We start from the raw sequence: 54,825 nt of genomic DNA on the forward strand, positions 1-54,825 counted from the left end.
CAGGATATGCGCCCCCACCTCAGAGCCCTTTTCCAGCACGACCACATTGCAGTCGGCGTCGAGTTGTTTCAGACGGATCGCGGCGGACAGACCGGCAGGGCCCGCACCGACGATAACGACGTCATATTCCATTGCTTCGCGTTCAACTTCGGCCATTTGGGGCTCCTCTTCGGGCAGAAAACGGTTTGGATTTCGCTAAACCAGCACGGTCGCTATTGCAATCGCAACACAGCGTAAATTAGCGCACCCACGACAGTTTGCATCTTAAATGTTGCAGGTGCAGCAATATTGTTTCGCATCGCAAAATGCTAGCTGCGCGGATCTCCCATCAGATAGCGCGGCCCCTGCCCTTTCTCTCCCGCACGGTCTTGAGGGTTATAAAGCGCACAGGCCTGTAGGCTCAGGCATCCGCATCCGATACATCCATCTAGGTCGTCACGCAGGCGGGTCAACGTCGCGATGCGGTCGTCCGGCGTTGTACGAAACGCCTGGCTGATACGCGCCCAGTCCTGTTTGGTGGGTGTGCGCCCATCCGGCAGGCGATCCAGCTCTTGCTTGATCTGCGGCAAGGTAAAGCCGAATTGCTGCGCGATCATCACAAAGCTCAGCCGCCTCAGATCGGCACGCTCGAACCGCCGCTGCCCGCCGCTGTTGCGCCACGGTTTGATCAACCCTTGCGCCTCGTAATAGCGGATGGCGGACACCGCCAAGCCTGTGCGCCGCGCCAAAGCGCCAATCGACAACCCGTCATTCACCGCCATAGACATTCCCCGAAATAATCCTTGACCTAAAGTTAGGTTTAGAAATTACACACCATAGGGTCAACGTCACAAACACGGAAGGAAGACCCGACAATGCCAGCACAATTGGAACATGCAAACATCACCGTAACCGACCCGCAAGCCACCGCCGCCTGGATGGCGCAGATCTTTGGCTGGCGTATCCGCTGGCAAGGCGATGCGATAGCGGGCGGGCATACTATTCACATCGGAACCGACAGCTCATACGTAGCGCTTTACACACCGGAAAAGACGCCGGCCACGGGCACCAGCAGCTATGACACCACCGGCGCGCTGAACCATATCGGGGTGACCGTCGATGATCTGGACGCCGCCGAAACCTTGGTCAAAGCGCAGGGGTTCACGCCGGTGAACCACGCCGATTACGAACCCGGGCGGCGCTTCTATTTTCGCGATCACGACGGTGTTGAATACGAGCTGGTCCAATACGATGACTAAGCGCGGATTGCCGCGGACGGGCTGACTCTGCTCTTGCAATCGCGGGGCAGTTTGGGTCAGGTAAGGATCAATTCAAATCGGTTGCACCCTCGGACGACAGTTCGGGGGCTGTGACCCTCATTGCGTGGACGCCCCCTGATGGAAAAAATCCCCATGACCCGCGCCGGTCACACGGCTTTGGAAACCGAACTCAAGCATCTGAAGTCGGTTGAACGCCCTGCCATCATCAAAGCCATCGCCGAAGCCCGCGAACACGGTGACCTGTCCGAGAACGCCGAATACCATTCCGCCAAGGAAAAGCAGTCCTTCATCGAAGGCCGCATCAAAGAGCTCGAAGGCGTGATCTCCCTTGCGGATGTGATTGACCCGGCCAAGATGTCCGGCGCGATCAAGTTCGGCGCGACCGTGACCCTCGTGGACGAGGACACCGACGAAGAGAAGACCTACCAGATTGTTGGTGAATACGAGGCCAACATCGAAAAAGGCCTGCTGAACATCAAATCCCCTATCGCCCGCGCCCTGATCGGCAAGGAAGAAGGCGACAGCGTCGAGGTGCGGACACCCGGGGGGGACAAATCCTATGAGGTTCTCAAAATCGTCTACGCATAAGCCGGGGACAAAGAGATGACCGACAAACCGCAGCTGAAACCGAACGCGCCGCGCCAATCCGCGCGGTCGACCCCCTTTGGCGTCTATTCGCGCCCGAACGACGGCGGGATCTCGAACATTGAACTCATCGCCGCAGCGCTAAGCGCTGTTTGGTTGCTGGGGTCCGCGATCTTTTTCTTGATGCTGCCGTCGGATCAGCAACCTGATACGGGCGGCGCCGGCTTGCGGTTCCTGATGACGATGCTGGCGATCTTCATGCCCGTAGGCATGATCTGGGTCGCCGCAACAGCGGCCCGCGCCAGCCGTGTCATGCGCGAGGAAAGCAAACGCTTGCAGGCCGCGATCGACGCGATCCGGCAGGCGTATATCGCGCAACAGCAAGGGCAGAACCTTGGCGCAGACGCGACCGTCGCGCGCAAGCTGGATGAAATCGCCGCCGCCGCCCGCAAGACCGAAAGCACGCTGGCCACCTTCCAAAGCCGCCGCGACGCCAGCACCCGCCTGGCGCCTCTCAAGCCTGCGGTGGTCGATGACCAGCCCGCGCTGGCGCTTGGCACCTCGGCCGCGGATATGACCCCGCCGCTGTCGCATGAAGATTTCATTCGCGCGCTGAATTTCCCCGAAACGGCAGAGGATACCGAAGGCTTTTCGGCGCTGCGCAAGGCGTTGAAAGACCGCAATGCATCCCAGCTGGTGCAGGCCTCGCAGGACGTGCTGACGCTGCTTAGTCAGGACGGTATCTATATGGATGACCTGCGCCCCGACCGTGCACGCCCCGAAATCTGGCGCCAATTTGCCCAAGGGGCCCGAGGCCGTCCGATCGCAGCTTTGGGCGGCATCCGTGACCGGTCCTCGCTCGCGCTGACCAGTGCCCGCATGAAGCAAGACCCGATCTTCCGCGATGCTGCGCATCACTTCCTGCGCCGTTTCGACCGCGCCTTTGCCGCCTTTGAAGCCGAGGCCTCTGACGCCGACATCTCGGCACTGACCGACACGCGCACCGTGCGGGCCTTCATGTTGCTGGGCCGCGTTGCGGGGACGTTCGACTAGCGGTCAGGTGATCCCGAAAGACCCATAGGGAATATAGCGCACCAGATCGCCCGGCTGGATGTCGGCCGCGGCGTCCGGGAGCTCCACCAATCCTTCGGCCCAAGCCAGCCCGCTGATCCGCCCCGACCCTTCAGAGGCAAAGACCTGCACCCGCCCGTCGCGCATTCGCGCGCGCAGATACTCGCGCCGCCCCGGTTTCTTGCGTTTGCTGAAATCTGCGGGCACGTCGAACCCCTGCGGTACAGGCCAGTCCTGCCCCGCCAGCCGCGCTAACGCGGGGCGCGCGAAAATCAGGGTGCAGACCATAGCCGCCACGGGGTTGCCCGGCAGACCAAAAACCGGCGCGCCTTGCCACATGCCAAGCGCTAAGGGCCGCCCCGGTTTGACCGCAATGCGCCACAGGTCAAGCGCCCCCGCCTCGGACAAAAGGGCCGACACGTGGTCCTCATCCCCCGCCGACGCACCACCGCTGGTCAGGATCGCGTCGACACGGCCCTGCGTCTCATCCAGCCGCCTGCGCAAAGCAGCGCGATTGTCACCCACATGCCCCAGATCCACCCCCTGATGGCCGAACTGCGATACCAACCCCAGCAACATCGGGCGGTTCGCGTCGAATATCTGACCCTCGGCCGCGGTCCGACCGGCCTCGACGATCTCGTCCCCTGTCGATAGCACACCAACGCGCAGCGACCGATGGGTCGACACAGACGCCGCCCCCGTGGCCGCGAGCAAGGCGATATCCGCCGCTGTAATCCGTCGTCCTGCGCGCAGTGTCACGGCACCCGCCGTCACATCCTCCCCCGCTTTGCGGGTATTGGCACCCTGTTTCACCGGACCGTTGAACCGCAGGGTGCGCCCGTCGATGGTCACGTCTTCTTGTAGCACCACGGTATCGACGCCTTCTGGCAGCGCGGCCCCCGTCAGCACGCGCATCGCCTGCCCTTCGGCAAGCGCCCCCGGCGCGTCGCCTGCCGCCGCGCGTCCCTCGGCCAGCGGCATCACATGGGCCCCGGCCGCGCGCCCGCCGGCAAAGCCATAGCCATCAACAGCCGTATTGGGCAGCGGCGGATTGGCGCGGCGTGCCAGCACATCCGCTGCGGCGATGCGCCCCAAGGCAGCAGCCAAAGGCACGTCTTCGACAGGGGTCACCGGATGCAGCCGTGCCCGCAGCTGCGCCAGCGCCTCGCCCACCGGCGTCCAATGCACGCCCGGCGGCAGGGCAAAACAGTCGTTGCGCAGCGGTGGCGGGGCCTTGAGCAGATGTTCGAACCCCAGACCGAAAATCCAACCCTCCTCCGCTGCCTCGACATCCAGCATCTGCGCCAGATCGGCGGCGGTGACGGCGGCCAGCTGCCGCGCCAGTTCCTGCACCTGCCAGGCATCCTTGACCCTGTTGTCAGGGGCGGGCCCTACGGTGAGCGACGGCCAGATCTCGGCAAAGACCACCTGCGCATCCGGCCTTTCAAACGGCCAGACCGCGACATGATCGGCAAAACGAGCACGCAGGCGTGACAGCACAGGCAGCCCCATGACCACCTGCGACCCGACAGCCCCTGCCCCGGCCATTTGCCAGCAGGTGAAACTGCCCTTGGCACGCTGTTCCGCCGCACGCTTGTCGGGAAACGGGTTGGCGTAGCCTGCCTTGGTGCGCGGCAGCCCTGCGATATCGCGGTTGGGCAGGCCGTTGGCCCAGAATGGGCCGCTGCCGTCGCCCAGACCCAGATTGATCTCTGCCACCAGATCGAAACGGTTGTTACGGTCTGGCGCGTCTTCGACCCGCGCCTCGAACCACTCCCACAGGGCGAAGGGATCGTCGCTGCCCGTCAGGGCCTCGGCAAAACCGCTGGGGTAGGCAAAGGGGAAATCGAAGCCGATGAACAGGCGGCGATCCTGCGCCAGCTCCGCTTCGATCAACGCGGCGATCCAAGCTTCTGCCTCGGACCGGTTGCGCAGATAGACGGGCGGGTCCGAGATGCCTCCCCGTGACACCCCTGCCCAAATCGCATCTTTGCGCGGGGTTGGTCCGGTGTCATTACCGCCGGACCAATCGACCACAACAAACGTGTCGAAATGGCTCACAAGCCCACCTCGGCCAGAATGAAATCGGCGATGGCGCTGGTATCATTCAGATCGAACACGGGGCGATCCAACGTCATGGGGGTGTCGCTGGCAATCGCCTTGATCGTCGGATCCTCCGGCGCGATCAGCGCATTACCGGTTTCGGCCCGATGCGCTTCGACCTTGGCGTGACCGTCGCGCTTGTAGCCTTCGACCAGCACCAGATCGACGGGCGCAAGCTTGGCCAGCAGCGCGTCGAGCGTCGGTTCATCCTCGCCCTGCAACTCATGCATCAGGGCAAAGCGGTTGCGCGAGGCCAGCAGCACCTCGCGCGCGCCAGCGACGCGGTGGCGGTGGCTGTCCTTGCCCGGATGATCCACATCAAAACTGTGGTGCGCATGTTTCACGGTAGACACTGAAAACCCGCGGCCCGTGATTTCGGTCACGAGGCGTTCCATCAGCCCCGTTTTGCCTGCGTTTTTCCAGCCGACAACGCCGTAAACTCTCATAGCATCTCCTGTGCGCGGGCCAGATCTTGGGGGGTGTTGATGTTAAAGAACGCGTCCTCATGGGGGAACAGCGCTTCGCGGCCCTCATGCGTTTGGGTCCACATCACGACCTTGCGCAGCCCCCCCTGCAAGGCGGCGCGCAGATCGTCGCGTAAGGCCACAGGCCAGAGGCCAAAGGTCGGATGCCGCGCGGTGCCGCGTTTGGCATCCGGCGTGGCGGCAAGCACCAGCGGATGGGTCATCCCCTCGCTTGCCAGCAACAGCTGCGGAACCAGATCACCGGGGAAGAACGGCGTGTCTGCCGCCGCCGTGACGATGGTATCCGCGCCTTGTTCAGCGGCCCAATCCAGCCCGGCCAGCACGCCCGCAAGCGGACCGGCGAACCCGTCGATACTATCGGGCAACACCGGCAACTTCAGCCCCGCAAACCGCGCGGCATCACCATTGGCATTCAACGCGACGCGATCCACCTGCGGGGTCAGCCGTTCAATCACATGACCCAGCACGCTTTGACCGCCAAGCTGCAACAGCCCCTTGTCGCCGCCGCCCATCCGCGTCGCCTGCCCACCGGCAAGGATCACCCCAAGTGGCTGTTTCATGCGCTGCCCTTTCGCCCAGATCGTTTCGGTTCATCCGCGATTCCGTCGGGGTCCGCGTCACGGATCAGACGGTCCTCGCCCGCCAGACACATAAAGCGTTTGCCCTTCATCCGGCCGATCAGCGTCAGCCCGACCTGCTGCGCGATCTCTACCCCCCAGGCGGTAAAGCCGGAGCGCGAGACCAGCGCGGGGATGCCCATCATCGCGGTCTTGATCACCATCTCGGAGGTTAGCCGCCCCGTGGTATAGAGGATCTTATCCTCGACCGAGACTTTTTCAGAGAGCATCCAGCCCGCGATCTTGTCGACCGCATTGTGGCGACCCACGTCCTCCATATAGACCAGCGGGCGATTGCCCTGACACAGCACCGTGCCGTGAATCGCCCCGGCTTCCAGGTACAGGCTCGGCGTGCGGTTGATCTGCGCGCTAAGGTCATACAGCCACGAGGTCCGCAGCGGGGTCGTGGGCAGGATCACGCCCTCCAGCCCCTCCATCATATCGCCGAAAACCGTACCGACCGCACAGCCGGAGGTACGGGTCTTCTTGCGCATCTTGTCTTCGTAATCGGTTTTGCGGGCGGTGCGGACCACGACGACCTCAAGCTCTTCGTCATAGTCTACACTAGTGATATCCTCACCGTCGCGCAGCATGCCCTGATTGCGCAAGAACCCAAGCGCGAGGTATTCGGGGTAATCGCCGATCGTCATCGCGGTGACGATTTCCTGCGCGTTCAGATATATCGTTAGCGGGCGTTCCTCGACCACATTGATCGTTGTTTCTGCCCCTGTTTGGTCGCGCCCGGTCACAGCACGGGTCAGCCGCGCCAACCCCGGTTGCGGTGCGATCAAATAAGCATCGGTGTCTGTCTTGACGGACAATTGCATCCCCCCAAAGCGGCAGTTAAGCATGTCCCGGCAATCTAGGGGGAACGCATGGCCATCACCACCACGAAATCGGCCTTTCGAAAAGGTCTTGCCGACGCCGCACCCTTTGTTCTGGTGATCATCCCCTTTGCGTCGCTGTTTGGCATCCTCGCCACCGAGGCGGGATTGAACGTATTCGAAACGCTCGCCTTTTCGGTTGTGGTCATTGCGGGGGCAGCACAGTTCACCGCATTGCAACTGATGCAGGAACATGCCCCGACGGCGATCGTGCTGGCCTCTGCGCTGGCGGTGAACCTGCGGATGGCGATGTATTCCGCGTCGCTGACCCCTTACATCGGCTCCGCCCCGCTGTGGCAACGCGCGCTGGCGGCCTATCTGACGGTCGATCAATCCTATGTCTGCGCGATGGCGCAGTACGAGAAACAGCCCGATATGACGATCCCGCAGCGGATGGCGTATTTCTTTGGCTGTGTGACCCCGATTGTGCCGCTGTGGTATTTATTCACCCTGGTGGGGGCGATGGTCGGCGCGCAGATCCCCGAAAGCTGGGCGCTGGACTTTGCGCTGCCGATCACCTTTCTGGCCATGATCGCGCCAATGTTCCGCACGCCGGCCCATGTGGTCGCGGCGCTGGTCGCCTCTGTCGCGGGGCTGCTGACGGCGGGTGTGCCCTATTCGCTGGGGCTGATCATCGCGGGGCTTGCGGGGATGATGGCCGGTGCGCAGACAGAGCTTTGGCTGGAACGGCGCCAGCCCCAACACCCTGAACAGGACGCGGTATAATGGATCATATCAACACCGGCACACTTTGGTTCGTGATCATCGCCCTTGGCCTTGGCAGCTTCGGGCTGCGCTTTGTCTTTACCGGATTGGTGGGCGACCGCGAGATGCCCGCATGGCTGCTGCGGCACCTGCGCTATACGGCGGTAGCGATCCTGCCCGCGCTAGTGGCCCCGCAGGTGATCTGGCCCGCAGCCACGGACGGGCAGCTTGATCTGCCGCGCATGGCGGCAGCAGCTGCGGCCCTGACAATCGGGGTGATCACCAAAAACGTGCTGCTCGCCATCATCAGCGGTGCAGCAACGCTTTACAGTCTGCTTTGGTTACTGGGCTAGAAGCGACGCCTGCACCGCGTCGATCACATCGCCTTCGTCATTCTCGTAGTATTTTGTCGTCGTGACACCGGGCAAGCTGGCGAACTGTTCGCTGAGCTTGGCCGGATAGAAGGTCTTGGAGATGCTTTCGAACCCTTGGACCTGCGACAGAATGCCCGAGGTCGCATTGGCGCAGAACGCCCCTGCTACCGTGCCGTTCGACATCACAAGCTGCAAGATCTGTTCCGCCTGCGCGTCCGTCACCTGAAGTTCCTGACTGACAACATGGTAGGTGCTGCGTGCGTGCGAGGATTTGTAGCCTTGAATCCACTTGGGCGTCATACCGTAAAGCACGTCGCCGCGTTCGATCACGCGCGGATCGCGGAAGGAACCGGCGGGGTCAAAGATCACCTGCTGCGAGCCATTGACCACCAGCGCCGTATGGCCGCCGCTGCCGGTGCGGTTGTTGATCATCGTCATCAACGTGATGGATCGCGGCCCCGGTGCCACATAGGCGGCCGCCGCGACTTCTGCCGGTGTGTTATCAATCCCGGTATCATTCGCACAGGCCGCAAGCAGCCCGACGCAGGCCAAAGCCATCCAAACACGCATAGAAATATCCTGTCGGTTAGGTTTGCCCGCCTTAGCGCGCGAAGATCGCCATAAAGACCAGAATGGCAATAATCACGATGCACGACCATTTGACGAAGTTCATGAAGCTGTCAAAAGTCTTCTCGTGCGTGCTGGTGTCCATCGAGCCGTGTTCATGTTTGGCCATTTGCGCGATCCTTGTCTTAACGTGCGTATGATTTGAACTGGGGAATACTGTATTCATCGGCCTATGTCACGGCATCAAAATGCGCGGGATCAAGTGTTTTCGTCTGTCTGTGCCGGCTCTTGCGTCTCAAGGTCTTGCGCCAAGCGGAAACCGATACGATTCGCGGGGGCTTCCTGCACCGCTTTGGGCAGCGCACGCAGGGCGACATTCAACTGGGTGACATGCTGCACCAGCTGCATCCGTGCCCCGGCGTTGTCCTTGCCGTAAAAGGTCACGATGTCCGGATCGAAATAGCCCATACCCTCGATCCGCAACACACCGGCGTCACCGCCTGCGAACCCCATCGCGACCTCGTGGTCGCCATCCAGCTGCTCTTCGAAATTTCTAAGGTAAAGCACGACCCGCTCGTAGGCCCATTGCGCCGGTGATTTCTGCGCGGCGGGCTTTTGGGTGATCCCCTTTGGCACCGGCTGGTCAGAGGCATTGCGTCTGTCGGGGTCCGAATGCACCTCGTAGAGGCGCGGCAGCGCGTCGGCCTCGATCGCCTCGGCCGCTGTCTTGATCTCGTTATCCATCGGTCAGCCCTTTGATTGATACACCCAAGCCCCGTCCAGCGCCCGCAAGCTGCGTGTGGCACGGCCCGTTTGGTAAAGATGGCTGAGATGGGCGACCGCTTCAACCAGCGCCAGACCGTATTCGCCTTCGCCGATGTTGCGCTTGAACAGGGTCGAGAAACATTCAGACGCCGACTTCGGCTCTGCAATCGCCTTTTCCAGACGGCGCAGGGCGCTGTGGTGATTCTCTATCAACTGGCGCATGCGGGTGGGCAGACCGGTGAAGGGCAGCTTGTGCCCGCCAAGCACCAGATGATCCTCGCGCGCCAGCAACGACAGACGGTCACAGGCCTCGATCCATTCGCCAATAGGGTCGGCCATGGGTTCGGTGGCATAGACGCCGACGTTAGGGCTGATGGACGACAGGATCTGATCGCCTGCAATCACCAGATTGTCATCACGGCTCCAGAAGGTGGCGTGTTCGGGGGCGTGGCCATTGCCCATATGCACGTCAAACACACGCCCCCCGATGGTGATCTCGTCGCCCTGTTTGATCCGTGTAAAGCCAAGCGGCAGAGGCGAGACGATGTCGGCAAAGTTGAATGGCCGCTCGGAGGCGCGTTTCTCGTACAGCGCGGCATCCATCCCCGAAAGTTTGTAGAAAGCCAGCGTCTCGGCTGGCGGTGCTTCTTGCGGGTCCAGGGTCAGCATCCGCGCGGTCAACCACGCGGTGCGCGTCGTCACCAGCTCTGCCCCGTGTTCGGTCTGGAACCAGCCCGCCAGACCGATGTGATCGGGGTGGTGGTGGGTCACGATCACCCGTGACACCGGCTTGCCGCCCAAGGGCCCCGCGATCAGGTCCGTCCACAGCGCCTTGGACTTTTTCGACGCGAACCCCGTGTCGATGATCGTCCAGCTGTCGCCTTCGTCAAAGGCATAGACGTTGACGTGATCCAGCTTCATCGGCAGCGGCAGACGCAGCCAAAGCACGCCGGGGGCGACCTCTATCGCCGCATCATGGGCGGGCGGCGTCTCCCAGGGGAAACGCAAACCGGTGGGTGCGGTATCAGGCATCAGGCGGCCAGTTCGTCAGCAGAAAGCGCGAAAAGATCAGCCTCGCCCGCTTGGGCATGGGCCAGCAGGCCAACATGTTCCGGCAGCAGACGCAGGATGTAGAACCGCGCCAGCTTTTCGCGTGGCCCGCCCTTATCGGCCAGCGCCGCCTTGAGGTGCATATGCGCGCCAAGCACCCGTGCAAAGGCCCGCAGGTATGGCACCGCTCCGGCAAAGCGCGTGTCCATGTTCGATTGCTCGGTCAGCCAGTCGGTCGCCTCCCGCAGGGTTTCCGAGGCTTGCCACAGGGCGTCCGTCATATTCGGAAAAACGTCGCGGGCGGCTTCGGCGTCTGCCTCGATCTCGTCCAGCAAACGGTTCGCGGCCTCGCCCCCGTCCATCATCTTGCGCGCGACCAGATCCATCGCCTGAATGCCATTGGTGCCTTCGTAAATGGCGGTCACACGCACGTCACGGCTGTACTGCGCCGCACCGGTTTCTTCAATAAAGCCCATGCCACCGTGGACCTGAACGCCCATTTCAGCAACGGCCATGCCGGTGTCGGTGCCAAAAGCCTTGGCGATCGGGGTGAGGAAGGCCGCGCGGGCTTTCCATTCGGCCTGACCGGTGGCGTTTGTCATGTCGATGGCCTTGGCACAGCACAGCGCGATGGCGCGGGCTGCAAAGGTTTCGGCCTTCATCGTCATCAGCATGCGGCGCACATCGGCGTGGTCCACGATGGTGCCGGTGCCGTCGGGGCGCGATGTCTTGCCCTGTTTACGGTCCAGCGCATAGGCCAGCGCGTGCTGATAGGCCGCTTCGGCGATGCCGATGCCCTGCCCGCCGACGCCAAGCCGCGCGTTGTTCATCATCGTGAACATCGCCGCCATGCCGCCTTGCTCGGGCCCGACCAGCCAGCCGGTCGCCTTGTCATATTGCATCACGCATGTCGGAGACCCGTGAATCCCCAGCTTGTGCTCAAGGCTCACCACCTTGAGGCTATTGGCATTGCCAAGGCTGCCGTCGTCATTGGGCAGGTATTTCGGCACAAGGAACAGGCTGATGCCTTTGGTGCCCGCAGGCGCACCGGGCAGACGCGCCAGGACAAGGTGGCAGATGTTGCCACCAAAGTCATTGTCGCCCCAGGTGATATAGACCTTCTGACCCGAGATCGCATAGGTGCCGTCGCCATTGTCTTCGGCCTTGGTCGCCAGTGCCCCCACGTCCGACCCCGCTTGCGGCTCGGTCAGGTTCATCGTGCCGGTCCATTCGCCGCTGATCAGCTTGGGCAGGTACAGCTCCTTGATCGCGTCGCTGGCGTGATGCTCAAGCGCTTCGATCTGGCCCTGGCTCATCAAGGGGGCAAGTTGCAGGGACAGGCAGGCGCCGCTCATCATTTCGTTAACGGCGGTCGTCAGGGTCATGGGCAGGCCCATACCGCCGAATTCGGGGTCGGCCGACATGCCGATCCAGCCGCCTTCGGCCACGGCCTTGAACCCGTCGGCGAAACCGGGCGAGGTGCGCACGACGCCGTTTTCAAGCTTGGCAGGGGTCTGGTCGCCGGCGCGTTGCAGCGGGGCCAGAACGTCATTGGTCATCTTACCCGCCTCTTCGAGGATCGCGCGGGTGACGTCTTCGCTGGCGTCCTCAAAGCGGTCGGTCTGACGCACAGCGTCCAGCCCTACGACATGATCAAACAGAAAGGCAAAATCTTCGACAGGGGCGCGATAGGGCATAGTTTTCCTCCATTAACGCGTTCGTCTGCTTGGCAAACCGAACAGCGACCTGATAAGCCCAAGGCGATACTCCGGGCTGTTGCGGCAAGAATGTCGCTCAAGCCTGCACACCGCAACCCAAAACGCGGCGTCATCCCCCGTGAGAGAAGCCAATGACCGAGATTCTTCCAGCCCACCCTTCCGGTATTTCCCGCGCCGCCACCCTGCTGCAGCAAGGCGCATTGGTCGCGCTGCCGACTGAAACGGTCTATGGTCTGGGGGCGGATGCGCGCAACGGGACGGCGGTGGCGGGCATCTACGAAGCCAAGGGGCGGCCCAGCTTCAACCCGCTGATCATCCATGTCGCCGATGTGGACCAAGCACGGCGCTACGGGCGCTGGTCCGACACCGCCGAGATTTTGGCAAGCGCCTTCTGGCCCGGTCCGATGACACTCGTGCTGCCCCTGGCCGACGGGCACGGGCTATCGTCGCTGGTGACGGCAGGGCTGGACAGCGTCGGCATCCGCGTGCCCGCGCACCCCACAGCCCGCGCCATTCTGCATGCGCTTGGCGGTCCGGTGGCGGCCCCCTCGGCCAACCCCTCGGGCAAGATCAGCGCCACGACGGCGCAACATGTTCTGTCGGGGCTGGAGGGGCGGATCGCCGCTGTGGTTGATGACGGCCCCTGCACGGTGGGCCTGGAAAGCACCATCATCGGCCTGAACCAGCCCCGCCCGACGTTGTTGCGCGCAGGCGGGCTGCCGTCCGAGGCGATAGAGGCAGCTTTTGGCGCACCGCTGGATGTGGCCGACGGGGCAGAGATTATCGCCCCCGGTCAGCTCGCCTCTCACTACGCGCCCCATGCCAGCGTGCGTCTGAACGCCCAAGCGGCGACGGATGGAGAGGTTTACCTTGGCTTTGGCGCGGCAAGCGGGAGCGGGCCGGATGACCTGACTCTATCGGCCAGCGGCGATCTGGTGGAAGCGGCAGCGCATTTGTTTGACCGGCTGCACGCGCTTGACCGGCTGCGAAAACCGATTGCGGTGGCCCCGATCCCTGAAACCGGTCTGGGCCGTGCCATCAATGACCGTTTGCGCCGAGCGGCGGCACCGCGTTAGGGCTTTTGCCCCGCAGATCCTCGCAAGTCAGGCGCGCCCTGCTGTCGCGCTGAGCCCCAGAGGGTCCACCCCGATAGAGGTCAGCGCCGCTTCCCATTTGCGCGCATCGGGCAGGTCGAAGAGGATAGCGCTATCGCCTTGGCAGGTCAGCCAGCCGTTCTGGGCAATCTCAGCCTCTAGCTGGCCCGCGGCCCAACCCGCATAGCCCAGCATCAACATCGCCCGACGCGGCCCCTTGCCGCGGGCAATGTCTTCGAGGATGTCCAGCGTCGCGGTCATCGCCACCCCGTCCGCGATATCCGTTGTCTGCATCACGGACCGGTATTCGGCGCTGTGCAGGACAAAGCCGCGCTCTTTCTCGACGGGGCCACCCACATGCACCCCCAGACCGGAAACATCGTCCATGTCCACATCGCTAAGCCGGTCAAGCACATCGCCAAGCTTCAGATCAGCGGCGGGTTTATTGACGATCAACCCCATCGCGCCTTCGTCATCATGCGAGCAGATAAAGATCACCGAATGATCAAACCGAGGATCCCCCATGCCGGGCATCGCCACCAGAAGCTGGCCGGTCAGATCCATTTTCATGCTGTCGTCCTTATGCGTCATCGCAATAGCATGACCTGCGACCCTGCGGCTTTCAACCCCCGCGACTGCAACACATCATAATGCAAACGTGACTTGGCAAACCGGGGGCAGATGGCCCATGAAAGCGCCATGACCAGAAAAATTCTTGGCCTGATGGCCGCTGCCCTTATCGCCCCGCTGCCCGCTTCTGCGATGGACGTGATCCACGGGGAAATCCTGCAAGGCTGGGTACTGCCCGATGGCAACCGCATGGCCGCGATCCGCATGACGGTGGAGCCGGGCTGGAAGACCTACTGGCGCGCACCCGGTGACATGGGTATCCCGCCCAGCTTCGACTGGTCCGGCTCGCGCAACCTGTCGGCGGTGGCCGTGGAATGGCCTGCGCCCACGGTGTTCCGCGAACCCAATCTGACCACGATCGGGTATAAGGATCAGGTCGTGTTGCCGCTGCGGATCAGCGTGCCCGACAAAGGGGCCCCCGTCACAGTCCAGACCACCATTGATCTGGGCGTGTGCAGCGACATCTGCGTGCCCGCCTCGCTTGAGCTGAGCGGCGTGATCGACACCACCACAACCCGCGCCGATCCAGCGATTGCCGCCTCATTGGCGCAGCGCCCGTTTTCGGCGAAAGAGGCCCGTGTGAAAGACGTGACCTGCACCATCGGTATGGCAGGCGCGGACCTGACCCTGGACGCCGCGATCACCCTGCCGCCCGCGGGCGGGCAAGAGTTGGTGGTGATCGAAACCGGCAACCCTGATCTTTGGGTCAGCGAGGCCGATACCACCCGCAAGGGCAACGTCCTGCATGCGCGGGTGGACGTGGGTCACGTCAGCGGCGGCCCCGTGGCACTGAACCGGTCGCACATCCGCATGACGGTCTTGGGCAGCAAGCAGGCCGTCGATATTGTGGGATGCAATGCGGGCTGATCACATGGCCCGTTTGCGACGCGACAGCAGCAACGCCACCGCGCCGACGATATAGCCCACTAGCGCGATCAAAGCCGCCCCGGCCAGGAACAGCAGCAGCGCCACGCTGCGCGGGGCCATCGCCCCGAGCTCAGGCAGCAGCTCGACCAGTGCGGGATGCAAGCCGCCCGTCACCGCGACCCACCCCAGCGTGGCCCCGCCCCACAGCATCACCAGCACCCAAAGCGCCAGAATGCCAAGGCGCAGACCCCCTGCCCGTGCCCGCATGGCCCGACGCATCGCACGGATCTGGCGACCGATATCATGCTGCGCCGCGACCAGCGCAGGCACGACCAGCAACACCAGAAACATGCCAAAACCCAGACCATAGACCAGCGTGATCACCGTGGGCTTCAGGAACTGCGCCTGCTGGCTTTGCTCATAGAGCAGCGGGGCCATGCCAAGGACCGTTGTCAGCGTGGTCAGCATCACCGGCCGCAACCGGTCCGCCGCGCCATCGATGATCGATGGGATCACTCCACGGGTGGCTCCGTATTCGTCAATGGTGCCGACCAGAACGATGGAATCGTTGATGATGATCCCTGTCATCCCCAACAGGCCCACGACTGTGAACATGCTCAGCGGCACCTCCCACAGGGCGTGCCCGTAGATTGTGCCGACCAGACCAAAGGGGATCACCGCCATCACCACCATGGGCCGCGTCCAACTGCCAAAAACCCAAGCGAGAACAAGGTAGATGCCCGTCAGCACAAGGATCAGGCCGGTCAGCGCATCCGACAGAAACGTATCTTCCTGCTCGCTCAACCCGCCGATGCGGAAATCCACCTGCCGTTCAGAGGCGATGCCCGGCAGGATATCCTCGCGCAGGGCCTTCGTGATCTCACTCGCGCGGGCGGGGTCATCCTCTGATATGTCGCCCGTGACCGAAATCAGACGAATGCCATTCTCGCGACGCACCGTGCTGAAGCCGGTGCGTCGGTCCACGCTGACGATATCGGCCAGCGGTACATATTGCCCATCTGGCGTGCGCATCTGCGTCCGTTCAAGGAAATCCGCGGTCAGCTCTCCCTCGGGCAGTTCAACCCGGATTGTCGCCGATCGTGGGCCGTCGGGATAGGTCGCCGCCTCGATCCCGCCCAGACGGTGGCGCAGCACCCGCCCCAACATATCAATCGTGAACCCAAGCGCCTGTCCTTGCGGCGTCAGATCAAGGATCAACTCTTCCTTGTCGTAGGCCAGGTTATCCTGCACCGCGCTGACTTCGGGATATTGCCGCAGGGCATCCTGCAGGTCCTGCGATGCGGCTTTCAACACCTGCGTGTCAGCGCCGTAGAACTGCACATCCAGCGCGTCCCCCCCGGGACCCGACCGCCAGCCGCGAAAGCTGACGGTTTCGGCAAGGGGATGATTGACCACCGCGTCTTGCAGTTCAGCGACAAAGGCGAAGCTGGAGTAAGGGCGCAGGTCGGCGTCGATCAGCTCGATCGAGATGCCGCCCAGCAGATCGGCGTCCTTGCTGTCGGCCCCGTCTAGACCGCGCCCCGCATTGCCCCCGATCTGCGCGATCACATAGTCGATGGGGTTGGTGCCGTATTCCTCGGCGTATTGCGCGCCCAGCGCTTCTGTCGCGCGTTGCATTTCGCGCATCATCGCCAGCGTATCGGCACGGGTGGCCCCTTCGGTCATGGCAAAATTCCCGGTCACCGACCCGCGTTCAGGCGCATTGAAGAACCGCCATTGCACGTCACCCTGGATGAACAGCGCCACCTGCGAGGCCAGCACAGCGACCACGCCGGCAAGCACCACATAGCGCGCGCGGATCACCCCCGCCATGAAGGGGCGGAACAGCCGTTCGCGCACCCAGAGAAACCCGCGATTGACCACTCGGCTGGGCAGGTCATACCACCGTTGCTTGGCCCCTGCTGCCATCGCATGGGCCATATGGTTCGGTAGGATCAGAAAACATTCAACCAGTGACGCGGCCAGCACGGCAATCACTGTGAGGGGGATATCCGCGATCAGACTGCCAAAGCGCCCGCCGACGGCAAGCAGACCGAAAAAAGCAATGATCGTCGTCATCGTTGCGGCAAAGACCGGCATCGCCATCCGCCGCGCCGCATTCTCTGCCGCTTGCATGGGGGGCTCGCCCAGCTCTTTGTGGCGATAGTCCGCGTGTTCGCCCACAACGATCGCATCGTCAACCACGATGCCAAGCGTGATGATCAACCCGAACAAAGAGATCATGTTGATCGTGATCCCCCCCGCATACATCAGCGCAATCGCTGCGGCCATCGACGCAGGTATGCCCGCGGCCACCCAAAAGGCCGTGCGTGCGTTAAGAAAGAGGAACAGCAACCCCACCACCAATGCGAGCCCCATCAGCCCGTTATCAATCAGCAGGTCCAACCGCCCGGTGATCGCCTCGGCCCGCGTGCGGATCAGCTCTATCGTCACGCCCTTGGGCAGCATCACAGACATATCCGCCGCGACGCTTTCGACGCTATGCTGGATACCGATGGCATCCCCCCCGTCAGAGCGGTCAATACGCACAGAGATTGCGGGATCATCCCCCACGAAATACCCTACCTCGCGGTCGGAGCCCTGCTCGATCACCCGCGCCACGTCCCCGACCAGCAATGACGACCCGTCCGCATTGCTGCGCAACACGACGCGAGACAGGGCATCCGCGCTACGCTTCGCGGTGCCGGTGCGCACGCGCGCATTGGCACCTGTCACATCACCGGCGGGGTTAGCGTCCACCTCGGCCGCGATTACGGCGGCGATTTCGGCCATGGTGATGTCGTGGCGGATCAGTCTGGTCGACGGCACCTCGATCAGGGTTTGCGGCGCCGCGACCCCCTGAATGGTACTGCGCGTTACACCCGCCGCGAACAGCCGCGTGACGAATTCATCCGCGAAACGACCCAGCTGTTCCGCGCTGATCGGGCCGGTGATCACCACATCAGTCACACGGTCGCGCCAGATACCACGCCGGACCACCGGATCTTCGGCATCTTCTGGCAGTGTGGTAACCGAATCCACCGCCGTTTGCACATCCGTCGCGGCGCGGGCCATGTCCCAATTGGGCTCGAACTCGAGCGAGACGGTCCCGCTGCCCTCACGCGAGGCAGCGGTGGAGCTTTCGACCCCTTCGACCGCCAGCAAGACCGGTTCAAGCACCTGAACGATGGCACTGTCCACATCGTCGGCCCCCGCCCCCTCCCAAACGGTAGTGACCGACACACTGTCGATGATCACATCAGGAAAGAACTGCGCCCGCATATTCGGCGCAGCGGCCGCCCCGCAGACCAGCAGCACCACAAGCAGCAAGTTGGCTGCCGTCCGGTGACGGGTGAAATACGACAGGATTCCCCCTGCACCACCGGACATGCTGCGCGCCATCTCCCTAGCCTCCCATCCGGCTTTCAAGGCGTTCGATCATACGCGCCGGCACCTGCGGCTCGGCCAGCTGCGCCAGCACGCGCGCCTTCGCCTCTTGGGGCATGCGGCTGTTCCCCTCGATAAAGGCCACAAGCTTTGCGCGACGCTCCTCTGTCAGGGCGATCATGCTGGGGACATCTCCCTGCGCGGTCTCATCCGCCCCCGGACGCAACGGCTTTACCGCGATACCGGCCCCCAGCAGGGGCGACCGCGCCTCGACCACGTCGCGACCTTCGACGGGACCACGGACCAACACGTCGTCGCCCACGCGGCGCAGAACAGAGACCTGAATGCTTTCCAATCGATTCTCCGCATCCAGCACCAAGACCGCTCCCGTGGCATCAAGGGCAGAGCTTGGCAGGCGGATCACATCGTCCAGCGCAGGTTCACGCACATGTACCGTCGCGAAATCCCCCGGTTTGAACCCCGGTGCCTGCGTCAACGAGGCAAAGATCAGACGCCCGCTGGCCCCCTCGCCCGCAGCGGCCCCCGCGCGGGTGATCTGGCCGCGGGCCTCAAGGTCCACGCCCGCGACATCAAGGCGCGCGGTGATCTCTGCCTTGATCAACCGGCCCTGCGCATCCAGCAGCCGCGCGTATTGCGCGGTCGAGATGCGGAAGGAAATCTCAAGATCATCCGGCGCAATCAGCTCTGCCAGCCTCTCGTTCGCAGAGACCAAGCGCCCCTCGACGACCGAGGTTTCGCTTAGCGCCCCATCGAACGGCGCGGTGATCGTGGTTTCCTTTAGCGCGCGCTGCGCATCCTCCAACGCAATTTGAGCGTTGGACAACAAGCGCACCGCGTTATCCACGCGCGCTTCTGTCTGGGTCACCACCTGTCGACGCGCAAGAACGGCCTGTCGTGCGCTTGAGGCAGCAAGCTCTGCCGTTTCCGTCGCCGTCGCGGTGCCGACACCGCGTTCGCCCAGATCACGCTGGCGGTCAAACGCGCGAGTGCGCAGCGCGGCCTGCTCTTCGGCGGCGGCAAGCTCGTCCAGTCCCAATGCCAGCGCGCGGTCCGCATCACGCCCCTCTGCCTCTGCATCGCGTACGGCACTTTGCGCCCGTGCTACCTCGGCCAAAGCATCCGACCGGTCAAGGCGCACCAGAACCTGACCCGCCGTGACCTGCCCGCCCTCTTCGAATTCCGGTGCCAGCTCGACCACGCGCCCGCCCACGGCCGCACGCAACTCTAGCGTGCGGCGGCTTTGCACCGCGCCAAAACTTTGCAGCACCGGCACTTCGGTCCCAGACTGCGCACGCACCACATTGACCGAGAATACCCGCTCACGCGGGGCGCGCTCGGGCGGCGTGTCGGTCAGACGCTGCTGAACCGCCCCGCCAATGAGGTCCGCCGCAAGCACCAGAAACCCCAATGTCGCCGCTGCCAGAAACAACCCGATCATGCTTTGCCGTAGAAAACGCATCTTGCCCCGATCCTATTTCGTCCATGCCAGCTTACCCCGCAGGCCTGCAGAACAAAATCACAGTTGTGACAGCCGCGCACGGCTTATCACGCGCATCGCAAAGCAGCGCGGAGGAATTGGGTTAAATTCATCGCCCCAGCTGCTATTTCCGGCGCTGGTGTTCATCCAGACGCGGCATGATCTCAACGAAGTTGCAGGGCTTGTGCCGATAGTCGAGCTGTTTGACCAAAATCTCGTCCCACGCATCCTTGCACGCCCCCGGAGACCCGGGCAGCGCAAAGAGATACGTCCCCTGGGCGACGCCAGCGGTGGCCCGGCTTTGCACCGCCGAGGTGCCGATCTTCTGCATGGATACGATCGTGAACACGGTGCCGAATGCATCGATCTCTTTCTCGTAGACATCGCGATGTGCCTCGACTGTAACATCGCGCCCCGTCAGCCCTGTGCCCCCCGTGCTGATCACCACGTCAATCTCAGGGTCGGCACACCAGTCGCACAACTGGTCGGCAATCTCGCCCCGCTCATCGCGGATGATGCTGCGTGCCGCGAGGAAATGCCCCGCTTCAGCGATGCGCTCGACCAAGACATCGCCTGACCTGTCTTCGGCCAAACCGCGGGTATCGGATACCGTCAGCACCGCGATGCGCACGGGGATAAAATCAATCGTCTCGTCAATCCGGCTCATGTCCGCTCCAATACTGCAAGGCGTGCGGCGAGGGCCACGAAAATACCGCTGCTGATCCAGCGCAGCGCCTGCCCGCCCCCGACCATCCGGCGGCCGAGGCCACTGGCAAACACACCGACCAAGGCGTTGATGATCAACCCACCAAGCGACAAGACCGACCCCAGCATCAGAAACTGCAGCAAAACCGGCCCCGCGTCTGGCACAACGAACTGCGGGACAAAGGCCAGCACGAACAGGATCACCTTGGGGTTCGTCAGGTTCACGATCAAACCGCTGCGAAACGCGGATTTCGGCGCAGGCACGGGATTTGCGGCCGCGCCGCTGCTACGCCAGGTCTGCACGGCCAGCCACAAAAGATAGCCAACCCCGACCCAGCGGATCACATCAAAGGCCCACGGCAGGGCCGCCACCACCGCACCAAGGCCAAGCCCCGCCAAGGTCACATGTACCATACCGCCAAGGGCGACCCCCGCACTGGCCGCAACCGAGGCGCGCGGACCAAAGCGCATGCCCTGCCCCAGACAAAACATCATATCCGCGCCCGGTGTCAGGTTCAGCGCCAAGGCGGCGGGCACAAAGGCCAGCAATGTGAGGGGATCAACCATGCGTCAACTTCGCCTTCAGTGAGAGTAAATCGGCCCAGGCCTCGCGTTTGAACTCGGGGCTGCGCAGCAGATAGGCGGGGTGGAACATGGGCAATGCGGGCAACCCCTCGGCTTGCGTCCACTGACCGCGCAAGCGGGTGATGCCACGTTTGCCCAGCAATGCCTGCGCGGACCAATTGCCAACGATGACCAATACCTCGGGCTTGGCCAAAGCGATATGCCGCGCCAGAAATGGCTTCATCATCGCGATTTCATCCGGCTTCGGATCGCGGTTCTGCGGCGGCCGCCAGGGCAAGACATTGGTGATATAGACAGGCGACGTCTGGTGATGACGCCCCATGTCGATGGCCGCGAGCATCTTGTCCAGCAACACGCCAGCACGCCCGACAAAGGGGCGGCCCTCGCGGTCTTCGTCTCGTCCCGGAGCCTCGCCCACGATCATCACCCGTGCCCCCGGCGTCCCGTCCGAGAAAACCATTTTGCGCGCGCCGCGTTTCAGCTCGCAATGCTCGAAGGCGGCCATGGCGGCACGCAATTCATCCAGCGTCGCAGCCCCTGCCGCGGCCTGTGTCGCCTCTGCCACCACGTCCGGCCCTTGGGCAGCCAAAGGCACCGGTCCGCTCTTGCCCTTTTGCGCCTTCGGCTTCTCGACCGCGGCGGGCACCTCGTAGCGGTTCACCGGCGCATCGCAAATCGCCTCGGTCGCGCCAAGTTCGATCTGCCAATGCAAAAGCGCAAGCGCCTGATGATAATCCACTGATTCCATGCGCCCAACTTACGCGCTGGTGTCGGCAATAAAAATGCCAACTTCCAAATGGTCTTAAATCCAACGCGGCCCCCACGGTCGGATGCCCCCGCCCGACGACTTGCCCCGCCCTGCGCCGCCGCCTATAACGCCAAAAATAACGTGGGGTCCCCCGTCATGAGTTTCGCACACCGCCATCTTCTGGGCATTGAACACCTGTCCCAGGACGACATCACAACCCTGCTTGATCTGGCCGACAGCTATGCCGATCTGAACCGCCAGCCCCATAAACACAGCGACGCGCTGAGCGGGCTGACACAGATCAATATGTTCTTCGAAAACTCCACCCGGACGCAGGCGAGCTTCGAGATCGCGGGCAAGCGGTTGGGTGCGGATGTGATGAATATGGCGATGCAGGCGTCCTCGATCAAAAAAGGCGAAACCCTGATTGATACGGCGATGACGCTGAACGCCATGCACCCCGATCTGCTGGTGGTCCGCCATCCGCAATCCGGTGCCGTCGATCTGCTGGCGCAGAAGGTGAACTGCGCGGTGCTCAATGCGGGCGACGGGCGGCATGAACACCCTACGCAAGCACTGCTGGACGCGCTGACGATCCGCCGCGCCAAGGGCCGCTTGCATCGCCTGTCCATCGCCATCTGCGGCGACATTGCCCATAGTCGCGTGGCACGGTCCAACATCATGCTGCTTGGCAAAATGGAGAACCGCATCCGCCTTATCGCGCCGCCGACGCTGATGCCCGCGCAAATCGGTGAATTCGGTGTCGAAGTCTTCGATGACATGGAAGAAGGGCTGAAGGACGTTGATGTTGTGATGATGCTCCGCTTGCAAAAAGAACGCATGGATGGTGGCTTTATCCCCAGCGAACGCGAGTATTATCACAGATATGGGCTGGACGCCGAAAAACTGGCCCATGCCAAGTCCGATGCCATCGTGATGCACCCCGGCCCGATGAACCGCGGGGTAGAGATCGACGGAACACTCGCCGATGACATCAACCGCAGCGTCATTCAGGATCAGGTAGAGATGGGCGTCGCCGTGCGCATGGCCGCGATGGACCTGCTGGCGCGCAACCTTGTCGACAGCCGCAAGGCCACCGCATGACCGCAGCCCCGCCCGAAGAACAGGACCTGCTGCACTGGCGTATCTCGCCGCGGGCGTTCTTTTGGCGGTGCGTGGCGCTGGCGGTGCTGACCATGTTGTTCACGCTGCCCTTGCTCATCTGGCTGGACCCGTTCACGTGGCTGCTTGCCTCGGTCCTGATTGCGGTCTTCTACATGTGGGTGTTTGAGGAATTCCAGATCTGGTTCAGCAATCGCAATACCGTCTGGCGGCTGACCAACCGTGCGCTCTACATCAACTCCCCCGATACGGCAGAGCCACTGGTCCTGCCGTTGACCGACATCCGGTCAATCGGGAAACTGTCCTTGTGGTCGATCAGTCTTGGCCTGCCCGACGGCCAGCGGATCACCTTGCCGCTGGTGCCGAACCGGGCAGAGACCAAGGCCCGCCTTGCCCAAGCGATAGAGGCGGCATCATGAGCGATCGTTTTTGGCAAGACCTGCTTGAACCTCAGGAAGAGCTGCTCTGGACGGGGCGCCCCCGCCCCAAGCTGTCGCTGCGCAATTTTCAGCTCTTCGGCCCCTTTGTCGGGGCCATTGGCACCGTGATCGCGGGGGCATTTGTGCTGCGGGGCAACACCCTGCCCGTGTCGCAATCGGTCGTGGTGGCGGTGATCGTCGCGCTGGTGGCGCTGTCGTTGCTGCGCGGGATGAAACGTCTGACCGACCTGCGCCGTACCCGCTATGCGCTGACCAACCACCGCGCCCTGTTTTTCAAACTGACCCGCGACGGCACCCGTGCCAAAGCTTTCCCCCGCAGCGCCGAGACGAAACCCGATCTGCGCCCGACCAGCCCGCCGTCGGTTTTCTTTATCCGGCATGAACAGCCGGGCAATCCGGCACGCGCCGTGCATCTAGGATTTGAATATGTCGAAGACAGCGACAGATTAAGTGCATTGATGGTAACCCCGTACAAAGGTGCAACACGATGACACAACTCGAAATCCCCAAGGGCGAGATCGGCCAGATCCGCCTGTTTGCCGTGAACCGCCCGATTGACGAATTGGCCCGCGACCTGCGCAACGACAGTAAAGAGGCGCTGATTGCTGATCTGCTGGGCCGCCCTATGCCCGAAGGCGCGGCCGAACTGTTCCCCGTGTCCGATCTGACCGGCGTGGGTCTCGCCTCCTATCTGGGGGATGGCTATGCGGTGCCGCGTGAACAGATCAGCCGCGACCGCGCGCGGTTGGATGCGCTGGACGGCTATGTATTGCTGCTGTTCTCCTCGGCCTTTGACGGGCAGGAAGCGACGCTGGACCTTGGCCCCGAACTGACGATGATCGGCACCTATGGCGAGGCGCAGCCCGATATGTCCGTCACCCCGCTTGAGGCTGACTCCGCGCAGCCCTACACCGGTGCCGCGGATATGACCCCGAAATCCCCGCCCAAGGGCGGTGCCGGCGGTATGATCCTGCTTTTGGCGGTGATCGTGCTGATCGGTCTTATTCTATGGTGGCTGCTGTGAAAGAACCCAAACCCGATCCCAAGATGTCCGGCCGTATCGCTATGATTGCCCTGCTTGTCGCCTTTGGCGTGGCGGGCATGATGGTGTGGATCGGGTCCTGACCTTTCTGACCGCCCCCGCGGCACCCCTGTTTTCCTAACGACGAAGGCCCCTCCATGACCCTGCATTTTATCAACGCGCAGCTGATCGACCCCGAAGCAGGCACCGTCACCCGCGGCACGATTCGGGTCGAGGATGGAAAGATCGCGGCAGTACTGGACGATACCGCACCGATCGCCGGGGATGCGCAGGTCGTGGATTGCCGTGGGAAATACCTGGCCCCCGGTATCGTCGATCTGGGCGTCAAGGTCTGTGAACCCGGGGAGCGGCACAAGGAAAGCTTCCGCTCTGCGGGGCTGGCAGCGGCTGCGGGTGGGGTCACGACAATGGTCACCCGCCCCGACACCGACCCCACCATCGACAGCCCCGAAGTGCTTGAATTCGTCACCCGCCGTGCGAACGAGGCCGCGCCGGTCAACGTCGTGCCCATGGCCGCGCTGACCAAGGGCCGCGAAGGCCGCGAGATGACAGAGATCGGGTTTCTCATGGATGCCGGTGCCGTGGGCTTTACCGATTGTGATCGCGTGGTGACGGATACCAAAGTATTCTCCCGCGCGCTGACCTATGCCCGTAGCCTTGGCGCGCTTGTCATCGCTCACCCGCAGGAACCCATCTTGAGCAAGGGGGCGGCGGTGACCTCTGGTAAATTCGCGTCGCTGCGCGGGCTGCCTGCCGTCTCGCCCATGGCGGAACGCATGGGGCTGGACCGCGACATCGCCCTGATCGAAATGACGGGGGCCCGCTATCACGCCGACCAGATCACCACCGCCCGCGCCCTACCCGCGCTGGAGCGTGCAAAGAAGAACGGTCTGGATATCACCGCCGGGGTCGGCATCCACCACCTGACGCTGAACGCGCTGGATGTGGCCGATTACCGCACCTTCTTCAAGCTCAAGCCCCCCCTGCGCGACGAAGAGGATCGCATCGCCGTGGTAGAGGCCGTGGCCTCTGGCCTGATCGATATCATTTGTTCCATGCACACCCCGCAGGACGAGGAATCCAAACGGCTCCCGTTCGAGGAAGCCGCATCGGGGGCCGTCGCATTGGAAACCCTGCTGCCCGCAGCCTTGCGACTGGTCCACTCCGAGATGATCGATATTGCCACATTGTGGCGTGCGCTGTCGTTCAACCCTGCGAAACGTCTGGGGCTGCCCGGGGGGCGGATGTCCGTCGGTGCCCCCGCCGATCTGGTGCTTTTTGATGATGGCGCGCCTTTCGTGATGAACCGCGAGGTTTTGCGGTCGAAATCGCGCAACACCCCCTTTGACGGGATGCGCATGCAAGGTAAGGTCTTGGAAACTTACGTTTCCGGCACCTGCATCTATAAGGCCTCCTGAATATGCCCCTGATCGACTCTTCCCTATTCGTGCTCCTGTTCTGGGCCGTTGCGGCCTATCTGATCGGGTCGGTCCCCTTTGGCATGGTGCTGACGCGCGCGATGAATCTGGGCGATCTGCGCAGCATCGGGTCGGGCAATATCGGTGCCACCAATGTGCTGCGCACAGGTTCCAAAAAAGCGGCGGCGCTGACGTTGATCCTGGATGGGGGCAAAGGGGCCGTTGCAGTGCTGCTGGCACGGCTCTTCGCGGGCGAGGACGCGGCCCAAATTGCCGCATTGGCCGCGATGCTGGGTCATTGCTATCCGGTCTGGCTGGGGTTCAAGGGCGGCAAGGGTGTCGCGACATTCCTTGGTGTGTTGCTGGCCCTTGCATGGCCCGTCGGCCTCGCCTGCTGTCTGGCGTGGCTGATCGCCATGGCCGTCACCCGCACCTCGTCCATCGGGGGGCTGGCATCCGCCGCGGCATCGACCTTTTTTATGATCTTCCTGGGCTACGGCAGCGCCCTGTTTCTGGGCATTCTGCTGACCCTGCTGGTGTTCTGGCGCCACCGCGAGAACATCAAACGCATCCGCGCGGGCACCGAACCCAAGATCGGTGCCAAGAAAGACTGACCCTGTGACGGCTACCGTCGACGCGCGCTTTTTGGACGCGTTCCACGCGCTGCCCGACGGCACGCACACCGGCAGATATCAAACCCGCCGCTATGTTTGGTCAAAAAGCACCTTTAATTCAGGTAAAAGCTGGAAACTGGTTGCCGAGGAATTGGGCGGCTCGGACTATATCAGCCTGAACCTCTATGCGCTCGCCAGCGGAGCACGTCTTTATCCCTGCGAAATGCCCGCGGCCAAGGTCATCGCCTTTGTCCGCGGGCTGATCATCGAGGATCAGTAAGAATAATAAGAATAATCGGCGTAGATCCGGCTGAGGTCGCCCTTCCACTTACCGTCATAATCCTCCAGCAGCTCGTCCGCGGGGACCTTGCCGGTCTCGATGCTCTCCTTCAGCGCGTTCAGGAAATGCGTTTCGTCCGGGACCATACCGCCCGCACCGCTGCGCGCCCGTGCTTTCAGCCCTTGTTCGGACAGGGCCACGGCCTCGCGCGCGATGTCGTGCATGCGCACGCCGCCCACCTTGGCCTGCAACCCGTCGACAGAGGCCGCGACCCGCAGCGCCTCGCGCGTTTCGGCATCCCAGCCTTTAACCAGATCCCAAGCGCCATCCAGCGCCTGTTGGTCATAAGTCAGCCCGACCCAAAACGCGGGCAAGGCACATAGACGACGCCACGGCCCACCGTCGGCACCGCGCATTTCGATGAATTTCTTGATCCGCGCCTCGGGGAAGGCCGTGGTCAGATGGTCCGCCCAATCGCTCAGCGTCGGCATCTCTCCGGGCAGCGCAGGCAGCTTGCCTTTCAGGAAGTCGCGGAAAGATTGCCCCAGGGCATCGATATATTTTCCATCGCGGTAAACAAAATACATCGGCACATCGAGCGCATATTCCACCCAACGCTCAAAGCCCATGCCGTCTTCAAACACCCAGGGCAACATGCCCGTACGCGCCGCATCCAGATCACGCCACACGCGGCTGCGCCATGATTTATGGCCGTTGGGCTTGCCTTCGAAAAACGGCGAATTCGCAAACAGCGCCGTCGCGACAGGTTGCAAGGCCAGTGCCACGCGCAGCTTTTGCACCATGTCCGCCTCGGACCCGAAATCAAGGTTCACCTGCACCGTGCAGGTCCGGCGCATCATGACCCGACCCATCGTGCCGACCTTAGTCATATATTCGTTCATCAGCTTGTACCGGCCCTTGGGCATCAGATCCATCTGGTCGTGGGACCATTCCGGTGCCGCGCCCAAGCCAATGAACCCCGCTCCGATCCGGTCCGCCACATCGCGCACTTCGCGCAGGTGGGTGTTCACCTCGTCGCAGGTCTCGTGGATGGTTTCGACAGGCGCGCCCGACAGCTCCAACTGACCGCCCGGCTCGAGCGAGATATTCGCCCCGTCCTTGACCAACCCGATCAGCTTGCCGCCCTCTTCCACAGGATCCCAGCCATGGCCGTCGCGCAGCCCTTCCAACATGGCGCGGATCGAACAATCGCCCTCATAGGGCAAGGGCAGCAGCGTCTCTTTGTTATAGCCGAATTTCTCGTGCTCGGTGCCAATGCGCCAATCTTCCTTGGGTTTGCACCCGTCCGCGAGATAGTTGACCAGCTGGTCGTAACTTTCGATCGGGCCGCCGCCGGATTGAGGGATAGACATGTGGGGTGGCTCCGAGTTCAATTTCTGTGGTCTAAGGGATGGTGCGATTTGGACGGGGTGTCAATGCAACAGGGTCGAGGCCGGCCGCATCGAACGCCGCTCCCAAATCACGACGGACAGGGTCTTGTCATCGGCCAATTCGGCCAACATTCTTTCGGTACGCAGCCCCGGAAGTGCGGCAAAAGCGTCAAAAAGCGCGTCCGCCCCCGCGGCATCCACGGGGATCATCACGGGATTTTGTCCAGGCTGTTCCAGTTTCCAATGCGCCGGATAGGCCCCGCGCTCAAGGCTCAGACGCTCCATCTCGCGTAGGGCGATGACGCCGCCGGTCAGGGGGCCGAAATAGGCGATCTGCCCCTCATCCACCTGCACCGCTCCGGCCCCGAGGCCGGTCTTGCGAAACCGCACGCGCTGCCCGCCGATCCAGACAAAGATCACCCCCGCAAGGATCAGCGCATAGCCCGGTATCGCCAACAGCAACCCCGGCCCCGCCACCAGCCAAAGCCCGATCAAAGCGACCGCGATTCCGCCAAGAACCTCGCGCCAACGCCACAGTTCAGCCTTCGCCTCAGGTCGCAGAAAACTCATCGTGCTCTCCTACTGCTGGCTTCATTTTGCCAGATAAACTCCACGGGGGCGTGGGGGTGTGAAACCCCCACTCCGACGCGCGTGCCAGAAACCGCACTCACGCCCAATCTCCCAATGTCTTTTGCCACAGGGTCATGGCCGCCACTGCTGCCGTGTCCGCCCGCAAGATGCGCGGCCCCAAGGCGACGGGGCGCGACCAGTCCAACCCGCGCAAACGCGCGCGTTCACTCTCCGAAAACCCGCCCTCTGGTCCAATCAGGATGGCCCAAGGACCAGGCCGCGCGGATGCGAGCCCCTCTTCCTCGCCCGCCAGCGCCTCGTCGCAGAACATCAAGGACCGCTCGGGCTCCCAACGATCGATCAGACGGTCCAGCCGGACCATATCGGCCACCTCCGGTACGAAAGTCCCGCCGCATTGCTCCGCTGCCTCGACCGCATGGGCTTGCAGACGATCGCGCTGCACGCGGCCGGCGTTGGTAAATTCACTTTGCACCGGCACAATGCGCCGCGCACCCATTTCGGCAGCTTTCTCGACAATGAAATCCGTGCGCGCCTTTTTGATCGGCGCAAAGATCAGCCACAGGTCGGGCGGCATTTGCAGCGCTTTCGTCTGCTCGGCACAGACCAGCACACCGCCGCGTTTACCCGCCTCGGCGACCTCGGCGCGCCATTCGCCATCAATGCCATTAAACAAAAGAACCGACGCGCCCACCGATTGGCGCATCACGCCAAAGAGATAATGCGCCTGCGCCTTATCCAAAGGAACGGATTGCCCCTGCCCCAACGGATGATCTACATAAAGTCTGATTTTCGCGTTCATGGGCACAGATATATGTACGACACCTCGCCGACACCAGATGGGAATGATGCGACACGCGTGGTCGATGCCCCTGCGGACAATTGGGTCGACCGTTTTGCGCCGCGTTTCACCCGCCCCTACCTGCGGCTCAGCCGCGCCGACCGCCCTATTGGCACTTGGCTTTTGCTGCTGCCCTGCTGGTGGGGGCTGACGCTGGCGATGCTGTTTGACCAGCAACCGCGCTGGTTTGACCTGTGGATCTTGATCGGCTGCGGTGCCGGTGCCTGGCTGATGCGCGGCGCGGGGTGCACGTGGAACGACATCACCGACCGGCATATCGATGGCAAGGTCGCCCGTACGCGGTCACGACCCATCCCCTCGGGTCAGGTCAGCGTCAAAGGTGCGCTGGCATGGATGATCGCACAAATGCTGATCGCGCTTGGCATTTTGTTGACCTTCAACGGGGCTGCCATCGCCCTTGGTGTACTGACCCTGCTGCCTGTCGCCGTTTACCCTTTTGCCAAACGTTTCACGTGGTGGCCGCAGGTTTTCCTTGGCATCGCATTTAACTGGGGCGCGCTGCTGGCCTGGACCGCCCATACCGGCAGCCTCGGCGCGCCTGCGGTGGTGCTCTATGTCGCGGGCATCGCGTGGACGCTGTTCTATGACACGATCTATGCCCATCAGGACAAGGAAGATGACGCCCTGATCGGGGTCAAATCCACAGCCCGCCTGTTCGGAGACAATACCGGCCACTGGCTGCGGCGCTTCCTGATCGCCACCGTGGGCCTGATGGGGCTGGCGGTGATCTTTGCCCTGCGCGATTCCGCATCCTTTCTGGCGATGGTCATCGCCCTTGGCGGGCCTTGGGCAATGGGGTGGCATATGGCGTGGCAGCTGCGTGGTATCGACATCAACGACAATGACAAGCTTCTGCGCCTGTTTCGTGTGAACCGCGATACCGGCATGATCCCGCTGGTGTTTTTTGCCGCAGCCCTGCTGGCGTGATTGCACCCCTGTCCCCTCGGGCGTATCAAAGGCTCCAACGTTAACGGTTTCAGAAACGAGCTTATGCGCCTATCTGCACTCCTGATCATCGCGATGACCTTTACCGCCGCTGCGACCGTGTCATTGGTGGCCGCGAATTTTTCGGTAACCCTGATCGAGGAAAACTCCGAGATCGGCGTGCGTGATGCGCTTGATGCAAAAGAGATGACGTGGGCCGAAGTGCAGGCAGACGGGCTGCAGGTCACCCTGTCGGGCACCGCGCCGGACGAAGTCGCGCGGTTCAATGCGCTGAGCACCGCAGGCACCATCGTCGATGCTGCCCGCGTGATTGACCAGATGGATGTGACCGCGCAGGCCGCAATCGCCGCGCCGAAATTCTCGGTCGAGATCTTGCGCAATGATTCCGGCGTTTCGATCATCGGGCTGATTCCCACGACCACGGACCGCGATGCGGCCATCGACCGTTTCCAATCCATCGCCGGTCAAGATCATGTCGCCGATCTACTGGAATCAGCGAATTACCCTGCCCCCGACGGATGGGAAGACGCCTTTGGTTTCGCCATTTCCGCGATGGAGAAACTGCCCCGTGCCAAAGTCTCTGCCGAAGCGGGGCGTGTGGCGATCACGGCCATTTCCGACAGCGCAGAAGCCAAGGCACGGCTGGAAAACCAGCTGAAACGTGCCGCCCCTCCCGGGCTGGTGGTGACACTGGAGATCGCCGCGCCGCGCCCGGTGATCACGCCCTTTACCCTGCGCTTCCAGATCGAGGAAGACAGCACCGGTTTTGACGCCTGTAGCGCGGATACCGAACAGGCCATCGCCCGGATCCTCAAGGCGGCCGTTGCGGCTGGCGCACCGGGGTCGGCACGCTGCACGGTGGGTCTTGGCGTGCCAAGCCCGCGGTGGTCGGAAGCCGTGGAGAAAGCCATCGGCGCGCTGTCCAAGATCGGTGGCGGCTCCGTCAGCTTTGCCGATGCCGATATCAGCCTGATCGCCGCCGAAGGCACCGAACGCGCCGTCTTTGACCGCGTCGTCGGAGAGCTGGAAAACGCCCTGCCTGACGTCTTTGCTTTGAATGCCCGCCTGCCCCAAACCGTCGACCCCGACGCCGGCCCGCCCGAATTCGTCGCCACGCTCTCGCCCGAAGGTCAGGTACAACTGCGCGGCCGTCTGACAGACGACGCGCTGCGCGAATTGGCCGATAGCTACGCCAAGGCGAGCTTTGGCTCGGACAAGGTCTATACCGCCGCGCGGATTGTCGATGATCTGCCCGCCGATTGGCCGACGCGCGTGCTGTCGGCACTGGACGCGCTGTCCAAGCTCGCCAACGGCACGGTCATCGTGACACCCGATAGCGTCAGCGTCGCGGGCAACACCGGTAACCCCGATGCCAGCACGCAGATCGCAACCTTGTTGGCGGGCAAACTGGGCGAAGGCAAAGACTATGAGGTCAAAGTCGCCTATCAAGAAAAGCTCGACCCCGTTCTGGGCCTGCCCACCCCGCAGGAATGCGAAGCCGAGATCGGCAAAGTTGTGGCCAAGGGCAAGATCAACTTCGAACCCGGCAGCGCCACCATTGACGCCTCGGCGCTTGGTACGATGGATCAAATTGCCGAAATCTTGCAAGACTGCCGCGACATAGCACTTGAGGTACAAGGCTATACCGACAGCCAGGGCCGCGAGGAAATGAACCTCGCGCTCAGCCAGTCGCGGGCACAGTCGGTGCTGAACGAACTGCGCGCCCGCCGCGTAATCACCGGCTCCTTCGTGGCCAAGGGCTATGGCGAAGAATCGCCCGTTGCCTCCAACGACACCGAAGAAGGCCGCGAGGCGAACCGCCGGATCGAATTTAAGCTGATCAATGAAGGCCCGTCGGAAGATTCTGACGAAACAGCGCTGGAAAATGGCGCGGATACAGGCGATACAGACACACCATCCGACCAGACCCAAGAAGGCAACTAACATGAGCAGAACCGAATTTGTCATCGCGACAGCGATTATCCTATTCGTCGCCTTCTGCCTTGGATGGTTTGCCAACTGGCTGCTGCACCGCTTTACCCGCGTGGCGGCCGACGATGTCGCCCAGCTTGACCGGATGAGCCAGGAATTGCACGAAGCCGAAGAAACCCGCGATCAGGCGATCACCTATCTGCAACAGCGCGAGGCAGAGCTGACGAACCAGCTCAACCAGACCGAGGCAGAGCTGCGCGCGGCGATGGACGGGTTGCGCGATGCACGCCACGAAGCGGAAGAAATGCGCGCCTATATCGATCGTCAGCAGGCCAGCTAAAGGGCCGACGTGCCGCTTACCACCGGGCCAGCGCGTCTTCGTCTTCTGCCTTTGATGCAACCCAATCCGCCCCTTTGGCAGTGATCTCACGCTTCCAGAAGGGTGCGCGCGACTTTAGGTAATCCATCAGGAATTCAGCCGCTTCAAACGCATCCTTGCGGTGGCGCGCAGCGGTGGCGACCATCATGATCATCTCGCCCGGCAGCAGTCGGCCAAAGCGGTGAATGACCAGCGCATCCCCCAGCGAAAACCGCGCCATCGCGGTTTCAGCCATCTCGGTCAGGGCAGATTCGGTCATGCCGGGGTAGTGTTCAATCTCCATCGCCTGCAACGGATCATCGGGCAGATCGCGCACGATGCCGGTAAAGGTCACAATGGCACCCATATCCCGATGGCCGGCAGCAAAATCCTGGCTTTCCTGCCCCAGATCAAAACCCGCTTCCTGAACCGAGATCTTCATCTCAACCCCCTGTCATCGGCGGGAAAAACGCCACTTCGCGCACGCCTTCCAACGAGGCATCGAAATCGGCAAGTTCCTGATCCACGGCGACACGCAGGCCGGACAGATCGGAAAAGGCGACCGCATAGCGCTCTTCGCGCGCGCGCAGTTCCTCTACAAGGTCCAGAACAGTGCGCGCCGACGTCTCGACCTTCTCACGAGGAAGCCCGATGCGTTCGCGAACCCATGCAAAATACAAGATATTCATCAGCGTGGCTCCACCAGATGGGGCATGGATTTGCGCAGATAATCATAGCCGGTGATCGCGGTCAGCGCCGCTGCTATCCAAAGCAGCACCAACCCGATCCGGCCGGCCCAGATCATCCCGTGGAACTTCCAAGTGAGCCCTAGAACGTCCTCTTCCTCACCCGAGAGTATGGCACCGACCAAGGCATTATCCATGCCGAAAATCGACATGCCAAAGTAATGTTCAAACAGCCCCTGCCCGAACAACACGGCAATTGCGACCATCTGCGCGGTTGTCTTCCACTTGGCCAGCGCCGTGACCTTCAAGGTGCCAGACACATCCCCCAGAAACTCCCGCAGGCCCGAAACAAAGACTTCGCGAAACAGGATCACGGTGGCAGGAAGCACCAGCCATGGCGACCAGCTTGAAAACGCGACGATCACCATCAGCGCAATCACCACCATCGCCTTGTCGGCAATCGGGTCCAGCATGGTCCCCAGCTTGGTTTCCTGCCCCCATGCGCGCGCAAGATAGCCGTCAAACCAATCGGTGACCGCGGCGGCGATGAACAGGAACATCGCCAAAGCGTCCGCATAGGGACGCGTAAAATACAAGAACATCACAGCCACACCCGGGGCCGCGACAAGACGCAAGAGCGTCAGGATATTGGGGATATTCCACTTCATAGCGTCACCCTACAGTGGCAAGACGACAGGGGAAAGTGCCAAGACATCGCCTTCATTTTGCAAAATAAACTCCCCGCGGAGCGTCCTGCCCCCACCACGTGCCCGAAGGCTGAAATTTTGGGCTATCCGCGTTCATGGAAAAACGCATAAATCCGTTCGGCCAAAGCAACCGACACCCCGTCGACGGCCTTCAAGTCGCTCAAGTTCGCGCGACCAACGGCCTTGGCTGACCCGAAATGGGCCAGCAGCGCGCGTTTGCGGGCGGCACCGACGCCGGGCACATCATCAAGGGGCGTCGCCCCCACGGCCTTGGCACGTTTGGCGCGGTGGGTGCCGATGGCGAAACGGTGGGCTTCGTCGCGCAAACGCTGGATGAAATACAAAACCGGATCATTATGCCGCAAGGCCATCGGGCGCTTGCCGACGCGGTAAAATTCCTCTTTGCCCGCATCGCGGTCCACACCTTTGGCCACGCCGACCATCGGAATATCCTCGACCCCGTATTCGCGCATGATGGACGCCACCGCACTCACCTGCCCTGCACCACCGTCGATCAACAGCAGGTCAGGCCACATCCCAAGCGTGCGGTCCGGATCTTCCTTGAGCAATCGTTTGAAACGGCGGGTCAGCACCTCTTTCATCATGCCAAAGTCATCCCCCGGCGTCAGGTCATCGCCGCGAATGTTGAACTTGCGGTACTGGTTTTTCATCATCCCGTCGGGGCCGGCGACAATCATACCGCCAACCGCGTTCGTCCCCTGGATGTGGGAGTTATCGTAGACCTCGATCCGTTGCGGCGGCGCAGGCAGGTCAAAAGCGTCAGCGATACCTTTAAGAAGGTTCGTCTGGGTCGCTGTCTCTGCCAGTTTACGCGCCAAAGATTCGCGCGCATTGCGCAGCGCCCCATCGACCAGCTCTGCTTTTTCGCCACGTTTGGGGACCACGATGTCAACTTTACGCCCCAGCTTCCCCGACAGCGCCTCGACCATCAGATCGGGGCTTTCGATGTCGTTCGACAGGATCAGCTGACGCGGTGGTTCGCGGGTGTCATAGAACTGACCGATAAAGGCCTCCAGCACCTCGGCGGCATCCACATCGGGGCCCACACGGGGATAGTAGTCGCGGTTCCCCCAGTTCTGGTTGGCGCGGATAAAGAAGACCTGCACGCAAGCCTGCCCCTGATCCATGTGCAGCGCGATAATGTCCGCTTCTGCAACGCCTTGCGGGTTGATCCCCTGTGCCGTTTGCACCTGCGTCAGCGCCTTGATCCGGTCGCGCAGGGCGGCGGCGCGTTCAAACTCCATCGCCTCCGACGCCTCGGCCATCTCGGTCGCCAGCCTGCCCTGAATATCGGTGGACTTACCGTTGAGGAATTTCTCCGCGTCCTGCACCGTCTTGCGGTATTCCTCGGGCGAGATCTTACCCACACAGGGGGCAGAGCAGCGCTTGATCTGATGCTGCAAACAGGGGCGCGAGCGGCTTTCGAACATCGCGTCAGAGCAATCGCGCAGCAGGAACACCCGTTGCAGCTGGTTCAGCGTACGGTTCACCGCACCGGCGCTGGCGAAGGGCCCGTAGTAATTGCCCTTTTCCTTTTTGGCCCCACGGTGCTTTTTGATCTGCGGATAATCATGCGTGGCCGTTACCAGAATATTGGGAAAGCTCTTGTCATCGCGCAGCAGCACGTTGAATTTCGGCTTGAGCTGTTTGATCAGGTTCTGTTCAAGCAGCAACGCCTCGGTCTCTGTCTTCGTGGTCAGAAACATCATCGACGCGGTGTTTGATATCATTCGCGCGATCCGGCCCGAATGACCTGACGGCCGCGCGTAGTTGCTTACCCGCGCCCGCAGATTCCGCGCCTTGCCCACGTAAAGGACACGGCTTTCCGAATCGAGCATCCGGTACACACCAGGAGAGCCATCAATCGTTTTCAGGTACGATTGAATCACCTCATGGCCGGTTTTCGGTTTTTCGTTAGCGTCTGACATTGATTCGAGCGTTCGGACCTTTTGGCTGCAACAGTGTTAGCGGTAGGACAAGATTAAACATACCCACGACTCTTGTGGATAACCTTGCAGATAACTTTCAAACAGCGCGGATTTTCCCATGTATTAATGGGGCTTCCGGTGTTTGCCTAATTTTTAGGCATATGTGCAAGTCATTGATTTTAGACGTTATTTTTATTAACACTTTCCAACCCACTGAAAACACGCCCCTTTTTGTAACGGTTTTGTTACCGATGTGACCGCGGTGCACAACTTGCGTGGAAAGCCTATTCTAGGCCTTGCGCGTCGGGGGTTTTCCAGCCTAGGTGCTGCCCCCCGTCAGTGCAGATCAACTGCCCCGTGACCGACGGCGCATCAAGGAAATAGCCCAATGCAGCAGTAATATCGCGGGGATTCGCCCCCCGTTCGAGAATCACCTTGGACCGCTGCCGCGCAAAGTGTTCGTCGGTCTGCTTGGCCCCCTTCAGGGTCGGCCCCGGACCGATTGCATTGACCCGTATCGCCGGTGCCAGTGCTTGGGAAGATGTCTGGGTCAGCGCCCACAACCCCATTTTTCCGATGGTATATGTCATGAACTCCGGCGTGAGCTTGCGCACACGCTGGTCCAGCATATTGATGATCAGCCCCACGGCAACGGGCTCGTCCTGTGCGTCAGTCTCCGGCGCCAATCCTTGCGCGGCCATGGCCTGCGTCAGAATGAAAGGTGCCCGCAGGTTGCTGCCGATATGGCGGTTCCAGCTTTCCTCTGTCGCGGTAGAAATGTTGTCGTATTCAAAAATCGACGCATTGTTCACAAGGCAGGTGATCGGCCCGCCAAGCGCCACTGCCGCGCGTGGCAGCAGATCGTGCGTCGCGGTCTCGTCCAGCAGATCGGCTTGCAGGGCGACAGCCTGCCGGCCCTTTGCCTTCAACTCGGACACAACCTCGTCGGCACCGTCGGACGAGCTGTTGTAATGCACCGCAACGTCATACCCGCGATCCCCGAGATAAAGCGCCATCGCACGCCCCAAGCGGGCTCCGGCTCCGGTTACCAACGCGTGTTTCATACCGCACCTCTTTTAGATCAGAACAGCCGCCATATAGCCCGCATAGACGGCACATAGAACGATGCCCCAGATGCGGTTGATGTCACGCCCCAGATACACAAAGGGGATCAGCAGCAGCGACGCCCCCAGCATGACCCACAGATCGAACCGCAGGAATTCCGGATCAACATGGATCGGCCCTACAAGGCTCGCGATACCGATAATGCCCAGCAGGTTGAACAGGTTGGACCCGATCACGTTACCCAAGGCGACATCAGCCTGACGGCGCAGCGCTGCCATAACGGTTGTGGCGAGTTCGGGCATCGAGGTTCCGATCGCCACCAGCGTCAGCCCGATGACCGTGTCGCTTACCCCGTAGGCGCGCGCGATCATGGACGCATTATCCACCAGCAGCCCCGCCCCGAGGGGCAAACCCACCAACCCGAGCACAAGGAATACCGCAATGCGCCAGCCCGGCATATCGGGATCGGCCCCTTCGGGCTCTTCCAGGTCCGCGGCGGCAGCGTTTTTACATTCGCGGCGATGCTCTTTGCCGTCGCGGTACATGTCGTACAGCACATAGGCCAAGGCCCCCAGCAACACGAAACCCGCCCAGAAATCGAAAACGCCACGATATGCCAGCCCGATGAACAACACCGAAGCGGCAATCATCATGTTGAACGTCTTGCGCGTGCTACACTCTGACGTGTGCATCGTCGCCAGCAAGGCGGGCACCCCGAGGACCAGCAGGATGTTCGCGGTGTTCGACCCCACGACATTGCCCAATGCGATCCCAGGTGAATCGTCCAACACCGCCTTGATCGACACCAGCAATTCCGGCGCAGACGTCCCGAACGCCACAATCGTCAGGCTGACGATCAAAGCGGGCACGCCGAGGCGCAGGGACAGGTTAACCGCCCCCTTAACCAACGCATCCCCGGCCAGCAACAAAATCACCAGCCCCAAAACACTTAGAACCCAAGGCATAATCATCCGCGTTTACCCCCGCATCCGCAGGGAGATTTCCCAATGCGATAGCGTCCACAATTATTACATTTCTTCTGGCTCAGGCGCTTACCGCCCAACCAGTGCATCTTTCCAAACCATGCGAGCGTGCCCATGGCGACCAGAAACAATAAGACAATCTTAAAGACCATGCGTCAGAGCCCGAACCGCGCATAGGCCGCGCGCTCTTCAATACTGTCGACCGCGTCGCCGATGATCTGCGCACCAAAGCGGGACAGCAGCCCTTTTTTGGTGCCGTAGCGGTTGAACTTCACCTTGTCGCCAAAGCGTTGCTTGATCATCGGGCGCAGGTGGCCGATGCCGTCGATCAGCCCCAGCTCGGTGGCGCGTTTCGCCAGCCAGACCTCTCCGGTGAACAGGTCAATATCAGGCGCAAGCTTGCTTCCGCGGCGTGATGTGACGTGATCGATGAAGTTCCCGTGGATATCCTCCAGCAGTTGCTTCAAACGCGCGACATCTTCGGGCTTTTCAGGGCGGAACGGGTCGAGCATGGATTTGGACTGGCCCGCAGTATAAACCCGCCGTTCTACCCCGTGGCGTTGGATAAATTCATCCGCACCAAAAGACGCCGAGATCACACCGATGGACCCCAGAACGGAACTGGGATCGGCATAGATTTCATCCGCAGCCGCGGCCAGCCAATATCCGCCAGAGGCCGCGACATCTTCGACAAAGGCGATGACGGGGATGTTCTTTTCGTCGGCCAGACGCCGGATGCGCGCGCCGATCAACGAAGATTGCACCGGGCTACCGCCGGGACTGCTGATTTCCAAAACCACAGCCGCGGGTTTGCCGCGGTTGAATGCTTTGTCGATGGCGGGGCCAATGCCGCTGTCGTTCAGGCCACCACGGGTGCGGCCCCCGATCACGCCAGACAGTCGCACCACGGAAACCGTCGGACGGGAGGCCAAAAAGGGAAGGTATTTTCTCATACCTTCCCATGTAGAGTGCACCATACCTGCAAACAAGGAGGGCACCCGATACTTACTGCCTAATCCGCCAGCCGGTACGGAAAATCCAACCGATCACCGCAAGACACAGCGCCGTAAAGCCCGCGATGGCCAAAAGGCTCGTCACAATCGGCACATCCGCCGATCCGAAGAAGGCCCAGCGGAAGCCCGAGATCAGATACACCACCGGGTTAAAGTGAGAGATCACCTGCCACACCGGCGGCAGCATAGAGATCGAATAGAACGATCCCCCAAGGAAGACCAAGGGCGTCACAATCAACAGCGGCACAAGCTGCAACTGTTCAAAGTTGCCCGCCCAGATCCCGATGATGAAACCCATCAGCGAAAAGCTGATGCAGGTCAGCACCAGAAAGGCCACCATCCAGATCGGATGCTGAATGGTGATGTCCACAAAGAAGAACGCCGTGAGCAGGATGATCACCCCGATAAACAGTGCTTTGGTCGCCGCAGCCCCGACATAGCCACAGACAATTTCGATAAAGTTAACCGGTGCGGATAAAAGTTCGAACACGGTGCCGATGAACTTGGGGAAATAGATGCCAAAGGACGCGTTCGAGATCGACTGCGTGATCACGCTCAGCATGATCAGCCCCGGTACGATAAACGCGCCATAGCTTATGCCTTCGACCTCTTGGATGCGGCTGCCGATGGCCGCGCCGAACACCACGAAATACAGCGATGTCGACAACACCGGAGAGATCAGACTCTGCGTGATGGTGCGAAAGAAGCGCGCCATTTCAAACGTGTAGATGGATTTGACTGCGATCCAGTTCATGCCGCGTCCTCCTTGACCAGATCGACAAAAATATCCTCAAGACTGCTTTGCGACGTCTCAAGATCAGACAGCACAAGCCCCGCGGCCGCGACATCGGACAAGAGCTTGGTGATGCCCGTCCGCTCTGCCCGCGTGTCATAGGAATAGATCAACGCGTGCCCGTCGTCGGACAGGGTCAGCGCATCAGAGACAAGACTGTCGGGGATCGCGTCAATCGGTTGGGTCAGCTGCACCACCAACTGCTTTTTCCCCATGCGTGACATCAACGTGTCTTTATCCTCGACCAGCAGCAGCTCGCCGTGGGCGATCACACCGATCCGATCGGCAATCGCCTCGGCTTCCTCGATATAGTGGGTGGTGAGGATGATGGTCACGCCACTGGCCTTCAGGTCCGCGACGATATTCCACATATCGCGGCGCAGCTCTACGTCGACGCCGGCGGTGGGTTCATCCAGGAACAGGACGCGGGGCTCGTGCGCCAATGCCTTGGCAATCAAGACACGACGTTTCATCCCGCCCGACAAGGCGCGGATCTGGCTGTCTTTCTTGTCCCAAAGCGATAGCTGCCGCAGGATCTTTTCAACTGCTGCATCATCCTTGGGTTTCCCAAACAACCCGCGCGAGAAACGCACAGTGCTGATGACTTTTTCAAAGGGTTCAAGGTTGATCTCTTGCGGTACCAGCCCGATCATCGACCGCGCACCACGGTAGTCGTTTACCGTGTCGAAACCGCCCACAGTGACGCTACCGCCTGTGCCGGTCGTGATCCCGCAAATGGTTGAAATAAGTGTTGTTTTCCCTGCGCCATTAGGGCCAAGCAGGGCAAGGATTTCGCCCTCTCGGATGTTCAGCGACACGCCTTTCAGCGCCTCGAACCCATCTGCATAGGCCTTGCGCAGGTCGGTGATCTTTACGATGTCAGGCATGGGCGTCTCCGGTGTTGTTGGCCGGAAACTAGACTGATTATCCCAAAGTGAACAGGCCCTACCCGTCAGCTTTTGCTGCGGCCGAACCAGCCCTTTTTCTCGGCTGGTGCATCCGCTGCCTCTGCCGCTTCCGCCGGCGCATCCTCGGCTGGGCCCTCAAGCGTTTCTTGCAGGTTGTTAAAGAACTGGTCCGCCATCTTTTTGGCAAACCCGTCGATGATCCGGCTGCCAAGCTGTGCAAGCTTACCGCCGACCTTGGCCTCGACGTCATAGGAAAGCTCGGTCCCGCCATCGACAGCAGCCAGCGTCACGTCCGCCTCACCCTTGGCAAACCCCGCGGCACCGCCTTTGCCTTCGCCGCTGATCTTGATCGACTGGTCGGGCACCATATCGGTCATGGTGACCTGCCCCTTGAACGTGGCTTTGACGGGGCCGACCTTCTGCACCACGGTCGCCTCGAACCCTTCTTGCGGCGAACCGGTCACCTCGGTCGCGCCGGGGACGCATTTGATCAGCATGTCAGGGTCCAGCAGCGCGGCATATACCTCTGCCGGGCTGGCTGCGATCTGGCGGGTCTCTGACATTTTCATGGGGGCTCTCCGTTGATGGCTTTGCGACAACCTAGCGCACATCAATTGGCAACGCCAAGGTCAAACGCGCGGGTCCGGCTTTTGCGATAGGGCCGCAAAAGATATCAACAGTCGCCACATCGCCAATAAATCGCAGAACCTAGCTGACCCGTACGATGACCTTGCCCGTCGCCTTGCGCGTGCGCAGAAGATCCAGCGCTTCGTTCGCTTGATCCAGCGGCAGCACGTGGCTTACATGGGGTTTCAGCTTGCCGGCGCTATACCAGTCAATCAGCACCTTGAAGCTGTCTGTCAGCACCTGCGGTTTGAAATTCTTGTAGCCGCCCCAGAAAAAACCCAGCACGTCGATGTTCTTGACCAGCAGGATATTGGCAGGGATCTGCGGCACCTCGCCCGAGGCAAACCCAAGCGGCAGGATACGGGCCTCGGGGTTGCAGGCCCGCAGCGCCGCCTTGAACTGGTCGCCGCCGATCGGGTCATAGACCACATCTGCCCCGCCCAAGGATTTCACCACCTCGCGGATGTCATCGGTTTCTGAATCGATCAGATGGTCGGCCCCGGCAGCGCGGCAAATCTCCAGCTTGGCCGCACCACGGGCGCAGGCGATGACCTCTGCCCCCATGAGCTTGCCCAACTCCACCGCGGTCAGCCCGACCCCGCCTGATGCCCCCAGCACCAGCAGACGTTCCCCCGGTTGCAGCCGCGCCTTGTAGTCCAGCGCCACATGGCTGGTGCCATAGGCCACAAGAAAGGCCGCGGCATCCTCGGCCGGCATATCGTCGGGGATCGGCACGCAGACATTGGCGGGAATGGCGGCATATTCGGCCAGCCCCAGCAGGCCGCTATAGGCTGCGATACGTTGACCAACGGCCAGATCGGTCACGCCCTCCCCCACGGCGGCGACGCTGCCCGAAAGCTCCATCCCCAGCGTAAAGGGCAGATCCGGCTTTTGCTGATAGGTGCCCTTGATCATCAGCAGGTCACCAAAGTTCAACCCGCAGGCATCGACCTTGATCAACACTTCGCCAGCGGCGGGGACGGGCATTTCCAGCTCTTGTTCGGACAGGGGCTGGTCATAGGCGGTGACTTGCATGGCGCGCATCGGGGGATCCTTTTGCTATTTCACGCAAAAGGGCCAGAGCATTGGCGGCTTTGCAACCCCCTTGCCCCGGCCCTTGTGAAATTACCCAACGGCAGATGCCTGGCCCCGCCATGCTCCCCCTCAGGGCATGATCATCAATCGGATCCCATAGGCCACCAACCCAAGCGCTGCGACGCTCAGCACCCAGATCAGGACAAACCACCCGGTGCGTGTCATCCAGTTGCGTCGCATCAGTGGTAACCCTCTTCGGGGTCGATCTTCCCGCGGAACACCCAGTAGGTATAGATCGTGTAAGACAGGATCATCGGCAGCAGGACCAAGGTGCCGACCAAGGCGAACTTGAGACTGCTGTCTGGTGCCGCGGCCTCGACGATGGTCAACGACGAGGGCACGATATAGGGGTAGAAACTGATCCCGATCCCGATAAAACCCAGCACGAACAGCGCCAGCGCGCAGAGGAACGGCGTCACGTCCCAGTGGCGTTGCAGCCCGTGGAACAGCCCATAGACGGCCGCGGCCACCAAGGCAGGCACCAGAAAGCTGAAAATCGCGGTCGGAAAGGCGAACCAGCGGCCAAAGAAAGCGTCGTTCAGGAAGGGCGTCCAAAGGCTGACGAGCCCCATGAACACCAGTGTCGCAATGGCAAAGGGCCAGGCCAGCCGCCGCATATGCGCCTGAATACGCCCCTCGAGCTTCATGTTCAGCCAGGTCGCGCCCAGCATCGCATAGCCGACGGTCACCGCGAAACCGGTCAGGACAGAGAATGGCGTCAGCCAGTCCCACCAGCCGCCGGCATAGGCGCGGTTCTCGATCTCGATCCCCTGCACCAGCGCGCCAAGCGCGATCCCCTGACACATGGAGGCCACCAGCGAGCCCCCGAAGAACGAGATATCCCACAGATGTTTGCCCCGCACCGTGCGCCAGCGGTATTCGAAAGCGACGCCGCGAAAGACCAACCCCAGCAGCATCAGGATGATCGGCATGTAAAGCGCGGGCATCACCGTGGCATAGGCCAGCGGGAAGACGGCGAACAAACCGCCGCCACCCAGAACCAGCCAAGTTTCATTGCCGTCCCAGATCGGCGCGACAGAGTTCATCATCACATCACGTTCGCCCTCGTCCTTGGACAACGGGAACAACAGCCCGACCCCAAGGTCGAATCCGTCGAGAATGACATAGATCAGCACCGCAAGCGCGATGATGCCGGCCCAGATAAACGAAAGCTCTAATCCAAACATCTGCTGTCTCCTACTCTGACGCTGCTATGTCTTGGGTCTTGTCCTGCGCCACCGGAGTCGTCCCCGCCGCCCGCACCGGCCCGTCGGTGAGCTCTTCCTGCGCGCCCACATGGGGGCGTTTGCGCATCAGTCCGAGGATATAGAACACCCCCGCCCCGAAGACGAAGAAATAGACCACGATGAAAGAGATCAACGATGCGCCAACCGCAGGCGCGCTGACCGGCGCAAGGCTGTCACTGGTGCGCAGCAGCCCGTAGACGGTAAAGGGCTGACGCCCGACTTCGGTCGTGATCCAACCGGCCAACACGGCGACAAAGCCCATCGGCCCCATGACGATCGCCGCCCGATGCAACCAGCGCGAGCTGTGTAGCGTCCCGCGCCAGCGCGCGATCCCACCCCAAAGGCCAAAGCCCAGCATGGCAAAACCAAGCCCCACCATCACACGGAACGAGAAAAAGACGATGGCAACCGGCGGCTCGTCCTCGTCAGGGATCGTGTCCAGCCCGTCCAGCGGCGCGTTCAGGTCATGTTTGAGGATCAGCGACGACAGTTTCGGCACCTCGACGGCGTAATCGACCCGTTTTTCTGCCTGATTGGGGATGCCGAACAGGATCAGCGGCGCGCCGTCGGGGTGGCTGTCGAAATGCCCCTCCATCGCCATGACCTTGGCGGGCTGATGCTCTAGCGTGTTGATGCCGTGGAAATCCCCTGCCGCGATCTGCAAGGGGGTGACCAGCAGCAGCATCCACATCGCCATAGAGAACATGCGCCGCGACGCAGGGCCCTGATTGTCCTTCAGCAAATGCCACGCACCCACAGCGCCCACAACCAGCGCCGTCGTCAGATAAGCCGCCAGCACCATATGCAGCAAACGGTAGGGGAACGACGGGTTGAAGACGATCTTCCACCAATCCAGCGGAATAAACTGCCCCACATCGTTAAAGCCATAGCCCGCAGGGGTCTGCATCCAGCTGTTCACCGACAGGATCCAAGTGGCGGAAAGCAATGTGCCAAAGGCCACCATCGCTGTGGCAAACATATGCAGCCCCGGCCCGACCCGTTTCAGACCAAACAGCATGATGCCCAGAAAGCCGGCCTCGAGGAAGAAGGCCGACAGCACCTCATAGGCCATCAGCGGCCCGACCACCGGCCCCGCCTTGTCAGAGAACACCGACCAGTTGGTCCCGAATTGATAGGACATCACAATGCCCGACACGACGCCCATGCCAAAGGCCACGGCAAATATCTTTTTCCAGTAGTCGAAAAGCACCCTGTAGGTTTCGTCCTTGGTCCAAAGCCAAAGCGCATTCACCACAGCCAGAAAGCTGGCCAACCCGATCGAGAACGCCGGAAAAATAATGTGAAACGAAACGGTAAAGGCGAATTGGACCCGTGCCAGAACCTCGGCGGAAAACCCATCAAGCATGTCGTACCTCGTAGTGAATGGCCAAAAACAACGGGTTTCGGCCCTTACACCCTAGATAGCGCTGCACCCCCCATAAGTCACATGCTCAAATCGCCGCAGAAGACGGGCGTGCTATAGGGTGATGCGCACAAGAAGCCCCGGCGCGTTGTCCAGCAGCGCGATCTGCCCGCCGTGCAGCTTTACCACCCCCTCCACAAGGCTGAGCCCCAGCCCGTTGCCCGGCGTGTGGCGGCTGGCATCCAATCGATACAAGCGGCGCAGCACTTTGTCGCGCGCGTCTTCGGGGATGCCGGGGCCATTGTCGGCCACCTCGATCACAGGCCGCCCCTGCGTGCGGGAAAGCGTCAGGGTGATCTCGCTGCCCTCGGGCGTGTGGCGCATGGCATTTTCCAGCAGGTTCGACATCATCTGCCCCAACAGGTTCTTATCGCCCGAGACGGTGATTTGCGCGTCGGGCACGACGCTGTGCAACCGCTGCTGCTTGGCCGCGGCGGCGGGCTCGTACACTTCGGTGAGGGTCTCGCAAAGCTGGTTCAGATCGACAGACGCGAAATGCGTCTTGGGCGACCCTGCTTCGACCGAAGCGATCTGTAGCAGCGATTGAAAGACCGAAGCGATGCCCGCGACCTCCTCTTGCGCCTTGGCCAGCAAGATGCCTTCGTCCGTGTCTTCGGGCAGGCTGCGCGCCAGATCGTCCAGATGCACCGCGACGCGCTGGATCGGTGTCTTGAGGTCATGGGCAATGTCCGACGATACCTGCCGCAGCATCTGGGTCTGCGCCTCTTGTGCGCCTGCCATCTGGTTCACCTTACTGCCGATACGTTGCAGATCATCCGCCCACCCCGGCGACACGGTCACCCGCGCGGCAAGATCGCCGGTCGTCAGGTCATCCAGCGTGCGCCCGATGACATCCACATGCCGCTTGCTGCGCCGCGCCAGATAAAGCCCGCCCGACAAGGCGACCAGCACCGTTGGCAGCAGGCTGATCAGCAGGATGTTCAGGAACACCGTGCGCAGCCCTTCGATCTGTGCGCGGCTACGGGCGACGGTCAACTGCCCGCCATAAAGCGGCGTTGTCAGCGACAGGTAGACCCCGTCATATTCGGCCCGTCCCTCGGCCAGCGACACGATATGATAGCCTTCGTCATCCCGCGCGATGGCCCCGTTGCCATAGATGCGCCCCGACGGGGTGATATAGCTAAGCACAACGCGGCTGGGATCGGCGTCGCGCGATTCAGCGTCCACTAGCAGGGCCACGGCGCGGGCATTGGGGGCCGCGCGAAAGCCCGCGATATCCTGCTCAAGATCCGCACGGATCGCGGTTTCAAACGAATTCTGCGTCACCGCATAGCTGGCCGCCAACCCCATCAGACTGACGGTCGAGAACAGCAAGACCAGCAGCAGCGCCAACCGCACCGGCATGGACCGCCAAAGCTGCGCCAGCCGCGCGGTCATCCGTCGATCCGGTAGCCGGCACCGCGCACGGTCTGGATCAGCTCGCGGTCAAAAGGTTTGTCGACCTTGGCCCGCAAACGGCTGATGTGGGTTTCGACAACGTTGGTCATCGGGTCAAAGCTGATGTCCCAGACCGCCTCGAGCAGCATGGTCCGGGTCTGCACCCTGCCCTTGCGACGCAGCAGATGTTCCAGCAGGGCAAATTCACGAGGCAGCAGGTCGATCTCCTGTCCGGCGCGGGTCACCTTGCGGGTGATCAGTTGCATTTCAAGATCGCCTGCACGCAGCACGGTTTCCTGCTCCATCGCCTGCGGACGGCGCGCAAGAGCGGTGACACGCGCCGAAAGCTCGCCAAAGGCGAAGGGCTTGACCAGATAGTCGTCTCCGCCTGCGTTCAACCCGCTGATACGGTCATCGACGCTGCCCATGGCGGTCAGAAACAGCACCGGCGTCAGGTTACCCGCGCCACGCAAGGTCTTGACCAGCGTCAGCCCGTCGATCTCTGGCAGCATCCGGTCGACGATCAGCACGTCGTAAGCGCCCGAGGTCGCCTGTATCAGCCCCTCGCGCCCTTCGGCGACAAGATCAACGGTATGCCCTTCTTCGCGCAACCCCCGCGCGATATAGGTTCCGGTGGTGGCATCATCTTCGACGACAAGCAGTTTCATATACAATGGTCCATTGAGGCTTTGATCCTTCGATACCTGATATAGGGCGTGCTGCCACCTGCGAGAGACAAGTTTACACATTTGTATAGCCCGCAAAAACCCGCTGTTAGAATGGGCTGCCATTTGGGTGTCATCCCTGAAGACGAAGGAACCACGCATGACATCTCTTTTCTCCTCCCCCCGCCGCGCCGCACCCTTTGTGCTCGCAGCGGCCCTTGCCTCTACCTCGGCCATGACGCTTGCCCCGTCGGCGGCTCTGGCGGTCCCCGCTGGCGGCTATGCCGATCTGGTCGAACAAATCTCACCCGCTGTTGTCTTCATCGAGGTAACCGGCACGGCAGAGCAGGCCAGCGCGCAGGTGCAACTGCCCGAAGGCATGCCAGAGGAGCTGCGCAAACGTTTTGAACAACTGATGCCACAAGGACCGGCTGGCGCACAGCCGATGCACGGGCTTGGGTCGGGCTTTATCGTGTCCAAAGACGGAATGATCGTAACGAATAACCACGTTGTCACCGGTGCCGACACGGTCAAGGTCAAGCTAGCCGATGGCCGCAGCTTTGACGCCAAGGTGGTCGGCAGCGATGTGCTGACAGATATTGCCGTTCTCAAGGTCGAAGCGGATGTGGACCTTCCAGCGGTGAAATTCGGGTCTTCCGATGACATGCGCGTCGGCGACGAGGTGGTCGCCATGGGCAACCCGTTTGGTCTGGGTGGCACGGTCACCACCGGCATCATCTCGGCCAAGTCGCGCAATATCAACGCGGGCCCCTATGATGACTTTATCCAGACCGATGCGGCGATCAACCGTGGCAACTCTGGCGGGCCGCTGTTCAATAACGCGGGCGAAGTGATTGGCGTGAACACCGCGATCCTGTCGCCTGATGGCGGCTCTGTCGGGATCGGCTTTTCCGTACCATCCGATCTGGTGCAGGACATCGTGGCCGACCTGTCCGACGACGGGGAAATCACCCGCGGCTGGCTTGGCGTACAAATCCGTCCGATGACGGCAGAGGTCGCGCAAGTGCTGGGGCTGGACGCGCCGAAAGGGGCGGTGATCGAAGCCATCGGCGATGACAGCCCGGCCAAGAAAGCGGGTCTTGAGAAAGGTGATATCATCCTGTCGTTCAACGACACAGAGATCAAGGAACTGCGCGATCTGACCCGCGCTGTGGCCGAAACCGATCCGGAAGCCAAAGCCGAGGTCATGGTCCTGCACAAGGGCAAAGAGGTCACGCGGACGGTCACCATCGGCACATTGGCCGATCAAAAAGCGTAAGCGTCTTCCAGCGGGCTTACCTCGTTCCCTGCTGGATTTGCCCGACCGCGTTCCCCAACGCGGCGGGCCCCACCGCCCGTCCCCCCGGTGCGGCAGACCACCTCCGACGCAGACCGTCGGGGGTGGTTTTCTTTTGGGCCCTCTGCGGAAGTTTAGATTGTCGCCTCGAACAGCTTGCGCAGGTTTTCGGTGGTCAATGTCACGGGGTTGCCACCGCAAGACGGATCTTCAAGCGCCATCGCGACCAGATCGTCGATCCGGTCTGCGCTCACGCCCATGTCCGACAGTTTGCGCGGGATACCGAAGCTGTCGTTGAACTCCTGCACGAAGGCACGGAAGCCGTCATAGCCGCCGTTGATCCCCAGATACCCTGCCGCGCGGTCAAAGCGTTCGCGGATTTCAGGCTCGTTCAGGTCCAGCACCGCGGGCATGCAGACCGCGTTGGTGGTGCCGTGGTGCGTGTTAAACACCGCGCCGATCGGGTGGCTCATGGCGTGGATCGCGCCCAGCCCCTTCTGGAACGCCGTCGCCCCCATTGCCGCCGCCGACATCAGCTGCGCGCGCGCTTCGATGTCGTTGCCGTCTGCATAGGCGCGCGGCAGATAGTCGATAACCAACCGCATGCCCTCCAGCGCGATACCTTGCGACATGGGGTGGTAATGCGGGCTGCTGAACGCCTCGACGCAGTGGGCAAAGGCATCAAGGCCGGTGCCTGCGGTGATATGTTTGGGCATCCCTACCGTCAGTTCGGGGTCGCAGATCACGATGCTGGGCAGCACTTTGGGGTGGAAAATGATCTTTTTCACATGGGTTTCAGAGTTGGTCAGCACCGACGCGCGCCCCACTTCGGACCCTGTACCGGCGGTTGTGGGCACGGCGATGATCGGCGCGATGGCATCGGCATCGGCGCGGGTCCACCAATCGCCCACATCCTCGTAATCCCACACAGGCCGCGACTGCCCCGCCATGAAGGCGACCATCTTGCCCAGATCAAGACCAGAGCCACCGCCAAAGGCGATCACACCGTCATGCCCGCCCTCGCGGTAGACCTTCAGCCCCGCCTCGAGGTTCAGCTCGGTCGGGTTCGCGTCCACTTCCGAGAACATCGCGCGGCCAAAGCCTGCGCCGTCCAGCAGGTCCAGCGTGCGGGTCGTGATCTCCATCGAGGCAAGACCCTTGTCCGTCACCAGCAAGGGGTTTTTCATCCCCGTGGCCACGCAGGCCTCTCCGATTTCAGAAATACGGCCCGCGCCAAAGCGGATGGCGGTGGGGTAGGACCAGTTGTTTTGCAGTGCCATAAGGATCAAGCCTTTTTCAGGTGGTAAGATTTGGGGCGCGTCAGCGCCTGATAGCCAAGCTCGGACAGGCCCGCGCCCTGCCCTGTGTCCTTGCAGCCGGTCCAGCACAGGGCCGGATCAAGGTAATCGCAGCGGTTCATGAACACGGTGCCGGTTTCCAGCTGCGCGCCGATGGCATCGGCGGCATCCGCATCCTTGGTAAAGATCGCGGCGGTCAGGCCGAACTGGCAGTCGTTCATCAGCGCAATTGCTTCCGCGTCGTCCTTGACAGGCATGATGCCCACGACGGGGCCAAAGCTTTCGTCGCGCATCACGCGCATGTCGTGGGTGACGTTGGTCAGGATCTGCGGCGTGAGATACGCGCCGCCGTCATCCGCCTCAAAGGTATCGATCAGCGCGGTGGCACCGGCGGCGACGGCCTCGGATATCTGGGCGCGAACCTCGGCGGCGAAACGGACGTTTGCCATGGGGCCGATATCGGTATCCGCCTCAAGCGGGTTGCCAAGCTTGAGCGCATTGACCCAAGCCACGGCCTTTTCGACAAAGGCATCATACAGGCTTTCGTGCACATAAATCCGTTCGATCCCGCAGCAGCACTGCCCCGCGTTGAACATCGCCCCATCCATCAGCCCGTCAACGGCGGCGTCAACATCCGCGTCGGCGCGCACATAGCCGGGGTCTTTACCCCCCAGTTCGGTCGCGACGGGGGTGAAGGTGCCTGCGGCTGCAATCTCCATCGCCTTGCCACCCCCGACCGATCCGGTGAAGTTCACGAAGCCGAACTGCCGTTCAGCGATCAGCGCCGAGGTGGTGTCGTGATCAAGAAAGACGTTCTGGAAGACATCGTCGGGGATACCTGCGGCGTGGAAAGCTTCGGCCAGACGTTCACCCACTTGCAGGGTTTGGGTGGCGTGTTTCAGCACAACGGTATTGCCCGCGATCAGCGCTGGCGCGACCGTGTTGATCGCCGTCATATAGGGGTAGTTCCACGGGGCCACGACCAGTACAACGCCGCGCGCCTCGCGGGAGATCTTGCGGCTGGCCTTGTCGCTGTCTTCGACAATCGTCGGGGCCAGCGCCTTTTCGGCGATATCTGCCATATAGTTGCCGCGCTCGGCAAAGCCGCCAAACTCGCCGCCATAGCGCACGGGACGGCCCATCTGATGTGCCAGTTCCTGTGCCATACGATCGGTGGTTTTGCCCACCTCGGCAATGGCATCGCGCACCAGTTGGACACGTTCGGCCAAGGGGCGCGCGGCCCATGCGCCTTGTGCTGCCTTGGCGCGGGCGCAGACATCGCGTGCCGCCTCCAGCGACAGGACAGGGCGTTCAAGGTAAACCGATCCGTCAATCGGTGAGATACATTTCAAAGTGTTTGTCATGGTTTATGCTCGCTCAAATCCGCGGTTGATTTCCCAGTCGGTCACGACCTTGTCGTATTCCTCCTGCTCCCATTCGGCTGCGCGGGTGTAGTGGTCAACCACGTCGTCGCCAAGGGCCTCGCGCAGCATGGCAGAGTTGCGCAGCGTTTGGGTCGCGGCACGCAGGGTGCGGGGGATTTCGGTGACGTTGGCGTCTTCGTAGACATCGCCCATCGTCGGCTCTTGCAAAGGCAGCTTTTCCTCGATCCCCTTCAGCCCTGCCGCCAGCAACACAGCCTGCGCCAGATAGGGGTTCAGGTCAGACCCGCCGATGCGACATTCAACGCGAATACCCTTGGTGCCATCGCCACACAGCCGGAAGCCCGCGGTGCGGTTATCGACAGACCAGACGGTTTTCGTAGGCGCAAAGGTGCCTTTGGCAAAGCGTTTGTAGCTGTTGATATAGGGCGCGAAGAAATAAGTGATATCAGGGGCATAGGCGATCAGACCGGCCATGAAATGCTGCATCATCTGCGACATGCCCAGCTTGGCGTCCTTGTCATAGAACGCGGGCGTGCCGTCTTTCCACAGCGACATATGCACGTGGCTGGACGACCCCACCTTATCCGCCGACCACTTGGGCAGGAAGGAGGCCGAGAACCCCTGCTGATAGGCGATCTCTTTCACCGCTTGTTTCGAAATCGTGTGGTGATCGGCACAGGCCAGCGCATCGGCATAGCGGATGTTAAGCTCTTGCTGGCCGACCTCGGCCTCACCCTTGGTGCATTCGACCGGGATCCCCGCACCCACCAGATGGTTGCGCAGCGGTTGCAGGAAGCTTTCCTCTTTCGTGGTCTGGAACAGGCAGTAGTCTTCGTTGTGGCCGTTCAGGGGCACGAGGTTGGCGTATTTTTCTTTCTGCAGGGTGCGATAGTCGCCCTCGAACAGAAAGAACTCAAGCTCGGTCGCCATCATCGCATCAAAACCAAGCGCATCCAGACGGGCGATCTGCTTTTTCAGCATGGCGCGCGGCGAATGGGAGACAGGTTCGTGGGTGTGGTGATCCAGCACATCGCCAAGCACCAGCACGGTTTTATCCAGCCACGGCACATGACGCATGGTCGAGAGATCGGGGCGCAGCACATAGTCGCCATAGCCGGTTTCCCAGCTGGTCGAGGCAAAGCCCTCGGGCGTGGACATCACCAGATCGGTTGCCAGCAGATAGTTGCAGCAATGCGTCTCCGCATGGGAATGATCGATGAAATTCGTGACGTGAAAACGCTTGCCCATCAGGCGGCCCTGCATGTCCACCAGTGCCACGAGCACCGTGTCCACCTCGCCTTTGGCGGCCAGGTCCTTGAGCGTGTCGAAAGTAAGGTTGCCCATCTGCAAACGTCCCTTTTGATGTGAGGGGGCGGCACAGATGCGCCGCCCCGATGGTCATGATGTCAAAGCCGGATCAGCCGAAAGTATAGGGCGGGCCCGCTTTCGAGATGACGTTGTTATAGTCGCGGAAAATCTGCACGATCTTGGCGGCGGTTTCGCCTTCTTCCGCCATCTCGTCCCAGAATTTCACTGCCGCTTCCTCGACCACTTTCCATTCATCCTGCGGTACGGATGTCAGCTCCAGCTTCTCGCCCGATGCACGCAGGCGCGCCTCGCCGCCCCAGTACCATTGGTTGCGGTAGGTGTGGCTCGCCTCGATTGCGGAGTTCACGATCTGCTTGAGGTGGTCCGGCAGCTCTGCCCATTTCTCTGCGTTGACGAAGAACGACCCGATCCACGCCCCCGAGATGTTGTTGGTGCAGAAGTAGTTGGTCACATCGGCCCAGCCGACGGTGTAGTCTTCGGTGATGCCCGACCACGCCATACCGTCCAGCTCGCCGGTCTGCACCGCGACTTCGGCGTCCTCGTAGGGGATGTTGACCGGCACGACGCCGAATTGCGACAGGAAGCGACCCGCCGTCGGGAAGGTATACAGCTTCAGCCCGTCCATGTCTGCCAGCGATTTGATCGGTTTGACGGTGTTGAAGTTACACGGGTCTTGCCCCGCCGCAGACAGCCAATGCACGCCAACCTTGGCGTATTCCTCGCGCCAGATGTCGGCCAGACCGTATTGGTTAAACAGCACCGGCACGTCGAGCGCGTGTTTCGTCGCCAGCGGGAAATACCCGCCGAAGGACCGGACAGGCGTGGGCGACGCCATGGAGTCATCATCCGAGTGCACGCCGTCGATGGTGCCACGTTGAAGTGCTTGGAAAAGCTCGCCTGTGGGGACGATCTGGTCGGCATAGAAAAGCTCGATTTCCAGCTCACCTTGGGCAGCGGCGTTGATTGCGTCGATGGCCGGTTTCGTCACCTCTTCGCCTAGTGCAGACCCCGCATAGGTCTGGAAACGCCAGCGGATCGGCTCTTGGGCGTGCAGGATCGATGGTGCGGCAAGGGTTGCCGGACCGGCAACGGCGGCACCTTTCAGGAACTTACGTCTTGTTGTCATGTCTCATACTCCTTGTTGGGGTTGGGATGAAAAGGGCCAGTTGCTCTGACCGCTTGGTTGTTAATGCTTATTTTCCATAGACATAGTCCGGCAGCCAAAGCGCGATCTGCGGGAAGATCATGACCACCGCGAGCGCCAGCACCATGACCCCGACAAAGGGGATGATCGACCGGTAGATATCGCGGATCGTGATCTCTGGCGGGGCCATGGCGCGCATCAGGAACAGGTTATAGCCAAAGGGCGGCGTCATATAGGCGATCTGGCAGGTGATCGTATAAAGCACACCATACCACACCAGATCGAACCCGAGCGCACCCACCAGCGGCACGTAAAGCGGAGCCACGATGACCAGCATCGCCGTGTCGTCCAGAAACGTCCCCATGACCAGAAACGACAGCTGCATCAGGATCAGGATCACCCAAGGGTTCAGACCCCATTGTTCGGTAAACAGGTTTTCAATCGCCTTGACCGCCCCAAGCCCGTCGAACACCGCACCAAAGGCCAGCGCGGCGAGGATGATCCACATGAACATGCACGTGATCGCAAGGGTCTGGCGCACCGAAGTCTCGAACACCGCCCGCGTCATCCGCCCCTTGAGCACCGCAGCCAGAAAGGCCGCAATCGCACCAATGGCAGAGCTTTCGACAAGCGAGGTCCAGCCGTTCACAAAGGGCACCATCATCACGGCAAAGATCACAACCGGCAGCATCCCCGCGCGCAGCAAGCGCAGCTTTTCGGGCCAGCCCACATCGCGTTCCTCGGCGGAAAGGGCGGGGCCCAGATCGGGGTTCAGGCGGCAGCGGATGGCGATATAGATGATGAACATTGTGGCCATCATCAGCCCCGGGATCGCGCCAGCCAGCCACAGCTGCCCCACTGGTTGCCGCGCGATCATGGCATAGAGCACCAGCACGACCGACGGCGGCACAAGGATGCCAAGGCTGGAACCCGCCTGAATGACCCCTGTCACCATCAGCTTGTCATAGTTGCGTTTCAAAAGCTCGGGCAGCGCAATCGTGGCCCCAATCGCCATGCCCGCCACCGACAGCCCGTTCATGGCAGAGATCAGCACCATCAGCCCGATCGTCCCGATGGCCAGCCCGCCGCGCAGACCACCCATCCACACGTGAAACATTTTATAT

The 54,825-nt window shown here is 61.7% G+C and carries 59 protein-coding genes (2 of these 59 running past the window's edge); 18 read left to right on the plus strand and 41 right to left on the minus strand.

The window, feature by feature from the left end; translation table 11 throughout:
- Nucleotides 1–156, minus strand: partial view of an electron transfer flavoprotein-ubiquinone oxidoreductase gene (locus AADW22_RS13475; protein WP_005849615.1) — the 5' end (the start) only. Its footprint begins 1,494 nt before the window's first position; the window shows 156 of its 1,650 coding nt (coding positions 1–156); its start codon is at nt 154–156; its stop codon lies off the left edge, out of view.
- A 152-nt stretch (nt 157–308) separates the two neighbouring features.
- Nucleotides 309–761, minus strand: a complete 453-nt coding sequence (gene soxR, locus AADW22_RS13480) for a redox-sensitive transcriptional activator SoxR (protein WP_407473902.1) — start codon at nt 759–761, stop codon at nt 309–311.
- A gap of 93 nt (nt 762–854) precedes the next feature.
- Here soxR and AADW22_RS13485 point away from each other — a divergent pair, with 93 nt between their 5' ends.
- From AADW22_RS13485 to AADW22_RS13495, 3 genes are all read left to right on the plus strand, one after another.
- A complete protein-coding gene (locus AADW22_RS13485; protein WP_009825226.1) occupies nt 855–1,238 on the plus strand; it encodes a VOC family protein in 384 nt (127 codons plus the stop codon).
- Nucleotides 1,239–1,376: 138 nt separating this feature from the next.
- Nucleotides 1,377–1,847 (plus strand): transcription elongation factor GreA, encoded by a 471-nt coding sequence (gene greA, locus AADW22_RS13490; protein WP_005849618.1) that lies wholly within the window; start codon nt 1,377–1,379, stop codon nt 1,845–1,847.
- A 15-nt stretch (nt 1,848–1,862) separates the two neighbouring features.
- Nucleotides 1,863–2,897, plus strand: a complete 1,035-nt coding sequence (locus AADW22_RS13495; RefSeq protein ID WP_407473903.1) for a hypothetical protein — start codon at nt 1,863–1,865, stop codon at nt 2,895–2,897.
- A 3-nt stretch (nt 2,898–2,900) separates the two neighbouring features.
- Here AADW22_RS13495 and glp read toward each other — a convergent pair whose 3' ends face one another.
- The 4 genes from glp to AADW22_RS13515 are packed head-to-tail and all read right to left on the minus strand — an operon-like array spanning nt 2,901 to nt 6,947.
- Nucleotides 2,901–4,976, minus strand: a complete 2,076-nt coding sequence (glp, locus tag AADW22_RS13500; RefSeq protein ID WP_407473904.1) for a gephyrin-like molybdotransferase Glp — start codon at nt 4,974–4,976, stop codon at nt 2,901–2,903.
- Nucleotides 4,973–5,464: a molybdopterin-guanine dinucleotide biosynthesis protein B gene (mobB, locus tag AADW22_RS13505; RefSeq protein ID WP_407473905.1), complete on the minus strand. Its 492-nt coding sequence runs from the start codon at nt 5,462–5,464 to the stop codon at nt 4,973–4,975. Before mobB ends, glp begins: the two co-directional genes overlap by 4 nt.
- Complete coding sequence (gene mobA / locus AADW22_RS13510; protein WP_005849625.1) at nt 5,461–6,063, minus strand: molybdenum cofactor guanylyltransferase MobA; 603 nt, start codon at nt 6,061–6,063, stop codon at nt 5,461–5,463. The genes mobB and mobA overlap by 4 nt, the downstream gene beginning before the upstream one ends.
- Entirely contained in the window at nt 6,060–6,947 is an 888-nt protein-coding gene (locus tag AADW22_RS13515) for a formate dehydrogenase accessory sulfurtransferase FdhD (protein WP_407473906.1), read from the minus strand. Before AADW22_RS13515 ends, mobA begins: the two co-directional genes overlap by 4 nt.
- Nucleotides 6,948–6,995: 48 nt before the next feature.
- Here AADW22_RS13515 and AADW22_RS13520 point away from each other — a divergent pair, with 48 nt between their 5' ends.
- Nucleotides 6,996–7,730 (plus strand): AzlC family ABC transporter permease, encoded by a 735-nt coding sequence (locus AADW22_RS13520; RefSeq protein ID WP_005849629.1) that lies wholly within the window; start codon nt 6,996–6,998, stop codon nt 7,728–7,730.
- Entirely contained in the window at nt 7,730–8,062 is a 333-nt protein-coding gene (locus tag AADW22_RS13525; RefSeq protein ID WP_005849632.1) for an AzlD domain-containing protein, read from the plus strand. The genes AADW22_RS13520 and AADW22_RS13525 overlap by 1 nt, the downstream gene beginning before the upstream one ends.
- Here AADW22_RS13525 and AADW22_RS13530 read toward each other — a convergent pair.
- The 5 genes from AADW22_RS13530 to AADW22_RS13550 form a co-directional block, all read right to left on the minus strand.
- Nucleotides 8,051–8,653, minus strand: a complete 603-nt coding sequence (locus AADW22_RS13530) for a hypothetical protein (RefSeq protein WP_037966046.1) — start codon at nt 8,651–8,653, stop codon at nt 8,051–8,053. The two genes, AADW22_RS13525 and AADW22_RS13530, sit on opposite strands and share 12 nt — an antisense overlap.
- 31 nt (nt 8,654–8,684) lie before the next feature.
- A complete protein-coding gene (locus AADW22_RS13535; protein WP_005849635.1) occupies nt 8,685–8,819 on the minus strand; it encodes an aa3-type cytochrome c oxidase subunit IV in 135 nt (44 codons plus the stop codon).
- 89 nt (nt 8,820–8,908) lie between these two features.
- Nucleotides 8,909–9,394 carry a DUF6173 family protein gene (locus AADW22_RS13540; RefSeq protein WP_407473907.1) on the minus strand — a complete coding sequence of 162 codons (486 nt, stop codon included), beginning with the start codon at nt 9,392–9,394 and terminating at the stop codon, nt 8,909–8,911.
- Nucleotides 9,395–9,397: 3 nt separating this feature from the next.
- The gene (locus AADW22_RS13545) at nt 9,398–10,447 is read right to left on the minus strand and encodes an MBL fold metallo-hydrolase (RefSeq protein ID WP_005849639.1); all 1,050 of its coding nucleotides are present in this window, start codon (nt 10,445–10,447) and stop codon (nt 9,398–9,400) included.
- On the minus strand, nt 10,447–12,162 hold the full coding sequence (locus AADW22_RS13550) for an acyl-CoA dehydrogenase (protein ID WP_037966042.1): 1,716 nt from the start codon (nt 12,160–12,162) through the stop codon (nt 10,447–10,449). The genes AADW22_RS13545 and AADW22_RS13550 overlap by 1 nt, the downstream gene beginning before the upstream one ends.
- A gap of 152 nt (nt 12,163–12,314) precedes the next feature.
- Between AADW22_RS13550 and AADW22_RS13555 the strand changes: the two genes are divergently transcribed.
- Nucleotides 12,315–13,259, plus strand: coding sequence for an L-threonylcarbamoyladenylate synthase (locus AADW22_RS13555; RefSeq protein WP_407473908.1), 945 nt, complete (start codon nt 12,315–12,317; stop codon nt 13,257–13,259).
- Nucleotides 13,260–13,286: 27 nt separating this feature from the next.
- Here the strand turns inward: AADW22_RS13555 and AADW22_RS13560 are convergent, their stop codons facing one another.
- Nucleotides 13,287–13,847, minus strand: a complete 561-nt coding sequence (locus AADW22_RS13560; RefSeq protein WP_407473909.1) for a YqgE/AlgH family protein — start codon at nt 13,845–13,847, stop codon at nt 13,287–13,289.
- A 129-nt stretch (nt 13,848–13,976) separates the two neighbouring features.
- Here AADW22_RS13560 and AADW22_RS13565 point away from each other — a divergent pair, with 129 nt between their 5' ends.
- On the plus strand, nt 13,977–14,774 hold the full coding sequence (locus AADW22_RS13565; RefSeq protein ID WP_235183808.1) for a protein-disulfide reductase DsbD domain-containing protein: 798 nt from the start codon (nt 13,977–13,979) through the stop codon (nt 14,772–14,774).
- Here AADW22_RS13565 and AADW22_RS13570 read toward each other — a convergent pair whose 3' ends face one another.
- The 5 genes from AADW22_RS13570 to AADW22_RS13590 form a co-directional block, all read right to left on the minus strand.
- Nucleotides 14,775–18,176, minus strand: coding sequence for an efflux RND transporter permease subunit (locus tag AADW22_RS13570; RefSeq protein ID WP_407473910.1), 3,402 nt, complete (start codon nt 18,174–18,176; stop codon nt 14,775–14,777).
- A 4-nt stretch (nt 18,177–18,180) separates the two neighbouring features.
- The gene (locus tag AADW22_RS13575; protein WP_288959864.1) at nt 18,181–19,641 is read right to left on the minus strand and encodes an efflux RND transporter periplasmic adaptor subunit; all 1,461 of its coding nucleotides are present in this window, start codon (nt 19,639–19,641) and stop codon (nt 18,181–18,183) included.
- 142 nt (nt 19,642–19,783) lie between these two features.
- Nucleotides 19,784–20,326: a molybdenum cofactor biosynthesis protein B gene (moaB, locus tag AADW22_RS13580; protein ID WP_407473911.1), complete on the minus strand. Its 543-nt coding sequence runs from the start codon at nt 20,324–20,326 to the stop codon at nt 19,784–19,786.
- Nucleotides 20,323–20,931 (minus strand): LysE family translocator, encoded by a 609-nt coding sequence (locus AADW22_RS13585; protein ID WP_407473912.1) that lies wholly within the window; start codon nt 20,929–20,931, stop codon nt 20,323–20,325. Before AADW22_RS13585 ends, moaB begins: the two co-directional genes overlap by 4 nt.
- Nucleotides 20,924–21,697 carry a uracil-DNA glycosylase family protein gene (locus AADW22_RS13590; RefSeq protein ID WP_005849657.1) on the minus strand — a complete coding sequence of 258 codons (774 nt, stop codon included), beginning with the start codon at nt 21,695–21,697 and terminating at the stop codon, nt 20,924–20,926. The genes AADW22_RS13585 and AADW22_RS13590 overlap by 8 nt, the downstream gene beginning before the upstream one ends.
- A 156-nt stretch (nt 21,698–21,853) precedes the next feature.
- On the opposite strand from AADW22_RS13590, the gene AADW22_RS13595 reads away from it, so the two are divergent.
- The 7 genes from AADW22_RS13595 (at nt 21,854) to AADW22_RS13625 (ending at nt 26,613) form a co-directional block, all read left to right on the plus strand.
- A complete protein-coding gene (locus tag AADW22_RS13595) occupies nt 21,854–22,801 on the plus strand; it encodes an aspartate carbamoyltransferase catalytic subunit (protein ID WP_037966023.1) in 948 nt (315 codons plus the stop codon).
- Nucleotides 22,798–23,238 carry a hypothetical protein gene (locus AADW22_RS13600; protein ID WP_340248200.1) on the plus strand — a complete coding sequence of 147 codons (441 nt, stop codon included), beginning with the start codon at nt 22,798–22,800 and terminating at the stop codon, nt 23,236–23,238. Before AADW22_RS13595 ends, AADW22_RS13600 begins: the two co-directional genes overlap by 4 nt.
- Nucleotides 23,235–23,750: a hypothetical protein gene (locus AADW22_RS13605; RefSeq protein WP_407473913.1), complete on the plus strand. Its 516-nt coding sequence runs from the start codon at nt 23,235–23,237 to the stop codon at nt 23,748–23,750. The genes AADW22_RS13600 and AADW22_RS13605 overlap by 4 nt, the downstream gene beginning before the upstream one ends.
- Nucleotides 23,747–24,283 carry a hypothetical protein gene (locus AADW22_RS13610; protein WP_184581507.1) on the plus strand — a complete coding sequence of 179 codons (537 nt, stop codon included), beginning with the start codon at nt 23,747–23,749 and terminating at the stop codon, nt 24,281–24,283. Before AADW22_RS13605 ends, AADW22_RS13610 begins: the two co-directional genes overlap by 4 nt.
- A 155-nt stretch (nt 24,284–24,438) precedes the next feature.
- Complete coding sequence (gene pyrC, locus AADW22_RS13615; RefSeq protein ID WP_407473914.1) at nt 24,439–25,719, plus strand: dihydroorotase; 1,281 nt, start codon at nt 24,439–24,441, stop codon at nt 25,717–25,719.
- Between the two features lie 2 nt (nt 25,720–25,721).
- Nucleotides 25,722–26,333, plus strand: a complete 612-nt coding sequence (gene plsY / locus AADW22_RS13620) for a glycerol-3-phosphate 1-O-acyltransferase PlsY (protein ID WP_005849669.1) — start codon at nt 25,722–25,724, stop codon at nt 26,331–26,333.
- 4 nt (nt 26,334–26,337) lie between these two features.
- Nucleotides 26,338–26,613, plus strand: coding sequence for a hypothetical protein (locus AADW22_RS13625; RefSeq protein ID WP_005849671.1), 276 nt, complete (start codon nt 26,338–26,340; stop codon nt 26,611–26,613).
- Here AADW22_RS13625 and AADW22_RS13630 read toward each other — a convergent pair.
- The 3 genes from AADW22_RS13630 to AADW22_RS13640 all read right to left on the minus strand — a co-directional run bounded on the left by AADW22_RS13630 (nt 26,607) and on the right by AADW22_RS13640 (nt 29,394).
- A complete protein-coding gene (locus tag AADW22_RS13630) occupies nt 26,607–27,986 on the minus strand; it encodes a glutamate--cysteine ligase (RefSeq protein ID WP_407473915.1) in 1,380 nt (459 codons plus the stop codon). The two genes, AADW22_RS13625 and AADW22_RS13630, sit on opposite strands and share 7 nt — an antisense overlap.
- 60 nt (nt 27,987–28,046) lie before the next feature.
- Nucleotides 28,047–28,574, minus strand: a complete 528-nt coding sequence (locus tag AADW22_RS13635) for a hypothetical protein (protein WP_005849675.1) — start codon at nt 28,572–28,574, stop codon at nt 28,047–28,049.
- A gap of 97 nt (nt 28,575–28,671) precedes the next feature.
- Nucleotides 28,672–29,394, minus strand: coding sequence for a 16S rRNA (uracil(1498)-N(3))-methyltransferase (locus tag AADW22_RS13640; protein WP_407473916.1), 723 nt, complete (start codon nt 29,392–29,394; stop codon nt 28,672–28,674).
- 12 nt (nt 29,395–29,406) lie between these two features.
- Here AADW22_RS13640 and ubiA point away from each other — a divergent pair, with 12 nt between their 5' ends.
- From ubiA to AADW22_RS13655, 3 genes are all read left to right on the plus strand, one after another.
- Nucleotides 29,407–30,381, plus strand: coding sequence for a 4-hydroxybenzoate octaprenyltransferase (gene ubiA / locus AADW22_RS13645; protein WP_407473917.1), 975 nt, complete (start codon nt 29,407–29,409; stop codon nt 30,379–30,381).
- A gap of 63 nt (nt 30,382–30,444) precedes the next feature.
- Entirely contained in the window at nt 30,445–32,343 is a 1,899-nt protein-coding gene (locus AADW22_RS13650; protein ID WP_407473918.1) for an OmpA family protein, read from the plus strand.
- Nucleotide 32,344: 1 nt separating this feature from the next.
- Nucleotides 32,345–32,671, plus strand: a complete 327-nt coding sequence (locus AADW22_RS13655) for a hypothetical protein (RefSeq protein ID WP_005849689.1) — start codon at nt 32,345–32,347, stop codon at nt 32,669–32,671.
- 16 nt (nt 32,672–32,687) lie between these two features.
- Here the strand turns inward: AADW22_RS13655 and AADW22_RS13660 are convergent, their stop codons facing one another.
- The 16 genes from AADW22_RS13660 to AADW22_RS13735 all read right to left on the minus strand — a co-directional run bounded on the left by AADW22_RS13660 (nt 32,688) and on the right by AADW22_RS13735 (nt 47,251).
- Nucleotides 32,688–33,131 (minus strand): molybdenum cofactor biosynthesis protein MoaE, encoded by a 444-nt coding sequence (locus tag AADW22_RS13660; protein ID WP_009825254.1) that lies wholly within the window; start codon nt 33,129–33,131, stop codon nt 32,688–32,690.
- A 1-nt stretch (nt 33,132) separates the two neighbouring features.
- Nucleotides 33,133–33,378 carry a molybdopterin converting factor subunit 1 gene (gene moaD, locus AADW22_RS13665; RefSeq protein ID WP_005849691.1) on the minus strand — a complete coding sequence of 82 codons (246 nt, stop codon included), beginning with the start codon at nt 33,376–33,378 and terminating at the stop codon, nt 33,133–33,135.
- Entirely contained in the window at nt 33,378–34,043 is a 666-nt protein-coding gene (gene pgsA / locus AADW22_RS13670) for a CDP-diacylglycerol--glycerol-3-phosphate 3-phosphatidyltransferase (protein WP_005849692.1), read from the minus strand. The genes moaD and pgsA overlap by 1 nt, the downstream gene beginning before the upstream one ends.
- A gap of 122 nt (nt 34,044–34,165) precedes the next feature.
- Nucleotides 34,166–36,031, minus strand: coding sequence for an excinuclease ABC subunit UvrC (uvrC, locus tag AADW22_RS13675; RefSeq protein ID WP_407473919.1), 1,866 nt, complete (start codon nt 36,029–36,031; stop codon nt 34,166–34,168).
- A gap of 284 nt (nt 36,032–36,315) precedes the next feature.
- Entirely contained in the window at nt 36,316–37,095 is a 780-nt protein-coding gene (locus AADW22_RS13680) for an SDR family oxidoreductase (protein ID WP_005849695.1), read from the minus strand.
- Between the two features lie 12 nt (nt 37,096–37,107).
- On the minus strand, nt 37,108–38,061 hold the full coding sequence (locus AADW22_RS13685; RefSeq protein WP_005849697.1) for a calcium/sodium antiporter: 954 nt from the start codon (nt 38,059–38,061) through the stop codon (nt 37,108–37,110).
- A gap of 173 nt (nt 38,062–38,234) precedes the next feature.
- Nucleotides 38,235–39,032, minus strand: coding sequence for a S49 family peptidase (locus tag AADW22_RS13690; protein WP_407473920.1), 798 nt, complete (start codon nt 39,030–39,032; stop codon nt 38,235–38,237).
- Between the two features lie 52 nt (nt 39,033–39,084).
- Nucleotides 39,085–39,846 (minus strand): ABC transporter permease, encoded by a 762-nt coding sequence (locus tag AADW22_RS13695; protein WP_005849702.1) that lies wholly within the window; start codon nt 39,844–39,846, stop codon nt 39,085–39,087.
- Complete coding sequence (locus AADW22_RS13700) at nt 39,843–40,772, minus strand: ABC transporter ATP-binding protein (protein ID WP_009825261.1); 930 nt, start codon at nt 40,770–40,772, stop codon at nt 39,843–39,845. The genes AADW22_RS13695 and AADW22_RS13700 overlap by 4 nt, the downstream gene beginning before the upstream one ends.
- 65 nt (nt 40,773–40,837) lie before the next feature.
- Complete coding sequence (locus tag AADW22_RS13705; RefSeq protein WP_009825262.1) at nt 40,838–41,362, minus strand: CoxG family protein; 525 nt, start codon at nt 41,360–41,362, stop codon at nt 40,838–40,840.
- Nucleotides 41,363–41,501: 139 nt separating this feature from the next.
- Nucleotides 41,502–42,464 carry an NADPH:quinone oxidoreductase family protein gene (locus AADW22_RS13710; protein WP_009825263.1) on the minus strand — a complete coding sequence of 321 codons (963 nt, stop codon included), beginning with the start codon at nt 42,462–42,464 and terminating at the stop codon, nt 41,502–41,504.
- Between the two features lie 120 nt (nt 42,465–42,584).
- Nucleotides 42,585–42,695, minus strand: a complete 111-nt coding sequence (locus AADW22_RS13715) for a DUF2474 family protein (RefSeq protein ID WP_005849709.1) — start codon at nt 42,693–42,695, stop codon at nt 42,585–42,587.
- On the minus strand, nt 42,695–43,702 hold the full coding sequence (cydB, locus tag AADW22_RS13720) for a cytochrome d ubiquinol oxidase subunit II (protein ID WP_005849712.1): 1,008 nt from the start codon (nt 43,700–43,702) through the stop codon (nt 42,695–42,697). Before cydB ends, AADW22_RS13715 begins: the two co-directional genes overlap by 1 nt.
- Before the next feature lie 10 nt (nt 43,703–43,712).
- Nucleotides 43,713–45,128: a cytochrome ubiquinol oxidase subunit I gene (locus AADW22_RS13725; protein ID WP_407473921.1), complete on the minus strand. Its 1,416-nt coding sequence runs from the start codon at nt 45,126–45,128 to the stop codon at nt 43,713–43,715.
- 111 nt (nt 45,129–45,239) lie between these two features.
- Nucleotides 45,240–46,583: a HAMP domain-containing sensor histidine kinase gene (locus AADW22_RS13730; protein ID WP_037965988.1), complete on the minus strand. Its 1,344-nt coding sequence runs from the start codon at nt 46,581–46,583 to the stop codon at nt 45,240–45,242.
- Nucleotides 46,580–47,251 carry a response regulator transcription factor gene (locus tag AADW22_RS13735; RefSeq protein WP_005849717.1) on the minus strand — a complete coding sequence of 224 codons (672 nt, stop codon included), beginning with the start codon at nt 47,249–47,251 and terminating at the stop codon, nt 46,580–46,582. Before AADW22_RS13735 ends, AADW22_RS13730 begins: the two co-directional genes overlap by 4 nt.
- 157 nt (nt 47,252–47,408) lie before the next feature.
- On the opposite strand from AADW22_RS13735, the gene AADW22_RS13740 reads away from it, so the two are divergent.
- Nucleotides 47,409–48,527 (plus strand): Do family serine endopeptidase, encoded by a 1,119-nt coding sequence (locus tag AADW22_RS13740; RefSeq protein ID WP_005849719.1) that lies wholly within the window; start codon nt 47,409–47,411, stop codon nt 48,525–48,527.
- A gap of 152 nt (nt 48,528–48,679) precedes the next feature.
- Here AADW22_RS13740 and AADW22_RS13745 read toward each other — a convergent pair whose 3' ends face one another.
- The 5 genes from AADW22_RS13745 to AADW22_RS13765 form a co-directional block, all read right to left on the minus strand.
- Nucleotides 48,680–49,825 carry an iron-containing alcohol dehydrogenase gene (locus AADW22_RS13745; RefSeq protein WP_407473922.1) on the minus strand — a complete coding sequence of 382 codons (1,146 nt, stop codon included), beginning with the start codon at nt 49,823–49,825 and terminating at the stop codon, nt 48,680–48,682.
- Nucleotides 49,826–49,830: 5 nt separating this feature from the next.
- The gene (locus AADW22_RS13750) at nt 49,831–51,207 is read right to left on the minus strand and encodes an aldehyde dehydrogenase family protein (protein WP_407473923.1); all 1,377 of its coding nucleotides are present in this window, start codon (nt 51,205–51,207) and stop codon (nt 49,831–49,833) included.
- A gap of 3 nt (nt 51,208–51,210) precedes the next feature.
- Entirely contained in the window at nt 51,211–52,572 is a 1,362-nt protein-coding gene (locus tag AADW22_RS13755; RefSeq protein WP_005849725.1) for a glutamine synthetase family protein, read from the minus strand.
- A 73-nt stretch (nt 52,573–52,645) separates the two neighbouring features.
- Complete coding sequence (locus AADW22_RS13760; protein WP_005849726.1) at nt 52,646–53,683, minus strand: TRAP transporter substrate-binding protein; 1,038 nt, start codon at nt 53,681–53,683, stop codon at nt 52,646–52,648.
- A 67-nt stretch (nt 53,684–53,750) separates the two neighbouring features.
- Nucleotides 53,751–54,825 carry the 3' portion of a TRAP transporter large permease subunit gene (locus AADW22_RS13765; protein WP_180828066.1) on the minus strand. The gene runs 251 nt beyond the window's last position, so 1,075 of the gene's 1,326 nt are visible here — the last part of the coding sequence; its start codon lies beyond the right edge, outside the window — the gene reads right to left on this strand; its stop codon occupies nt 53,751–53,753.

It is taken from the genome of Sulfitobacter sp. PM12, from assembly GCF_045586035.1.
Lineage (GTDB): Bacteria > Pseudomonadota > Alphaproteobacteria > Rhodobacterales > Rhodobacteraceae > Sulfitobacter > Sulfitobacter pontiacus.

Excerpts from the sequence above, each read along its gene's own strand:
- soxR (WP_407473902.1), bottom strand. The coding sequence starts at position 761 with ATGGCGGTGAATGACGGGTTGTCGATTGGCGCTTTGGCGCGGCGCACA.
- AADW22_RS13540 (WP_407473907.1), bottom strand. The coding sequence starts at position 9,394 with ATGGATAACGAGATCAAGACAGCGGCCGAGGCGATCGAGGCCGACGCG.
- AADW22_RS13555 (WP_407473908.1), top strand. The coding sequence starts at position 12,315 with ATGACCGAGATTCTTCCAGCCCACCCTTCCGGTATTTCCCGCGCCGCC.
- cydB (WP_005849712.1), bottom strand. The coding sequence starts at position 43,702 with ATGTTTGGATTAGAGCTTTCGTTTATCTGGGCCGGCATCATCGCGCTT.
- plsY (WP_005849669.1), top strand. The coding sequence starts at position 25,722 with ATGCCCCTGATCGACTCTTCCCTATTCGTGCTCCTGTTCTGGGCCGTT.
- AADW22_RS13605 (WP_407473913.1), top strand. The coding sequence starts at position 23,235 with ATGAGCGATCGTTTTTGGCAAGACCTGCTTGAACCTCAGGAAGAGCTG.
- AADW22_RS13700 (WP_009825261.1), bottom strand. The coding sequence starts at position 40,772 with ATGCCTGACATCGTAAAGATCACCGACCTGCGCAAGGCCTATGCAGAT.
- AADW22_RS13695 (WP_005849702.1), bottom strand. The coding sequence starts at position 39,846 with ATGAACTGGATCGCAGTCAAATCCATCTACACGTTTGAAATGGCGCGC.
- greA (WP_005849618.1), top strand. The coding sequence starts at position 1,377 with ATGGAAAAAATCCCCATGACCCGCGCCGGTCACACGGCTTTGGAAACC.
- AADW22_RS13740 (WP_005849719.1), top strand. The coding sequence starts at position 47,409 with ATGACATCTCTTTTCTCCTCCCCCCGCCGCGCCGCACCCTTTGTGCTC.
- AADW22_RS13745 (WP_407473922.1), bottom strand. The coding sequence starts at position 49,825 with ATGGCACTGCAAAACAACTGGTCCTACCCCACCGCCATCCGCTTTGGC.
- AADW22_RS13575 (WP_288959864.1), bottom strand. The coding sequence starts at position 19,641 with ATGCGTTTTCTACGGCAAAGCATGATCGGGTTGTTTCTGGCAGCGGCG.
- AADW22_RS13715 (WP_005849709.1), bottom strand. The coding sequence starts at position 42,695 with ATGCGACGCAACTGGATGACACGCACCGGGTGGTTTGTCCTGATCTGG.
- moaD (WP_005849691.1), bottom strand. The coding sequence starts at position 33,378 with ATGAATATCTTGTATTTTGCATGGGTTCGCGAACGCATCGGGCTTCCT.
- AADW22_RS13635 (WP_005849675.1), bottom strand. The coding sequence starts at position 28,574 with ATGAGTTTTCTGCGACCTGAGGCGAAGGCTGAACTGTGGCGTTGGCGC.
- AADW22_RS13545 (WP_005849639.1), bottom strand. The coding sequence starts at position 10,447 with ATGCCTGATACCGCACCCACCGGTTTGCGTTTCCCCTGGGAGACGCCG.
- AADW22_RS13685 (WP_005849697.1), bottom strand. The coding sequence starts at position 38,061 with ATGCCTTGGGTTCTAAGTGTTTTGGGGCTGGTGATTTTGTTGCTGGCC.
- AADW22_RS13585 (WP_407473912.1), bottom strand. The coding sequence starts at position 20,931 with ATGGTTGATCCCCTCACATTGCTGGCCTTTGTGCCCGCCGCCTTGGCG.
- AADW22_RS13535 (WP_005849635.1), bottom strand. The coding sequence starts at position 8,819 with ATGGCCAAACATGAACACGGCTCGATGGACACCAGCACGCACGAGAAG.
- AADW22_RS13655 (WP_005849689.1), top strand. The coding sequence starts at position 32,345 with ATGAGCAGAACCGAATTTGTCATCGCGACAGCGATTATCCTATTCGTC.
- AADW22_RS13530 (WP_037966046.1), bottom strand. The coding sequence starts at position 8,653 with ATGCGTGTTTGGATGGCTTTGGCCTGCGTCGGGCTGCTTGCGGCCTGT.
- AADW22_RS13630 (WP_407473915.1), bottom strand. The coding sequence starts at position 27,986 with ATGTCTATCCCTCAATCCGGCGGCGGCCCGATCGAAAGTTACGACCAG.
- AADW22_RS13650 (WP_407473918.1), top strand. The coding sequence starts at position 30,445 with ATGCGCCTATCTGCACTCCTGATCATCGCGATGACCTTTACCGCCGCT.
- AADW22_RS13750 (WP_407473923.1), bottom strand. The coding sequence starts at position 51,207 with ATGACAAACACTTTGAAATGTATCTCACCGATTGACGGATCGGTTTAC.
- ubiA (WP_407473917.1), top strand. The coding sequence starts at position 29,407 with ATGTACGACACCTCGCCGACACCAGATGGGAATGATGCGACACGCGTG.
- uvrC (WP_407473919.1), bottom strand. The coding sequence starts at position 36,031 with ATGTCAGACGCTAACGAAAAACCGAAAACCGGCCATGAGGTGATTCAA.
- AADW22_RS13600 (WP_340248200.1), top strand. The coding sequence starts at position 22,798 with ATGACCGCAGCCCCGCCCGAAGAACAGGACCTGCTGCACTGGCGTATC.
- AADW22_RS13705 (WP_009825262.1), bottom strand. The coding sequence starts at position 41,362 with ATGAAAATGTCAGAGACCCGCCAGATCGCAGCCAGCCCGGCAGAGGTA.
- pyrC (WP_407473914.1), top strand. The coding sequence starts at position 24,439 with ATGACCCTGCATTTTATCAACGCGCAGCTGATCGACCCCGAAGCAGGC.
- AADW22_RS13735 (WP_005849717.1), bottom strand. The coding sequence starts at position 47,251 with ATGAAACTGCTTGTCGTCGAAGATGATGCCACCACCGGAACCTATATC.
- AADW22_RS13680 (WP_005849695.1), bottom strand. The coding sequence starts at position 37,095 with ATGAAACACGCGTTGGTAACCGGAGCCGGAGCCCGCTTGGGGCGTGCG.
- moaB (WP_407473911.1), bottom strand. The coding sequence starts at position 20,326 with ATGAGCCGGATTGACGAGACGATTGATTTTATCCCCGTGCGCATCGCG.
- AADW22_RS13755 (WP_005849725.1), bottom strand. The coding sequence starts at position 52,572 with ATGGGCAACCTTACTTTCGACACGCTCAAGGACCTGGCCGCCAAAGGC.
- AADW22_RS13485 (WP_009825226.1), top strand. The coding sequence starts at position 855 with ATGCCAGCACAATTGGAACATGCAAACATCACCGTAACCGACCCGCAA.
- AADW22_RS13725 (WP_407473921.1), bottom strand. The coding sequence starts at position 45,128 with ATGCTTGATGGGTTTTCCGCCGAGGTTCTGGCACGGGTCCAATTCGCC.
- AADW22_RS13590 (WP_005849657.1), bottom strand. The coding sequence starts at position 21,697 with ATGGAATCAGTGGATTATCATCAGGCGCTTGCGCTTTTGCATTGGCAG.
- AADW22_RS13550 (WP_037966042.1), bottom strand. The coding sequence starts at position 12,162 with ATGCCCTATCGCGCCCCTGTCGAAGATTTTGCCTTTCTGTTTGATCAT.
- AADW22_RS13515 (WP_407473906.1), bottom strand. The coding sequence starts at position 6,947 with ATGCAATTGTCCGTCAAGACAGACACCGATGCTTATTTGATCGCACCG.
- AADW22_RS13520 (WP_005849629.1), top strand. The coding sequence starts at position 6,996 with ATGGCCATCACCACCACGAAATCGGCCTTTCGAAAAGGTCTTGCCGAC.
- AADW22_RS13660 (WP_009825254.1), bottom strand. The coding sequence starts at position 33,131 with ATGAAGATCTCGGTTCAGGAAGCGGGTTTTGATCTGGGGCAGGAAAGC.
- AADW22_RS13690 (WP_407473920.1), bottom strand. The coding sequence starts at position 39,032 with ATGAGAAAATACCTTCCCTTTTTGGCCTCCCGTCCGACGGTTTCCGTG.
- AADW22_RS13730 (WP_037965988.1), bottom strand. The coding sequence starts at position 46,583 with ATGACCGCGCGGCTGGCGCAGCTTTGGCGGTCCATGCCGGTGCGGTTG.
- AADW22_RS13595 (WP_037966023.1), top strand. The coding sequence starts at position 21,854 with ATGAGTTTCGCACACCGCCATCTTCTGGGCATTGAACACCTGTCCCAG.
- mobA (WP_005849625.1), bottom strand. The coding sequence starts at position 6,063 with ATGAAACAGCCACTTGGGGTGATCCTTGCCGGTGGGCAGGCGACGCGG.
- AADW22_RS13565 (WP_235183808.1), top strand. The coding sequence starts at position 13,977 with ATGACCAGAAAAATTCTTGGCCTGATGGCCGCTGCCCTTATCGCCCCG.
- AADW22_RS13710 (WP_009825263.1), bottom strand. The coding sequence starts at position 42,464 with ATGCGCGCCATGCAAGTCACCGCCTATGACCAGCCCCTGTCCGAACAA.
- AADW22_RS13525 (WP_005849632.1), top strand. The coding sequence starts at position 7,730 with ATGGATCATATCAACACCGGCACACTTTGGTTCGTGATCATCGCCCTT.
- mobB (WP_407473905.1), bottom strand. The coding sequence starts at position 5,464 with ATGAGAGTTTACGGCGTTGTCGGCTGGAAAAACGCAGGCAAAACGGGG.
- AADW22_RS13640 (WP_407473916.1), bottom strand. The coding sequence starts at position 29,394 with ATGAACGCGAAAATCAGACTTTATGTAGATCATCCGTTGGGGCAGGGG.
- pgsA (WP_005849692.1), bottom strand. The coding sequence starts at position 34,043 with ATGAAGTGGAATATCCCCAATATCCTGACGCTCTTGCGTCTTGTCGCG.
- AADW22_RS13760 (WP_005849726.1), bottom strand. The coding sequence starts at position 53,683 with ATGACAACAAGACGTAAGTTCCTGAAAGGTGCCGCCGTTGCCGGTCCG.
- AADW22_RS13495 (WP_407473903.1), top strand. The coding sequence starts at position 1,863 with ATGACCGACAAACCGCAGCTGAAACCGAACGCGCCGCGCCAATCCGCG.
- AADW22_RS13560 (WP_407473909.1), bottom strand. The coding sequence starts at position 13,847 with ATGAAAATGGATCTGACCGGCCAGCTTCTGGTGGCGATGCCCGGCATG.
- AADW22_RS13570 (WP_407473910.1), bottom strand. The coding sequence starts at position 18,176 with ATGGCGCGCAGCATGTCCGGTGGTGCAGGGGGAATCCTGTCGTATTTC.
- AADW22_RS13610 (WP_184581507.1), top strand. The coding sequence starts at position 23,747 with ATGACACAACTCGAAATCCCCAAGGGCGAGATCGGCCAGATCCGCCTG.